The organism is Neorhizobium sp. 05N33 (assembly GCF_056397445.1).
Genome location: NZ_JBFTNK010000004.1, coordinates 54,080 through 111,088 on the forward strand (window position 1 = coordinate 54,080; position 57,009 = coordinate 111,088).

Here is a 57,009-nt window from a genome sequence, read left to right on the forward strand (position 1 = left end):
CTGCACCCGCAAGACGACGCCGGGGCTTCGGGCGCTGGAGAAATACGCGGTGCGCGCCGGCGGCGGCATGAACCATCGTTTTGCGCTCTACGATGCAGTGCTGATCAAGGACAATCACGTGGCGATCGCCGGCGGCATCGCCGAAGCTATCCGTCGCGCCAAGGCCGGTGTCGGGCACATGGTCAAGATCGAGGTGGAGGTCGATACGCTCGACCAGCTTTATGACGCCATGGAGATCGGCGTCGATGCGGTGCTGCTCGACAACATGACGCCGGACCAGCTTCGCGAGGCCGTCGGCATCGTTGCGGGCCGGGCGATCACCGAGGCATCCGGCGGGATCACGCCGGCGACGGCGGCCGCCGTGGCCGCCTCGGGCGTCGATCTGCTCTCCGTCGGCTGGATCACCCACAGCGCGCCGACGCTCGACATCGGGCTCGATTTCCGGTCTGCAAATTAAGTGACTGACGGCACCAGAGGCTTCCGGTGTCGTTGAAAACAATGGTACATCCTTGATCCGGAACACCGAACGGGCAAGGAATGCAAGATGCCGAGAATACCCGAAGAGCAGATCGACGCCGTGTTGGCTCTTGTCGATACCGATATTGACAAGAGCCTCGAACGTCTCTTCGACCTGATCCGGATTCCGAGCATTTCGACCGATCCAGGCTATCGCGATCAGTGCAGGGCGGCGGCCGAGTGGCTGAGCCGCGATCTCGCCTCGATCGGGTTCGATGCGTCCGTCCGGCCGACGACGGGCCATCCGATGGTCGTCGCGCATCAGAAGGAGGCTGCCGGGCCGCATCTGCTGTTCTACGGGCATTACGACGTCCAGCCGGTCGATCCGCTGGCGCTCTGGACCAGCGATCCGTTCGAGCCTCGGCTGGAGCCGTTGCCGAACGGCGACACCGCGATCGTCGCGCGCGGCGCTTCGGACGACAAGGGCCAGATGATGACCTTCGTCGAGGCCTGCCGTGCTTGGAAGGCGGTGGCCGGCAAACTGCCGGTACAAGTCAGCATTCTCTTCGAAGGTGAGGAGGAGGCGGGCAGCCCGAGCCTTGCGCCCTTTCTCGATGCGACCGCTGACGAGCTGAAGGCGGACATGGTCTATGTCTGCGATACCGACATGTGGGACCGTGAAACTCCGGCCGTCACCACCATGCTGCGCGGGCTCTACAGCACCGAGGTCGAGATCACCTGCGCCGACCGGGACCTGCATTCCGGCATGTTCGGCAATGCCGCCCGCAACGCGCTGCAGGTTTTATCAGATGTCGTCGCGAGCCTCAGGACGCCGGATGGCGGGGTGGCGGTCGAAGGCTTTTACGACGGCGTCAAGGAACTGCCGGAAGCCATCAAGGCGCAGTGGCAACGGCTGCCGTTCGATGAGAAAGGGTTTCTGGCCGATATCGGGCTGACCATTCCGGCGGGCGAGGCGGGCCGGTCGATCCTCGAACAGGTCTGGGCGCGGCCGAGCTGCGAGATCAACGGCATCAGCGGCGGTTATACGGGCGAGGGGTTCAAGACGGTCATCCCGGCCAAGGCGACCGCCAAGATATCGTTCCGGCTGGTCGACGGACAGGTTCCGGAAAAGATCCGAGATGCCTTCAAGGCGCATGTCGCGGCGCGTATTCCGGCAGACTGCTCGGTGGCGTTCAAGGATTTCGGCCTGGCGCCGGCGACCGTGATGCCGATCGAGAGCCCGTTCCTGACGAAGACACTTGCAGCGCTTTCCACCGAATGGGGGTGCGAGGCGGCACTTGCCGGAACGGGCGGCTCGATCCCGATCATTGGCGAGTTCAAGCGCCGGCTCGGCTGTGACGCGCTGCTTGTCGGCTTTGCCCGTTTCGACAACCGCGTTCACAGCCCGAACGAGAAATACGACCTGTCGAGCTTCCACAAAGGCATCCGCTCCTGGGTGCGTATTCTCGCAGCGCTCGCCGACTGATCCTGTCGCCGCTCAGGCTTTTTCGAAGAGCGGCGAGATCATCATTTCCGGAACGAGAACAAGTCCCTTGTCGGTGATGCGGATCTCCGGGATGACCGACAACGGGATAAGGTTGAAGCCCATATAGGCGATGGTGCAGCCGGCCTTTTCCCATTCGAGCTTGAGGGTCTTCACCTCGTCGGCGACCTCGTGGACGCGTTTGTCGGAGAGCAGGCCGGCGATCGGCAGCGGCACCATCGCCGTGACCTTGCCGTCCATGACAACGCAGACGCCGCCCTGTTTTTCCTCGATCGCATCCAGCGCCAGCTGCATGTCGAGCTCATTCGTGCTGGCGACGATGATGTTGTGGCTATCATGGCCGACGGAGGAGGCGACGGCGCCCTTTTTCAGGCCGAAACCGTTGAGCAGCCCGTGCGCCACGTTTCCGGATGACTTGCCATGCCGCTCGACGACGGTGACGAAGCAGAGGTCATGATGGTCGAAATGCGCCTGCCAGTCGTTGGCGGGTTCGAGCGTCACTGTGACATGGCCGAGCGTGATGCCGGGAAGCTCGGTGCGGATCGTATGGGCGGTGACCGTGTCGATCGGAAGATCGGGGGTCAACTTGAGGTTCTTCGGCAGCTTGACTGTGTGGTAGGCGGCCTCCGGATAGCGATAGGGTTTTGAAAGCGCTTCATCCAGGATTGGCGTGATCTTGCGGTTGTCGACCACCAGTTCGCCGCCGTACCAGGTGCTGACCGGCTTCAGGTCGTCGCTCAGAAGCACGAGGTCCGCCCTTCGTCCGCCGCCCATGCCGCCGATTTCGCCTTCCATGCCGAAACGGGTCGCACCGTGCAGCGAGCCCATCGCCCAGGCCTGTTCCGATGTCATACCGGCCTTGACCGCTTCGCGTGTCACCCAGTCGAGGCCGAAGGCGAGCAGATCCTCGGCGTCGCGGTCGTCGGTGCAGACGGCGACGCGTTTATGCGAGGCGCCAAGTTCGGTGATCGTCTTGATCGCATGCGGCAGGGAATGCCAAGGCGTTGTCGGCGGGCCACCGCGCAGGAAGAGCCAGACGCCGGCTTCGAGCAGGTCGTCGGCAATGTCGCGGTCGATCGCCTCATGAGTATCGGTGACGCCGGAAGCGGCGTAGGCGGCAACGAATTCCCGACCATAGACGTGGCCCGAGACCGGCCGGCCGCGCTGGAGTGCTGCTGCAAGAATGGCATGGCTGCGCTCGTCGCCCATCGCGACGGGGACGAAATCCATCTTTTCGCCGAGCGCCACGGCCTCCGGCCATTTGTCGAACAGTGCCGCGATTTTTGCCGGCGTCAGGTCGCCGCCGGCGGTTTCGAGCTGCGGAGACGTCGCCGGCACTGTGCTGGGCACGGTGAGGAAGATCGACAGTGGTGCCTGGCGCGCATCTTCAAGCATTGCCTCAACACCCGCGACATCCATGACATTGCCGATCTCGTGGCTGTCGCAGAAGATCGTCGTGGTGCCGTTCAGCAGTGCCGCCTCGGCATAAGCGCAGGCTGTCACCATCGAGGATTCGATGTGGATATGCGGATCGACGAGGCCCGGGGCGATGATGCCGCCCTTGGCGTCGTAGAGCTTTGCCGAGCCGTTCCGGTAGCTGCCGGCCGGTTTGACGGCTGCGATGCGACCACCCGAGATCCAGACCTCGCGGCCGTCGAGAATGCGCTCCGAATAGGTGGAGAGCACGCGCGCGCCCTGGATGACCAGATCGGGATCGCGGCGGGCGGAGGCGACATCCGCGAGACGGCGGGTCATGGTCGACAGGGGCTGGACGGAGAAGCGAGTGAGGGCGGGCATGAAAACCTCATTTGCAGGACTTGGGAGGGGCAGGTGAGATTGTAGGGAAAGCCGGCATGGCAAGGAAGCGCCAATCGGGAGGAATGCATTGAAGCGTTGCCGAAATTCGAACCGCCGCGGCGAAATATGCTGCTTTTCAGCAACGCCAAGGTTTGGGATAGTGGTCCGATGCAATGAGAGGCAAACGATCGGATGGCCTATATCATCACCGAACCCTGTATCGACGTGAAGGATGGCGCCTGCACGGCTGCCTGTCCCGTCGACTGCATCTACGAGGGTGGGCGGATGTTCTATATCCATCCGGACGAATGCATCAATTGCGGCCTCTGTCTTTCCATCTGTCCGGTCGATGCCATCGCCTACGACGAGGAGGCGACCGAGGCGCAGATGGCCTTCGTTCCGGTGAACCGGGATTATTTCGGTCCCGATGTCACCGGGTTGGGATCTCCGGGCGGCTGGGACAAGAGCCGGACGCGGAACCTTGATCACCCGGTGGTGACATCGGCGCCCGTACGCGAGGCGGCTCACTAAGCGCTGGTCCAGCTTCCGTAATAGGCGCGGGTGGCCGCGATCAGCTTGCCGCATCTCTCCCGCTCGATGGTCAGGCGCGGCAGGTCGGCCTTGGCCTGGGCCAGCAGTTCCTTGCGAGCCGCATCGAAATCGACATTCACGAGCCTGCCGTCTCGCATGACCGGCTGGCCGGCGACATAGACGGCCTTGGCGTGGACGGCTGACATGCGGTTCAGCAGCACTTCCGCCTCATCGAGATCGTCGAAGATGCTGTCGGCGATCAGGGCATCGTAGTCGATGACCGTAAAATCTTCGCCGAGCGGGGCGTTGACGACGGTCGCGCCGGTTTTGATCGCGGCGTCGAAGATATCGGCAGCCGTAAAGCTTCGTTCGAGTCCCCGCCCGCCATGCAGGAAATAGAGGAGCCGCATTTCGCGCCAGAGATCCTGGTCGTCGTCGAAGGCGCCGCCGTCGAGCCCGATGCCGAAGCGCAGGCTGCGCTTAACGGCTTCCGCCAGCGGCGCGATGCCGGAGCGCAGGCGCAGGTTGGCGGAGGGATTGGAGACGAGCTGGACGCCGCGTTCGGCCAACAACTCATACTCGTCCGGCCGGAGCTGAACGCCGTGGGCAACCGCCAGACGCGACGAGAGGAAGCCGATGTCGTCGAGATAGCGGACAATGCCTTGTGGGAAGCGGCGGTCCAGCCATGCCCGTTGCCGCGGGCTTTCGAGCAGGTGCATGTGGATGCGGCGATTGTTGGTGGCGGATGCCTCGGCGATCGCTTCGAGCAGCGCATTGGAGCACCATTGCGGGCCGATCGGGCCATATTGGACATCGACCAGAGGATTGGAATTCGCGGCAGCGACGGCATCGGCGGCGGCGAGCTGATCACGGAAAGGCGCATATCGAGGCGCAAGCGGGGAAAGGGCTTCCCAGTCCATGGTACTCATGAACGGTTTCAACCGTTCCGGGCCGCCGTCATAGGCCCAGGCGTCGTGGTCGAGCAGCGGGCAGGAAAGGCCGAGCCGGATACCGACATCCTTGGCCGCGCGGATCACCTCCAGGGCCTCGTCGATCATGCGGGCCGCATTCAGGGAATTGTGGCAGTGGATGGTCGCGGCGACGCCGGTTTTTGCGAGGCGCCCGAATGCGACGAGGGCTTCGAGATAGGCGTCGGTGTGGGGCCGCAGCCGCATGGTCGGGATCCAGGTTTCCAGGGCGTCGTCGAGGCTGCCGAAATCGAGCGTACGGATGCCGTAGCCGTGGTCATGGGCGTTGACCGGCATCGACAGAATGAGATCGCCAGGGACAAGGGGGATGCCAGAGGCGAGAGCGGGAAGGGCGGCTTGCGCCGCATTGCCGCGCAAAGCTTTCTGATGGCCCGGATTCGGCAGGAAACGTGTGTCCTCGTTCGATGTCACCGCTTGATGACCTCCGCGATCTGGTTGCTGAACTTTTCGAGATCGACGCTCAGCGCCTCGATTACGGCTTCGGTGGCGTGGGTGAGCTGACGGTTGTGGGGCGCGACGATGCCGACCTCCATGTTCTGCAGGCGGGAGCCGGCGATCGGCAGGGCGACCACGTCGCCGGCCTTCAGCTCCTTCAGGAGACCGAGCGGGGTGAAGAAGGCGACGCCTTCGCCGGAGAGGATCAGCGGTTTCAGCATCATCTGGTTATTGGTGGCGACAAGTGTGCGGCCGACGCGATCGAGCGAGGCGAGTTCGACGGCGATCATCGAGCTCATCACCTCGTTGTCGAGTTGCAGCAGCAGCTTGAACTGGGCGCATTCCTGCAGGGTCGCGCTCTTCTGGCGGGCGAGCGGATGATGCTTTGCAACGATCACCATCAGCGGCATGCGCACGCCATGAACCAGCTTGATGTCGTGCGGCCGTGCTAGGTCGAAGGTGATGCCGATGTCGCAATCGCCGTCGGCGACGAAATGGAAGATGTTGTTGAAATTGTCGGCGCGGATGCGGAAATCGACCGCCGGGTTTTTTCGGTGAAATCCGATCACGAATTCCGGCATGAACTGGACGGCGAGACTATCGAGGCAGGCGATATGGACGCGGCCGGTGCGCTTGCCCTGCAGGTCGCCGAGATCGGATTTCATGATCTCGTAGTGGTGTATCGTCTCCTTGGCGTGCTTCAGCACCACCTTGCCGGCGGAGGTGAGGCGCAGGCCGTCGGAGAACCGTTCGAACAGAGGCGTGCCGAGCTCGTCCTCAAGCTTGCGGATCTGGCGGCTGACGGCGGAGGTCGCCACATGCAACTCTTCGGAGGCCTTTCGGATCGAGCCGGCGCGCGCGACTTCGACGAAATATTTCAGGATACTGGCGTGCATACTCATCCCCCAAGATCCTGAAATTCATACCATACCTGAAGCGTGTTGCGATCCTTCGGATTCGCTTGCCACGCTTCCGTTCCTTGTTGGATGCATGTCTTTACCGCAAAACCGCCGCACACTTTTGCGCGACATGCATCAGCGGCCCTGCCAAACCGGAACGCGCTTTTCGCGGAAGGCCGTGACACCTTCGACAGCGTCTTCGCTTTGAAGCGCACGGATGAGCGCGGGGGTGCGCAATCCTTGAGCTTCCGCGGGGCTGAGATGACCCGTGCGGTTGACCGTCTGCTTGATCGCCTTCAGTGACAGCGGGGCGCAGGCGACGATATCGCTTACCCATTTGTCGACGGCTGCATCCAGCTGGTCGAAGGGCACGGTCTCGTTGACGATGCCGAAGCCCTGCATTTCAGCGGCGGTGAACTGTCGGCCGGTCAGCATCACCGACATGGCGAGGTTGTGGGGGATTTTGCGCTGCAGGAGCACCATGCCGCCATCGAGCGGCATGCGGCCGACGCGTGCTTCCGGCAGGCCGAACTTGGCGGTGTCGGCGGCGATCACAATATCGCAGCCGAGCACCATTTCGAAGCCGCCGCCGAGCGCATAACCGTTGACGCGGGCGATCACCGGCACGTCCAGCGATTTGCGGAAGGCAAGGCCGCCGAAGCCGTTGGTGCGGCTTTCCGCCCAATATTCGAGGCCACTCTTGGTGGCGCCGCCCTTGAGGTCGGCGCCGGTGCAGAAGGCCTTTTGGCCGCTGCCGGTCAGGACCACGCAGGAGATGTCGTCGCGGGCCTCGATCTCGGTCCAGATCGCCTCGAGTTCCTTTTCGGTCGCGGCATCGACGGCGTTCATGCGGTCAGGGCGGTCGAGCGTGACCCGTGCGACGCGGTTCTCGACGGAAAATCCGACGGTCATGCCGCGTCTCCGCGGGTTGCTTGCAAAGACCCGGCCTCTAAGGAGGCGAGGATCTCGTCATTATGCTGGCCGAGACGCGGAGGTGCGATACGCACCGAAACCGGCGCAGCGGACATGTCGATGGGAGATCCGATGAGGCGGATCGGCCCCGCGGCCGTTTCACCTGCTTCGAGGATCATCTTGTTGATGACCGTCTGCGGATCCTGAAGCGCTTCGGCGAGGTTGCGCACGGGCGCGCAGAGGATATCGACTTCTTCCAGGCGCCTCAGCCAGTAGGCGTTGCTGTTCCTGGCAAAATTCGCGCGAAAAATCTCCTGCAGTTCGGGGCGATGCGCCATCTGGGAATCGAAATCCTTATAGCGCGGTTGCGCGGAAAGATCTTCGATTTCGAGCGCGTTGCAGATGTCCTGCAGCGGGTTCTGCTTGAAGGCGCCGACCATGACGATCGCACCGTCTGTCGTGTCGAATACGCCGGTCAGCGGGAAGGCGCCCCAGTTCAGGTCCTTCTCACGCATCATGTGCGCGGCACCTTCCTGCATCTGCATGGCGAGCATGGAATTGTAGAGGCTGACGGCGACCTGCTGGCCTTCGCCGGTCTTTTCCCGATGCAGCAGCGCAAGCAGGATACCCTGCACGAGGTGCATGCCGGCGGAGTAGTCGGCAAGCGGCGTGGCGTAGATGGAGGTCGGATGGGCGCTGTCGGACTTGCGGCGCATGACGCCGGAAAGCGCCTGGGCGAGAATATCCTGACCGCCCTTGTGCTGGTAGGGGCCAGTGAGGCCGAAGCCGGTGCCGACGGCGTAGATCAGCCGCTTGTTGATCTTCTTCAGGTCATCGTAACCGAAGCCCATGCGCTCCATCACGCCGGGGCGGAAGTTGTTGACCACCACGTCGGCGCCCGCGATCAGGGCTAGAACGGCGTCGCGCGCTTCGGTGAGCTTCAGGTCCAGCGCCAGGCTCTTCTTGTTGCGGTTGAGCGAGCAGAAGACCGGGTTGTTGAGGCCGTCCGGATCGGAGCCGAGCGACCAGCGCGACAGGTCACCGATCTTGGCCTTCTCGATCTTGATGACTTCGGCGCCGTAGTCGGCGAGCGTCTGGGTGCAGCAGGGGCCGAGCATGACCTGCGTGAAATCGATTACGCGGATGCCGTCGAGGGGTAGAGAGTTCATTCCGCAGCCTCCAGGAATGTTGCATTGTCGGAGGGCACGTCGCCGGGATCGGCACCCTGGGCCCGCATCTGTTTCTGGATCGCACGAACATCGGCTTTCCGAACGGTGGTTCCGGCATTGAGCGCCACGACGGCGGCGACGCCTGCGGCCTCGCCCATCGCCATGCAGGGCGGAATCTCGCGGCTCGATTTCTGCGCCTGCGGTGTCGCCGAGTAGTGACGTCCGGCGACGATCAGCTGGTCGACTTCGCGCGGCAGCATTGAGCGGTAGGGCGTGTAATAGTCGCGGCCGCGGCAGACGGTGTCGGAGAAGTGGATACGGTTCATCACGTCGTCCTTGGTGACCACGTATTCGCCTTCGAGTAGCCGCGTCTGGCGCACGCCGGTCTGCGGCGCGAAATCGATCACATAGGCCTTCTCGAAGCCGGGCATCTTTTCACGGGTGAAATCGAGCAGGCGGGCGATACGGTTGCGGCCTTCGATTTCCGCCTTGGTGAGATCCTCGGTCTTGAGGCCGGAGAGGTTCGGCATATGCGGGCAGTTGAGCCAGACGACGCCGGGCAGCGGGGTCTTCAGCCACCAGAAGGACCAGCAGCCGCCGATCAGGCGTTTTGCCTCGTGGTCGATCTTCTTGAAGGCTTCCGGCTCCTCGAACTCGAAACGTTCGGCGGCGTCCGTATCGACGCCGCCCCAGCGGGAGACGGTGGTCAGGATGAAGTTCGATTCCACATGCGAGGCGCCGGCGGACGCCGCGACGTCGAGGTCGCCGGTCGTGTCGATGACGACATCGCCGAGGATCGCTTCCATGCCGGACTTGGTCTGGCAGATGACGCCCTTGATGGTCTTGCCCTCCATGATCGCGGAGGAGAACCAGCTATGGGTCCTGAGCTTGACGCCGGCTTCGGTCAGCACGTCATAGGAGGCGCGTTTGAAGCCGTCCGGATCGAAGGCGGCGGAGAAGCAGATCGGGTGCGGCATGGACTGGGTGTGGAAATCGAACAGGCCCCAGCGCGCCCACCGCCGCCAGGCGTCCGGCGTCTCGCGGATGTCGAGCTCGCGGTCGCGGCCGGTCGGGGTGACGCAGAGGTCCCATTTCTTCATCCGCTCGATCATCTCCATGCAGATGCCCTGCACGGTGATTTCGAGGTTGTTGATCATGTCGTCGAGCACCAGCACCATGCCGCCGGCGGCAAGTCCGCCGACATAGGGGTAGCGTTCGAGGAGGGTCACCTTGGCGCCGTTGCGGGCTGCGGAAACGGCGGCGGAAATACCCGCTGGTCCTCCGCCGACCACGACCACATCGGAACGGTCGACCACCGCGACGTTGCGCGCCGCCTGAAGAATTGTCTGTTGCATTGGTTCAAACTCCCAAAGAGTTGGGCCTGAGGACAGTTGGCTCAGTGTGTTGGGCTCAGTGCGATCCGGCCGGCTTCCAGCGGATCATCCGGGCTTCGATCACCGAGACGATGAAGAAGAGGACGACTGCAAGGACGGCAGCGATCACGACGGTTGCGTAGAGCAAAGGTGAGCGGAAATTGTAGGTCGCCTCGATGATGAGGGCGCCTAGGCCGAAGCTGGAGCCGATCCATTCGGCGACGATGGCGCCCATGACGCTGCTGGTCGCCGCAATCTTCAGTGCCGCAAACAGGAACGGCATGGAACTCGGCAGCCGCACCTTCCAGAGGATTTCCGTGTTGCTGGCAGACAGCACCCGCATCAGGTCGAGCATGGCAGGGCTCGCGGATTTCAGGCCCTGGACCATGTTGACCAAAGTCGGGAAGAAGCAGATCAGCCCGGCGATGATGATTTTTGGCGCAAGCCCGTTGCCGAAGATGAGCACGAGGATCGGGGCAAGCGCGATGATCGGGATCGCCTTGATGAACACGGCGATCGGGTAGAAGGCCTTTTCCGCCGTCGCGCTATGGACGAACCAGATCGCCAGCAGAATAGCGACGAGATTGCCGAAGACGAAGCCGAGGAAAGCCTCGAGGATCGTCGGCAGCATGTTGGTCCAGAGGATCTTGGCGTTGTCCTGGAAGGCGTAGGCGACATCGACCGGGCTCGGGGCCATGAAGGTCGGGATCTTGAAGAACCAGACGACGAGCTGCCAGAGGACCACAAGCCCGACGGCGGCTGATATCGCCGGCATATGCTTGACGAGCACGCCGGCCGTTGCATCGAGAAGCGCAATTTTGCGCTCGGGTGGGGCACCGGTCTTGGTGGTGGAGGAAACGACGTGGCTCACAGGCATTCCTCCAGAAGGCGGCGCAGATGCGCGGTGACGCCGATGAACTCGACGGTGTCACGCACGGCAAGCGAACGCGGGAAGGGGAGATCGACCTTCATGAACTCCTTGACGCGACCCGGATGGGCCTGAAGCATCAGCACGTTCTGGCCGAGGAAAGCCGCTTCCGGGATGGAATGGGTGACGAACAGGATCGTCGTTCCCGTTTCCTGCCAGACGCGCAGCAGTTCCTCGTTCAGCCGATCACGGGTGATCTCGTCCAGTGCCCCGAACGGCTCGTCCATCAGCAGGATGCGCGGCCGCGTGATCAGCGCGCGGGCGATCGCCACGCGCTGGCGCATGCCGCCCGAGAGCTCGTGAGGGAGCGCGTTTTCGCGCCCCTTCAGTCCGACCATGGCCAGCAGTTCATGCGGGTCCGCGTGGTCGCCGGTTTGGGCGTGTTTTCCGACTTCCAGCGGCAGTCGGACGTTGTCAAGTACGTTCCGCCAGGGAAGCAGCGTCGCATCCTGGAAAACGAAGGCGAAGTCGCGGCTCTCGCGAGCTTCCTGCGGGCTGCGACCGAAGACGGAAATCGAACCGTCGCTGATGTGGACGAGATCCGCCACACATCTGAGCAGGGTCGATTTTCCGCAGCCGGACGGCCCAAGCATGGTGACGAAGGCGCCTTCCGATATGTCCACGGAAACGTCGGAAAGGGCCGTGAATTCGTTGTTCCTGTCGCCGAACCTGACGGAAAGGTTTCGGATCGAAACTGCCGTCGTTGCCGGTTCGGTCTGGGGAACGCTTGGCATCAACTTCGCCGTTCCTAACATGGCCATCACCCCACCTGTTTGCGGATGTCGCTGGTGGCTTCGAGGATGGAGAAGTTCGCGACGTCGTCGACCGTCGGAACCGTTCCTTTGAACTGCTTGAGATCGGCATAGGCCTTGATCTGCGCGGCCCAGTTTTCACGCGACATGGTGCCCCAGCCGGACGCCTTGGTGGTGGCGCCGAAGGAGAAGTCGACGCACGGGGCCACGGCTTTCATTTCGCTGGCCTTGTCGAGGATCGGATAGGCCTCACAGAGCATCTCGACCGCTTCCTTCTGGTTGTTGCGGACATAACCCCAGCCCTTGGCAGCGGCGCGGGTGAAACGTTCGAGAACATCGGAATGTTTGGCGATCTGGTCGTCGGTCGTGTAGTAGACGTTGGCGTACAGCTGCAGGCCGCTGTCCCACAGCATCATGTCGACGCGGTTGTCGCCGAGGACATCGAGGGCATTGACGTTGGTGAGCCAGCCGGTGACCGCATCAGCCTGACCGGTGATCAGCTGGTTCATGTCCGAACCCATGTTGACCATCTTCACCTGGTCCTCGGCGATGCCGTTCTGGGCGAGCAGTGCGCGCAGCAGGATGAAGGCGGTCGGCTGGGTGGCGATCGTCTTGCCGATCATGTCTTTCGGGGTCTTGATCGCCTTGTTCTTCAGCGAAAAATAAGTGAAGGGGTGCTTCTGGTAGCCGGACAGGAAGGCCTTGACCGGCAGGCCTGCCGAACGCGCCAGCATCACGGACGGGCTGGAGGAAATCTGGCCGGTTGCGGACTGGCCCGATGCCACGCCCGCGACGCCGTCGACGCTTGGTCCGCCGGGGACGATTTCAAGCTCGATGCCCTGTTCTTCGAAGAAGCCCTTCTTGATGGCGGCGACTTCGCCGAGTACGCCGTTCGAGACGAGCCAGCCGAGCTGCATGCGCACCTTGGCCACATCCTTGGCATTGCCGGCGCGGATGCCGAGGACGCTGGAGGCGGCGGCGAAGCCACCCAAGGCCGCAGCGTTGGATATGAAACGGCGGCGATTCAGTGTGAAATGAGACATAGCGTTCCCCTGTTGGCCTTATGGCCTGATACATTTTCGCTTGACTTGGCCGGTCTCAGCGCCGGATTGAGGGGAGGATGGCGCAATGTCGCGTTCTAATAAAGAACAATATTTCGCATATTTAGTTGCCGAAAAGGCAACGCCAAAACGCGCGGCGATTCTATTGAATTTGCAATCGTCAAGTCCGTCGCCCGAACCGAAGCATCGATTTAACGCCAAGACTTTGCGAAGCCCTGATTTATGGTGGACGTTTACTTAATTATCCACTCAAGATAGAAAATGCTTGCAGGGGTACTCGGCAACTTATCGATGATAGGATACAAATAACACGTCAGTATCCTAGTGCCAAAGAGATGGTCCCTCAGTGAGCAAAGCACCGAATGCAGCCGACAGAGAGGTTGGAAAGCGGATCCGCCTCTACAGGCGAGAGAAAAAACTTACTCAGCCGCAACTTGCCCACCATGTGGGCATCACGTCTCAGCAGCTTCAGAAATATGAAAACGGCATTAATCGGATTGCTGTCGGCAAGCTCGTGGAGATCGCGACCGCGCTAAAGGTCGAGATGGTGGCGTTCTTCGATCGGATCCCGACAGTCGAACCATCGAACGACAATCAGCTCGAAGACCCGCAATTCGATTTCACCCATGAAGCGCTGCTGATGAGCACCGCATTCATGAGCATTTCCAAACCGGTTCTTCGCAAACGCATCCTGGAATTGGTTCAGGCGGTTGTTGCAAGGGAATTCGAGGCGGAGGCGCTTTTGGCCGATATCGAAAGACAGCCGGCCCAGTCAGCGGTCTCTGACGTTTAAGTCCTGGGACCATCCTCATCGAGGGCTATCTTCGTCTTGCTGCGGAATATCGCATTCAGCTTCACGCTCCTCTCGTTTTCGGGACTGGTGCCTTCCCAATCGAGCGAGAGTTGAAGGAGAGCCATGTTCGTCAAGTGGACGACCGTGGAGAGCTGAAGCGATTCCGCCTCCTTGTTGACCGCGGAAAGCATGCGGAACAGGCGGGCATATTCGTCGCTGGCGACGTCGTGGGCGAGATCAATCATTCATGGATCCTTGCGCCGAGTCCATCTCGTCGCGCAGTTTTTCCCAATGGGCGGTCTGTGCGAACGTCCATTTGGAGTGTTTACGGGAACTGGTAATGCCGTTGAGCCAGACGAGAACGGCCCTCGCATCCTCACGTTTCAATTCCACCTTGTGGCGTTTGATGTCGTGAAGGATCACCGCACCGCGCTGAGGATCACTGAACTCGCATCGTTCGAGAATGGCCTGATAGGTCCGCTCGGTGTAGTGCATGAAATTGGCAGCGAGAAAAAACCGTTCCCGCTCGGCAGCTGAAATGAGCCCCATCCGCCCAAGCTTGCGGATCGTTGCCTCGTAGTCGACGCGCGGCACCGAGAGCGGCATCCATCCGAGCTCCTCGGGGCCGTGGATCAATGCCACGGCCTCGTCGTCGATCAGCCGGCCGGCTGCATAGTCGGAATATATCCGGCCGATGCCGATCATTCCGAATGCCTCGCATTCGGCAGCGCGCAGCGCCCCCATGCTCGAGCCGCCGCCGATGGAGACATCGCGGCTCAGCGCATAAAGAATCTCCTTGTGCCACACGGAGGCGGACTCGCCGAAATAGCCGTCGATCAGGGCGATCGCCGTGGCGCCGTCCTCGACCGCCTTCAGGATGTCTCCGCGGGCCGCAGGTCCGCGGAAGGTCAGCGACGGGAATCGCTGTTTCATCTGGCGGGTCGACGACCCGAGGCTTGGCCCGACGAAAACGACTTTCAATGCCGTGATCTCCTTATGGCATTTGCAGCGCGGATACCGAGCTGCAAATATTGTCCGGAAAGTTCGACTTCCAGGCCGGGAACGATGACCCGGACGACCGAAACGGGGAGCCCGGCATCCTGCATGGGAACCGCAACCACCTGCCTGATGCCGGCAAGCCTGAGACGACCGAGTATGTGATCGATCGTGCCGTTGATGGTGTGGCGGGTTACGTCAAGCTCGCGATACTGGACCGGGCGCCTGTCCAACGACGACAGGGCGACCAGGCGGCTGAGAGCGTTATCCGCCCGTATGTGCTGATAGATGCGGGGCGAAAAATCGTCGCGGCTGCCGGCAATCGCGGTCAGACGGCTCTGTGCTGCTTCGGTGATGGCGCGCAGCATTGCGCGCACGGGGTCGGGATGGCAGCCGCAGCCGCCGCAAATCTGACTCCAGCGCGGGTCTGATCGCTTGGCCGTGGCGTCCGGGATAAGCACGGCCAGAAATGCCGGAACCTGGAGGTCTGTCGTCATGTCGAGGAGAAGGAGCTGCATGCCCGCATTGCGAAGGCGGCTGACCATGAGGTCGAGCACGGCATCCTCGACGCTGGCCGGATCGACGAGGCAGGCATTCAATTCGTCCTCGGATTTGAGCTGGACAAGGGTCCAGGCATCGCGCTCGACGAGTTCGCACAGCCCGTGCAGGAGTGCCTCCGCATGGGTGTTTCCGGATGCGAGGCCATCGCTGGACTGCTCGAACCCGGCAGGCCGTTCGCCTCGGTGATCCATCCCGGCGAGCCACCAGGGCACCATGATCTGATTGCCGGAGAGGATGTCGAGACCGGTGACCCAGGGTATCTGACGGTCGCCGATTTCGGAGGGCACGCACCGTGCGGTCGAATGAAGGTCGATCATACCCGCGGCAGAGCCGGCGACGTCGTTGACGGTCGCCCAGGTCAGCGATGCCGGTTCGACCTCGGCAACCCGTGTCTCAAGGGCTTCCATGGCGGCTGAGGTGCGCGCCGCATCGGTATCGACGCCTTTGCCCTGGAAGACGGAGAGAGTGTAGCTGTTGGGCCGCGTCGCAAAGGCGACGGGAATGCCGACCCGGTCGAGGCCGGTCAGGAAGCCGACCCGGGTGATGCCGAGATCTCTGAAAAACGGGCTGATCGCGTCGAAGGTTTCCGCCGGCGACACGCGCCGGTCATGATACGTGCTGAAACCCTGCTCCCGCTGTGTGAGGGAGGCTGCGAATTTCTGGATCGTCTGCGTCGATGACTGGATCTGCATCATCATTTCCGGCTGCCAAATTTCGAATGACCCCGATCTCGAACGAGATTGGGCGGGCGACTGCCGGGTCTGCAAAAGTGGTTGCGATGCCGAACTCATCCCGTCGATTCGTCCTCTCTAAGAGTCTCTATGGGAGAGGAGACCAAAGGCACCGTGACTTGGGCGTGACAGGCTTGTGAAGGGGCAAGTTTGGTTGCTGAAAAGACCTTTGCTTGGCGGCATTCCAGAGCCGTCGCGGCTCGTGGTTAAGCCCAAGGCAACCGTCGGCACCTTGGGCTTCCAGGCTCATTACTGATATCTCATTGCATGCGTGACCTGAGAGAGCGCGTTCGCCGCAATCTCGGTCCGGCCGCCAAGCACGGCTTCGGCAGCGGCGGAAAACCGCAGCGTCGGGGCAGAGGCAGTCGTCTCAACCGGCTTGGATGTCTTGAACTTCGTTTCCATGCTTTCTCTCCGCTAAAAGGCAGCTTGTGCTGCGTTGCGTAGAGAAAGGACCACAGAGGGTGTTATTCCAGCGTGACAGGCATTTTCACGCCTTTTTACGGCAGCCCAGCGAGCCTGAGGCCGTGAATGAGCAGCTCGGCATGCGCCGGGTCACGGTCCGGCACGAAGTAGCGGATATCTTCGCTGCGGAAATCGGGGAAATTTTCCCGGACGATCGCCGCATATTTACGCGCAGCCGGCATGTCGCCTGCCATCGCGTGACTGGCGGCAAGCAGCCGCGCGGTGGCGTGTTTGCTGCGGACCGGGTCGATCGTATCGATCGCTTTTGAATATTCCTGGCGCACGTAATGGGTGGAGCCCAGTATCCAGTAGTAATAATCCGGCGGCAGAGGGTTCAGCTTGAAGGCCGCGAGCCCGAGATCGAGAGCCTTGTCCAGGTCGCCGGCATGCGACAGAGCGTCCGAATAATCTATCAGCACGTCAGCGTCGCTCGGATTAAGGTTCTGAGCCTCCTGAAAAAGGTCCAGGCTTTCGTCGAAACGCCGGCGATAGAGCGAGATGAAACCGAGCTCGCGGAAGGCGCGACCGCTGCCGGGATCGAGATCGCGGGATGCGCGGGCGGATTGATTGGCCACATCCAGCAGCTCGTTGTCCTTCATGCCGCGAACCAGCCATTCCATGCCGAGCGAGCGCGAAATTCCGGCATGCGCCGGCGAAAAGCTGTCACAGCGCTTGACCGCTGACTTGAACCATTTGCGCGCCTGACGCAGATGCGGCAGGTCCGTGCCGGACAGATAGCGCTTTCCTTCGAGGTAAAGGCGGTAGGCAGAGGGGTCGACGTCGTCGAGAGACCTGGCGATTTCATGCCGTTCGATGACATCGGTCAGCGACATCGAGATGCGCCGCGCCAACTGGCTGAAAGATGCTCTCATCTGCTGGACGTCGAGCGGCAGGTTGATGGCCCAGAGCACTTCGCCGGTGCCCACCCGCGTCAGCCTGCAGGTCGCAAAAATCTCGTCGCCTTCACCCTGGATCGTCACGAACACGGAATAGTCGAACTGAAGGTCGCTGAGGGCCGATTGATGTTGATTTGCATCGCCCGATCGATTGAGCAGTTCGAAACTCGTATGGGCGGCGATGATCTTGAAAACACGTTGGTGGCTGAGGCCGATCGTGACGTCTTCCAAAAGAGCTCTGCCGAGGCGCTGCACCAGTGCGTCCTGGACGATGGTCTCGGGCGGCAGGATCACCACCCGCGGCTGTGCCGGCATGAGACCCTTTGATCGCTCCTCCGTTTCCGGTGTACGGTCCGAGCCGGGCCGACTGAGGATGCCGAGTTCGTGGGCGAGCCCAACCGTCTCCGGCGTCGGCGGCGTGCCGTAGTCGGCCCTGAGCTGGTCCCGGCATCGGCTATAGGCCTGGCGGGCGGCGGCGAAGTCGCCGTGGCCGACGTGATATTTCATCAGCGCTCGCGCGGCGCCCTCGTGAGAGGCATCCAGTTCGATCAGGTGGTTGGCAAGCAAGGGTAGTGATGAGGATTGCTGGTGGGACGATATCGCGAGCAGGCTTTCGATGTGGCTCAGTCGCCAGTCACCGACCTTGCGCCGCGCATCCAGAAGCCAGTCCTCCGCGCCGCCGGTCGGAGCCTCGACGGCTTCGAGCAGTTCGCCATGAACAAGGTCCCATTTATCCTCGTCTAACGGTGCCGCCTCCATCAAGGCGAGGAGATCAACCGTGAACCGATCGCAATCAAGGCGCAGCGTTTCTTCGTCGTTGACGAGGATGGCCGGGGCGTCCGGTCCGACCGCCTTGGCGATGCGTGCCAGAAGCTGACGCAGGCTGTTGGCGCGTTTTTCCGCATCATGGGAGGGCCAGAGCAGCCGCCGTATCGTTTCGCGGTCGACCGTCAATCTGGGCGCCATCGCAACGACGGCAAATAGAAAATAGGCTTTTTCCGGCAGCGCGATGCTCATGCCGTCCAACTCAAGCGAGGGGCGACCGAGCAACCGGATTTGGAGCATCGTATTTTCGAGCATTGTATTGCTGTTCGGAACTACGCGTTGTTGTAGAAAATATGTATCGTTATGGGGACGGTCTGTACATTCATTTCTGATACTGCTGAGCTAATAAGCTCCAAGTACGAAACCCGCTTCGGCAAATTACGTTGTATTGCTCTCGTCGAAGACGCGTTTTCATCCTCCGCCGCAGGTCGGAAGCAGGTTGTAAGATATTTGCTCGACCGACATCAGGATATCGGCCTCAGTCGGGCCGGATGAGCTCGGGAATTACGCCGGGCTTCCGAGGAACTGGAAGTACGCCCAAGCGAGAACAAGGCATACGATCACGGCTGCAACAACTGCCAACTTGCGCAGCAACGGATTCGGCTCTCGCGGCGGCGGTTCCGGGCGTCGGAATTTGATGACGTTGTCGTTCATGAATCTGCTTTTACCGCTGAACGTCTTGAACCGCTACAGGGTTGCGATTGTTTTATGGTGTTGCGGGTGCGAGCCGCATCCGAGACGTGCATAACAGCACATCGATCCGCGTTCAACTTGCCATATTCACGGCAGTCCCTGCGTTCAGTGGGCATTCCAAGCGTGGTTCTTGACCTCCCTACTTCACTGCTCCCGCCGTCATGCCGTTGATGAACTGGCGGGACAGGATGATGTAGACGATGATGACCGGCGCCGAGGACAACAGAAGCCCCGCGAACAGCACGCCCCAATCTGTCGTGTATTCGCCCATGAAGGTCGTGAGGCCTTGCGGCAGGGTCTTCAGGTTGTCCTTCTGGATGAAGATCAGCGGGAAGAAGAAGTCGTTCCAGATCGGCACGACGTTCTGAATGCCGGCGATCACCAGGGCCGGCCGCACCAGCGGCAGCATGATCGACCACATGATCCGCGGTTCGCTGGCGCCGTCCATGCGGGCCGCGTCCTCAAGTTCGTTCGGAAGCGTGGCGATGAAGCCGGTCATGATGAAGACGGTGGTCGGCAAGCCCATCGCCACATAGATGACGATCAGCGACAGCTGCGTGTTCAGGATGCCGAGATCGCGCATCAGGATGAAGAGCGGGATGATCGCGAGCTTCAGGGGAAGCGTCAGTCCGGCCAGGAAGAACATCAGCACGAAGCTCGATCCCCGGAACTTGTAGCGACCGACCGCATAGGCCGCCATCGTCCCGAGCGTCAGGATCACGACGATCGACGCGCCGGTGACGATCACCGAATTCAGGAGATAGCGCAGGAAGTTGGTCTGGCTCCAGATCTTGACGATGTTGGCAAGGTTGGAGAAATCCGGGATGCCGAACGGCGACTGGAAGATCTGCGCATTGGTCTTGAACGCGGCAAACAGCATGATGACGATGGGGGCGAGCATCACCACCGTATTCAGGATCAGGATGATCTGGATCAGCCCATCCTTGCCGAGCGTGGCGAGCATGCCGCGCCGATCGTAATAGCTTTGCGAAGCAGTGCTCATATCTGGATTTCCCTGGCCCGCAGCTTGAAGGTGATGACGCCGGCCACCAGCGCGATGAAGACGAAGATCAGCACGGCAAGCGCGCTGCCGGCGCCGAAATCCTGGCCCGAGCCGGACATGTTGCCGAAGGCGGTGCGGTAGAAATAGAGCCCGAGCACATCGGTTGCGCCGTGCGGAGAGCCTTCAAGGCCGACCATCACGTAAGGAATCTCGAACCAGTTGAAGCTGCCGACGAAAAGAAGCGTGAAGACGACCGTGGCGCTTGGCGCCACCAGCGGCCAGACGATCTTGGTGATCTTGGTCCACTCGCTTTCGGTTTCCATGCGAACGGCATCGAGGATTTCGCCCGGAATGCGCTGCATGCCTGCGAGGAAGACCAGCGTCGGGAAGCCGACCATGTGCCACGCATTGGCGAATATCAACGACCAGAGCGCGGTGGAATCCTGACCCAGCCAGGGCTGGGCAAGTCCGCCAAGGCCCAGCCCGCGGAACGAGATGTTGACCACGCCGAAAAGCGGATGAAGGAAGAGCTTCCAGAGAAAGCCAACGATGATGGTCGACAGTACGACCGGCAGGAAGACGGAAATCCGGTGGAAGGCAGCACCCGGCAGCTCGCGCCAGAGACAGTAGGCGAGCAGGAATCCGACGCCGTTCTGCAGCACCATCAGCGCAAAGAAGACCCAGACGTTGTGAAGGAACGCGTTGACGGTCCAATCGGCATAAGGCTGGGTGAACAGCACCTTGTAGAAGTTTGCGAAACCGACGAATTCGCCGCGCGCCAGCCCGTTCCAATGGAAAAAGGCATAGGCGAAGGCCGAAATGATCGGGTAGACGACAAACAGCGCTACGAAGGCAAGCGGCGGCACGATCAGGGCCGAAATCCAGAGCCTTCGCGAAACAAGGGGCGATCCGGGCATTACAACTCTCTTGAGATTGGAAGCGGGGCGGCTTGCAAAGCCGTCCCGCCGCTTGAGGTCACTTCTTGAACGGGGCGTACCAGTTCGCAAGGCCGGTCGTCAGGTTCTTTCCGACCTCTTCCGGGGTCGCCTTGCCGCCAAGCAGCTTCTGGATCTCGCTCTGCAGCAGGACCGAACCGGACGGCTCGCCGTAACGGAAATGGACCAGCATCAGATAGGGGATCGAGTGCTTGTTGAGGTCGGCGACTTCGCCAAGCAGCGGGTCCTTGAACGTCACGCCGGGTACTGCCGAGATGTTGTTCAGGTCGTTGGCGAACATCTGGCCGAATTCCTGGCTGGCGAGGAAGTTCAGGAACTTGACCGAAGCTTCCTTGTTCTTGCCCTTGGCGTTGGCCGCATAACCGCCGTCGAAATAGAGGGCGACGAGCTTCTCGTCCTCGGCCTTCAGGCCGGGAGCCGCGAAGATGCCCATCTTCATGTTGGGGTTCTGCTTCTTGAAGTTGGCAAGCTCGTAGGAGCCGCCGACAAACATGCCGGCCATGCCCGATGAGAAGAGCTGCTGGGCGGAAGCATAATCAAGACCGATGAAGCCGTCCGGGAAATATTTGGTGATTTCCTTGAGCTTGGTGAGTGCCCCGACATAACGCTTGTCTGTGAAGTCCGCCTTGCCAGCCATCAGGTCATCGTAGAAACCGCGGCCCATGATCGAGGATACGAGGCCGCCGACCACGACTTCGTTCTGCCAGGCGGTTGCCGTGCCGTTGGCAAACGGCATGACGCCGGCAGCCTTCAGCTTTTCGGATGCCTTGATGAAGTCATCCCAGCTCTGCGGCTCGCTCAAGCCGTTCTTGTCGAAGATATCCTTGTTGTAAATCACCAGCATGGTCTGGCTGGCAAAGGGTACGGCGTAGGTGGTCTTGTTCGAACGCATCGTCTCCGAGGCGAGCGCCGGCGCGGTGAAGGTCGAGAGGGCCGGGACATTGGTCTTGTCCAGAGCCAGAAGATAGCCACCGCTCGCGATCGTTTCCATGCCGCCATAGGTGCGGGTGAACATCAGGTCCGGTCCCGAACCGCCAGCAAGCGCGGTCGACAGGATCGTGTTGTAGTTCGTCGCTTCGAACGTTTCGAACTTGACGGTGATGCCCGGGTTCTTCGTCTCGAAAGCGGAGATAAACTTCTGGTACTGGGCCTTATCTTCCTGCCGCCAGCTCCAGAAGGTCAATTCCTGCGCCATTGCCGGCAAAGCTGTCGCCAGGGCTCCCAAGGCTACTATCGTGCTGCAAACTAGCTTTTTCATCTGGTTCCATCCTCTTGGTATTTATAGGAGACGAAAGTGCTTTCAGGCCGCCAACCTCTCCCTCGTTGCGCGACTGAAATAGTGGATTTCCTCTGAAGCCACCGTGATGACGACCGGCGTGTCCGGAGGCAGGTCGACCGAGGCCGAGGACCGGATGCCGACCAGCGTGCCGTCGCCGAGGCGCACATACACATATGTGTTCTCGCCCAGATATTCCGTGTAGACGACGCTGCCCTTGAAGCCCTCAGTGCTTTCGTCCGTGGAGACCGTCATCGCATCCGGCCGGACGCCGATCACGAGATCCCGCTCGTCCGATTGCGGCAGGCGGGAAACGCTGACCGATCCCGATCCGGCAAGCCCGAGATTGTTGCTGTCGCGTTCAACGTTGAGAAGCGACATTCGGGGCGAGCCGATGAAGGTCGCGACGAACGTGTTGGCCGGCCGTTCGTAAAGTTCGCGCGGGCTGCCGAACTGTTCGACCTTGCCGTTGTTCATCACGACAATCCGGTCGGCAAGCGTCATCGCCTCGACCTGGTCGTGGGTGACATAGATGGTGGTGCCGCCGATCTCGCGATGGAGCCTGGCGATCTCCAGGCGCACGTCGGAGCGCAGCGCCGCATCCAAGTTGGAAAGCGGCTCGTCGAGAAGCAGGACCTTCGGCTTTCTGACCAGCGCCCGGCCGATCGCAACGCGCTGGCGCTGGCCGCCGGAAAGTTCGCGCGGCTTGCGCTTCAGGAGCGGATCGAGCCGCAGCATCTTGGAGGCTTCGTCGATGCGCTTTTCGACTTCGTCTTTCTCAAGGCCCATCAACCGTGCGCCAAAAGCCATGTTTTCGTAAACATCCATATGCGGATAGAGCGCATAAGATTGAAACACCATGGCGATGCCACGGCGCGACGGGGCAACGTCGTTCATCCGGCGATCATCGAGGTGAAACTCACCGGAACTGATCGTATCAAGGCCCGCGATCAATCTCAGCAGCGTCGATTTTCCGCATCCCGACGGGCCGACGAAAACGACGAATTCCCTGTCGGAAATCTGGAGGTCGATACCGTGCAGCACGTCGACGGATTTGAAGCTTTTCTTGATGCCGCTGAGGGTCATTCGAGCCATGCCGAAACTCCGTACTCGTCAATTCAAAGTGTGCTCGGCGGCAAGTGCCGTGAGCAATTCAGCCGTTTCAAACGGATCGCGATGAAGGATGCAATTCTGCCATCCGAGCTCGCGCGCTGCCACGACGTTTTCCTCGATGTCGTCGATGAAGATGACGTCCTTTTCCGAACATCCTTCGACTTCCGACACCGCCTGAAAAATCATCCGGTCCGGTTTTTCAAGGCCCATGTCCTGGGAGAGGTATTCGTGATCGAAATAACCAGCGCTCAGGAGGTTGTCGCTAATATAGCGCCAGTGGATCGGCTGATTGTTGCTGAGGCAGACGACGCGATGATTTTTCCTGAGCTTGCGGACGAAATCGATGAATTCGTCAAAACCTTCGGCGACATAGGCATGTTCGGCTTCATAGACGCTTTCGGCCGGCACGCCGAATATTCCGGCGAGCGCCTGCACGTAATCGGGCTCCGTCGACCGCCCCAGCCGAAAATCACGGAATATCGCCTCCGGAACGTCGCCATACCGCAATGACGGGCCTGTGCCGCCAGGCTTCGATACCGCGCGGTCACGGGAGGCCGGGTCGAGCTTCACGAACACGCCGCCAATATCAAAAATGAAGAGCTTTTCGCGTTTCTTCATGAGCCGGTTCCAGCACCACTCCCTCATCCCTTAAGTGTTAACAACCTATTAGATAATTCCGCCCTGTCAATTAAGTATGGAATTTTTTATTCGTATCGAATGTTTTCAACAGGCTGTTGCCGCCTTCGCTTCATTTTGGTCGGGGATCTACTATGGGTATTGGTGCGGGATGTAATGAGCCGCAGGCGATAAGGCCTTAGAAATACGCCTGATTTGCGGGTGAGTCGGTCATCTCGCAACGGCAATGCCGCGTGGCGGAATGGAATATAAAATTCTTTATGTTTTTACTGATGGGAATTTTCTATCGTAATCGTTTTGGTCACAAGGATCGCCGATCGAACGATCGGCGGGAAGACCGATATCCGGGTGGCCGGCATCGTAATGGCAGGCGGTTGATTGTGTTGGAGAAGCGCGGCCGCTCGGATGTTAGCGGCAGGACGGTCGTCGGTGGTGTTCGTGGCAGACGTCGTGTGTGAGAATGGCCTGTAGCCATGCCAAGACCACTACAGTCGGGCTGGCCAGGGGGCACGGCTGCTTCTCAAGGTCCGCACCACAATGCAATCGCCCTCCGCCGCGAGCGGGCCGCGGTTGAGAGGGCGACGGGATATTATCGTGGGGTACCCGATCGCCTGTATCTCTTGGAACAGGCGATCGGAGGACGGCTCGGACGAGAGCTTGGTCGGGGCGATCGTTACGCCGCGACGGGCTGGGCGGGGGCCTTGGCGCCGGTCATGAAGGCGACAGCGTCGGACATCGTGTATTCCTTCGGATCGATCACGGTCAGCCGTCGTCCAAGCCGATGAATATGGATACGGTCGGCCACTTCGAACACATGCGGCATGTTGTGCGAGATGAGCACAATCGGAATGCCGCGCGAGCGCACGTCGAGAATAAGCTCCAGAACTTTCCGGCTTTCCTTGACGCCGAGTGCGGCGGTGGGTTCATCGAGGATGATGACCTTGGAGCCGAATGCGGCGGCCCGGGCCACCGCAACGCCCTGACGCTGCCCGCCAGACAGGGTCTCGACGGCCTGGTTGATGTTCTGGATCGTCATCAGCCCGAGTTCGGTGAGCTTGTCTCGGGCCTGCTTTTCCATCGTCGGTCGGTCGAGCATACGAAACCACTGTCCGAGCATGCCCGGTTTGCGGATTTCGCGTCCGAGAAACATGTTGTCGGCGATGGATAGCGCAGGTGAGAGCGCGAGGTTCTGGTAGACGGTTTCGATACCCGCATCGCGGGCTTCGAGCGGCGACTTGAAGTGCACCGGCCGGCCTTCCAGGGTGATTTCACCCTCGTCGGGCCGCACCGCGCCGGAGATCGCCTTGATCAGCGAGGATTTGCCGGCACCGTTGTCGCCGATGACGGCGAGGATTTCACCGGGGTAGAGATCGAAATCGGCGTTGTCGAGAGCGGTCACGCGTCCGTAACGCTTGACCAGGCCGCGGGCTGTGAGGATGGGTTCGACACTCATGATTACACCGAGACCTTTCTGATCCACTGATCGATGGCGACGGCGGCGATGATGAGCCAGCCGGTCAGCATGACTTTCCATTGAGGATCGGCGCCGAGCATGTTGAGCCCCATCGACATGACGCCGACGAGCATGGCGCCGAACAGCGTGCCGAGGATAGAGCCGCGACCGCCGAACAGCGAGATGCCGCCGATCACCGTCGCGGTAATCGCCTGCAGGTTATAGTCGGTCACGGCGGAGGAGGGGGATATCGAACCGTTGCGGCCGATCGAAACCCAGGCGGCGAAGGCGGCGATGATACCGGCGATCGTGTAGACGCTGAGCAAAACCTTGCGAGTCTGGATACCAGAGAGTTTTGCTGCCTCCGGATCGTCACCGACCGCGTAGACATGCCGTCCCCAGGCCGTATGGTTGAGGATGTACCAGAGCACCGCCACGAGCAGGACCATGGCGATGACGCCAAGTGTCAGGATGGCGCTGCCTACCTTGAAATTGAGAGCGAAGAGATGGAGGAGCGGCGCCTTTTCATCCACGTCGGTGTCGCGGATCGTCTCGTTGGCGGAATAGATGAAATTCGTCGCCATGATGATGTTCCAGGAGCCGAGCGTCACGATGAACGGCGGCAGCCTCATGACCGCGACAAGGAACCCGTTGAAGAAACCGCAGATGCCGCCGGTGATCAGGCCGACAAGGATCGCGATGCCCGCGGGCATGCCGTAGGTAACGGCGAAATTGCCCATGATGACGGCCGATATCACCATCACCACACCGATCGAAAGATCGATGCCGGCGGTGAGGATGATCAGCGTCTGGGCAGAGCCGAGAATACCGACCACCGCGATCTGCTGAAGGATCAGCGTCAGCGTATAGGACGAGAAGAACCGTCCGCCGATGGCGATRCCGAAGATGATGATGGACAGGATCAGTACGATCAGCGGCACGGCAGCGGGTGTCGAATGCAGAAAATGCTGCGCGCGTTTTAAGAGAGAGACGTCCTGGCTCTCGAACGAGGCAACGCTCTTGTCGCTGCCGTCGAGAACACGCTCGAATTCCTGTGTTCCACTCATGTTTCCTCCTCCGCGCGCCGAATGCGCAGGAACCATCCGTTGAGTTCGCCCGGTCTTCGCCGGTTGCTTCCCAGCGGCCTATCAATGGTCGAAAACGGCCGGGAATCTCGCCCCGGCCGAGATGTGGTTAGATGGCGGGGATCAACCCCAGCACTTGGCCGTACCTTCCTTGACGTCGATCGACTTGACACCGGGAACCGGTTTGTCGGTGACCAGCGAGACGCCGGTGTCAAAGAAGGACTTGCCTTCGGTCGGCTTCGGCTTTTCCTTGGTGTCGGCGAACTTCTTGATCGCCTCGATGCCGAGCGATGCCATCAGCAGCGGATATTGCTGCGAGGTGGCGCCGATCACGCCTTCCTTGACCGACTTGACGCCCGGGCAACCGCCGTCGACCGAGACGATCAGCACGTTCTTTTCCATGCCGACAGCTTTCAGGGCCTGGTAGGCACCGACGGCGGCGGGCTCGTTGATCGTGTGGATGACGTTGATACCGGAATTTTTCTGGAGAAGGTTTTCCATGGCCTTGCGGCCGCCTTCCTCGTTGCCGTTGGTCACGTCGTGGCCGACGATGCGCTTGTCGGTTTCATCACCGATCTTGTCCGGGTTCTTGGGGTCGATGCCAAAGCCGATCATGAAGCCCTGGTCGCGCAAAACGTCGACCGTCGGCTGGTCCGGGGTCAGGTCCAGGAAGCCGACCTTGGCATCCTTGGCCTTGTCGCCCATGGTTTCCTTGGCCCACTGGCCGATCAGCTTGCCGGCAAGAAGGTTGTCGGTGGCAAAGGTAGCGTCGGCGGCGTTGATCGGGTCGAGCGGGGTGTCGAGGGCGATCACCAGGACGCCGGCATCACGGGCCTTCTTGACAGTCGGCACGATGCCCTTGGTGTCGGACGCGGTGATGAGAATGCCCTTGGCGCCGTCGGCGATGCAGCTTTCGATGGCTGCGACCTGGCTTTCGCTGTCGCCGTCGATCTTGCCGGCATAGGATTTCAGCGTCACGCCGAGTTCCTTGGCCTTGGCCGAGGCACCTTCCTTCATCTTGACGAAGAAGGGATTGGTGTCGGTCTTGGTGATCAGGCAGGCGGACACGCCGGCGGCCTGGGCAGGGGCGGAAAACGCGACGCCCAGGACGAGGGCGCCGAACGCGGCGGACAATACGGATTTCTTCATGGTCTCCTCCCAGAGTTAAGATTGTCCGCCATGCGGACCAAACGTTCGGACACCGGTGCCACCGAGTTCGACAGGCGTCTCCTCCAAGCCGTCCTGTGCCCTTACACCCTAATTAAGAACGAGTTGAAATAGCCTGTCAATAATTAATTCCGATTGAATTATTTATTTCTCGTGCCATAGTTTGCCGAAGTGGAGGTTCAGAATCTGGCGATCCGTGTGCGGTGCACCTTTGGGTTTAGCTCGAGATATCAAAAGGATATCCCGCATTCCCGAATGAGGTTTCTCCGTCGGTTCAAGGCTTCTGGGAGGAAGAGCCATGTCGGTTTCGGATAGTGTGGCGCAAGGCCATGCGCTGCTGGGCAATTTTACCGGCGGCTCAAATCAGGTGCGGGTGAGGGCCTATAACGAGCGGCTCGTGCTTTCGCTTGTGCGCCTGAACAGCTCGATGTCGAAGGCGGATATCACGCGACGCAGCGGGCTTTCCGCCCAGACCGTCTCGGTCATCATGCGGGCACTCGAAAAGGACGGTCTACTGTTGCGCGGTGAACCGGTGCGGGGCCGGGTGGGGCAGCCTTCGGTGCCGATGCGTCTCAATCCGGATGCTGCCTATTCGTTCGGCGTGAAGATCGGCCGGCGTAGTGCCGACCTGGTGCTGATGGATTTCGTCGGTCATATCCGGCTGCAATATCACGAGACCTATGCCTATCCGCTTCCCGGGAAGATCATCGAGATCATCACGTCCGGCATCGCCCGGCTCGAAGGCCAGTTGAATGAGGCACAGCGCGGCCGTATCGCCGGGATCGGGATCGCCGCACCGTTCGAACTCTGGAACTGGGCCGAGGAGGTGGGCGCTCCGCAAGGGGCGATGGAGGTTTGGCGCGGGTTCGATCTGCAGGCGGAAATCGCAGCTAAGGTCCAGCACGCGGTTTATCTGCAGAACGACGCGACCAGCGCCTGCGGCGCAGAACTGGTATTCGGCGTTGGCCCGTCCTATCCGGATTTCGTGTATTTCTTCATCGGATCGTTCATCGGCGGCGGGATCGTTCTGAATTCCGCGATTTTTTCCGGCCGGACCGGAACCGCCGGCGCGGTGGGGCCGCTTCCGGTGCGTGGCAAGGATGGCGAGACGCGCCAATTGCTCGACATCGCCTCGATCTTCGTTCTCGAGAACCTTCTGAAAGAGCGGAACCTGGATCCGCAGCCGCTCTGGTATTCCGCCGACGACTGGATCGATTTCGGAGAGCCGCTCGATCTGTGGATTTTCCAGACCGCGAATGCGCTTGCCCAGGCGATCGTCGCGGCGGCCTCGATCATCGATTTTGGTGCCGCCGTGATCGACGGCGGTTTTCCGGCCTGGGTGCGGCAACGGATCGTCGCCTCGACCATCGAGGCGGTGGCACGACTCGATCTTCAGGGCGTCATTATTCCCGATATCATCGAGGGAATGGTCGGCTCCCAGGCGCGGGCGATCGGCGGCGCCAGCCTGCCGATCTTTGCCAAATACCTCACCGACCAAAGCGTGCTTTTCAAGGACCTGCGCGAGATGCCGGCAGGTTCGTAGACTGCTGGCCGTCGGCCGATTCCATTGATCCCGGCGCCGTTTCGTTTGATCGGTGGAGAAGTTGCCTCAGCGGCCCTTGGCCTGGCGCCAGCGGGCGAAGTCCGTCTTGGTCTCCTCCCTGGTCGCCGGATAGAGGCCGATGATCGAGCGGCCGCTCAAGACCTCCTCGGTGACGAAATCCTCGAATGCGGTCATCTCGACCACCTCGTCGGCGATCTCGTCGGCGATGCCGGCTGGAACGATAACAACGCCTTCATTGTCGCCGACAACCACGTCGCCCGGCCAGACCGCGACGTCGCCGCAGCCGATCGGCACGTTGATATCGAGCGCCTGATGGAGTGTCAGGTTGGTCGGGGCGGAGGGGCGGTTGTGATAGGCACGGATGCCGAGTTCGGCAATTTCGGGGCTATCACGAAATCCGCCATCGGTGACGACGCCGGCGACGCCGCGCACCATCAGGCGCGACACAAGGATGGAGCCGGCGGAGGCGGCTCGGGGATCCCTGCGGCTGTCCATGACCATCACATGGCCGGCCGGGCACTGCTCGACGGCGGCGCGCTGCGGATGTTGCGGGTTCTGGAACACGGAAAGCGGGTTGAGGTCCTCACGTGCAGGGATGTAACGCAGGGTGAAGGCCTGACCGACCATGTTCTGCGGCTTTTGGGAAAGCGGCCGGACATCCTGGATGAACTGATTGCGCAGTCCACGCTTGAAGAGCGCGGTGCAGATCGTCGCGCAGCTGATGCCCTGGTATTTCTTGCGCGTGGTCTCGGAAAGAACGTAGTCGGTCATGGGTTCTCCACTCAGAAAATGTCGGGCTCGCCGGCGGTCGCGCCGAATTGCCGTTCGAGGAAATCGAAATCGCAGCCTTCATTGGCCTGCTTGATGTGCTTTGAGAACATCCAGCCATAACCGCGTTCATATTTATCGGCCGGGGCTACCCATTCGGCGCGGCGGCTGGCGAGCGTCTCTTCGTCCACCAGCATGTCGATCGAGCGGTTCGGCAGGTCGACGCGGATGATGTCGCCGGTGCGCACCAGCGACAGCGGCCCGCCGATATGGGCTTCCGGCGCCACATGCAGGATGCAGGCACCGTAGCTCGTGCCGGACATGCGGGCATCGGAAATGCGCAGCATATCGCGATAACCCTGTTTCAGGATCTTCTTCGGGATTGGCAGCATGCCCCATTCCGGCATGCCGGGACCGCCCTTCGGCCCGGCATTGCGCAGAATCAGGACGTGATCGGCGGTGACGTCCAGATCCTCGCGGTCGATCATCGCCTTCATTTCGGGATAGCTGTCGAAGACGAGGGCAGGGCCTTCGTGAACCCGCAGCCGCGGTTCGCAGGCAGAGGGCTTCATGACGCAGCCGTCCGGCGCGAGATTGCCCTTGAGAACCGCCAGCGAGCCCTCGTGGTAGATCGGGTTGGAAAGCGGGCGAATGACGTCGCTGTTGTAGACTTCCGCACCCTTCAACGTTTCGCCGAGCGGGAAACCGCTGACGGTCATGGCGTCGAGTTTCAGGAGATCCTTGATCTCCGACATCAGGGCGCGCAGGCCCCCGGCGTAATAGAAGTCTTCCATCAGGTATTTGTCACCGGTCGGACGAATGTTGGCGACAACCGGCGTCGTGCGTCCCGCCTTGTCGAGGTCGTCCAGCGTCAGCGGCACGCCGGCGCGGCGGGCCATCGACAGGAGATGGACAACGGCATTGGTGGAACAGCCGGTCGCCATGGCGACGGTCGTGGCGTTGTGGACCGCGTCGGCCGTGATGATCTTGTCCGGAGTCAACTCATCCCAGACCATTTCGACGATCCGGCGGCCACACCGCGTGCTCATGCGGATATGGTTGACGTCGGCGGCGGGAATGGAACTGGCACCAGGGAGCGTTAGGCCGAGCGCCTCAGCGATCGCGGTCATCGTGCTTGCGGTGCCGAAGGTCATGCAATGGCCGTAGGAACGGGCAATGCCTTCCTCGACACCGGTCCATTGTTCTTCGGAAATCGTGCCGGCGCGGCGCTCGTCCCAGTATTTCCAGGCGTCAGAACCGGAGCCCAGCCATTCGCCTTTGTAGTTGCCGCGCAGCATCGGGCCGGCGGGCAGGAAGATCATCGGGAAACCGGCGCTGATGGCGCCCATGACGAGGGCAGGGGTGGTCTTGTCGCAGCCGCCCATCAGCACTGCCCCGTCGACCGGGTGGGCGCGCAACAGCTCTTCCGTCTCCATGGCGAGGAAGTTGCGGTAGAGCATGGAGGTCGGCTTCAGCGCGCTTTCGGAGAGCGACTGCACCGGCAGTTCCACCGGAAAGCCGCCCGCCTGCAGGACGCCGCGCTTCACATGCTCGACGCGGTCCTTGAAATGGGAGTGGCAGGCGTTGAGGTCAGACCAGGTATTGAGGATGGCGATGATCGGCTTTTTGCCCCAATCCTTCTCGTCATAACCCATCTGCATCATGCGGGAGCGATGTCCCGACGAACGAAGATCATCCGGCGCGAACCAACGTGCGCTGCGGAGATTGGCTGTTTCCTTAGTCATGCTTGCTCTTCCAGAAATCCTGCCATCATTCCGGTATCGATTATGTTTCGATCCGGGGACGGAGCTCCTCCCGCCCGGCATCAACTTAAACAGGGTTTCGGCAAATTGATATATCAAGTTTCAGATTTCTGCCTTGATATATCAAATTTCAGGTGGTAGATCAGCGCCATAAGCATGGAGGATATGAATGGGAGGTGACGACGCACTTCTGCCCGTGGAGCCGGTTTTTCTGAAAAGCCTGCGCGACCACGTCTATGGCCTAGTGCGCGACGCCATTCTTGCCGGCCGACTGAAGGGTGGCGAAAAGCTCAACGAGCGTCATCTCGCCGGTCAGCTTGGCATCAGCACGACGCCGCTGAAGGAGGCCTTGCGCGTACTCGAAGCCGAAGGCCTGGTGCGATCGGAGCCCCGCCGTGGGATCTACATCACCTTCAATGCCGGCCAGGCGGAAGAGATGATGCTGGCGCGTGCCGCGCTCGAAAGCATGATCGCTCGCCAGGCCGCCAAGCGGGTGACGGATGAAGATATTGCCCTGATGCGCGAGCTCATCGTCGAGATGCGGGCCGGTCTCGAGACGGTGGATGTGCTGCAGTTCATCGCTCTCAACGAGCGCTTCCATAACGCCATCCATGAAGCGTCTGGCTGCGGCTATCTGCGCCGCCTGCAGGGCGGCCAGAACATCTACACCCATGCGGCCCGTCTCAGCGTGCTGTCGGAAGAGCGGGAGCGCTTCCTCGCGGTCGAGGAACATCAGGCCATCGCCAACGCGATCGCCGCCCGCGAGCCGGATCTCGCCGAGCGGCTGATGCGCGACCACGTCATTCGCTCGGGCGAGAAACATCTTCTCCGGGTGTAGCAAGTCGGGAATGGGGGAAACGGACATGAATATCCGCGATTACAAGCGTGTCCTCACGGGCATTTCGGGCGTCCACGTGACTGCCTACGACAACCAGGGGGCGATCGATCCTCACTTGACCGGCAAGATCATCCGCCGCATTGCCGACGCGGGCATTCACAATATCGTCTGCGGCGGCAATACCGGCGAGTTCTACAGCCTTCAGCATGAGGAAGTGCTTCGCCTGCAGGCTATCTGCGTCGCAGCTGTCGAGGGCAAGACAGTCGTCACCGCCGCAGCCGGCCGTTCGGTCGGCGAAGCGATTGCGACCGCCAAGTCGGCCAAGCGTGAAGGCGCTCAGGGAGTGATGGTCCATCACCCGCTCGATCCATTCGCCGCCCCCTGCTCGCAGGCCGACTATTTCATCGCCATCGCCGAAGCTTCGGAACTGCCGCTCGTCGCCTATGTGCGGTCCAATGCGATGGCCGTCGACGATCTTGCCCGCATTGCCACCCATCCCAACATTGCCGGCGTCAAGTTCGCCTCGACCGACATGATGCTGTTTTCCGAATGCGTGCGGGCGACCGAGGGCACGGATGCGGTCTGGGTCTGCGGTCTCGCCGAGGGCTGGGCGGCACCTTTTTACGCACTCGGCGCCAAAGGCTTCACGTCCGGCCTCGTCAATATCGATCCGGCCCGGTCGCTGGCGATCTGGAATGCGCTCGAAGCGGGCGACTATGCCAGGACGCGGGCGCTGGTCGCCAAGATTGCAGGCTTCGAAACGTTGCGCACTAAGTTCAACAACGGCGCCAATGTCACGGTCGTCAAGGAGGCTTTGGCCTTGCGAGGCGAAAACCTCGGGCCGGTGCGTCTGCCGGGCCTGCCGGCGCTCGATGCCGCCGACCGCGATCGCCTCGAACAGATCTTAAAGGGCTGGGAACCTGTCGCCGCCTGAGCGGCGAAGGAGAAGGCCTCGCGAATACCGGCGTTCCTGGCGCCGTTCACTGATCCCGCGCCGACGGATCACCCGCCGGCCCGTCCTTCGTTCATCCGGATAGACCCCATGAAAATCACAGCGCTCGAAACCGTCCAACTTCCCAGCCTGAGCAATATCATCTGGCTTCGCATCCATACGGACGAAGGGATCATCGGCCTCGGCGAGACCTTTCGCGGGGCGGATGCCGTCGCGACCTACCTGCATGCGGAAGTCGCGCCGGCGCTGATCGGTAAGAACCCGCTGGAGATCGATCGGATTTCCAAACAGCTGACAGAAACCTATGTGGGCTTCCGTTCCTCGGGCGTCGAAATCCGCGCGGCATCCGCCGTCGATATCGCGCTCTGGGACATTCTCGGCAAGGTCACGAACCAGCCGATCCACCAGCTTCTCGGTGGCCTCTCGCGGCCGTCGATCCGCACCTACAACACCTGCGCCGGCTATTCCTACAACAGCCGCGGCTCGCGCCGCTATATCGGTGATGCCGACAAGCCCCAAGGCCCCTATGACGATCAGGTCGCCTTCACCAACGATGCGGGGGCGCTTGCCGAAAGCCTGCTGTCCGAAGGTATCACCGCCATGAAGATCTGGCCGCTCGATCCGTTCGCGGTCGCCAGCGGCGGCAATTTCATTCATCGGGATGACCTCGAAAAAGGGCTCGAGCCGTTCCGCAAGATCCGCGACGCGGTCGGCAACAAGATGGAAGTGATGGTCGAGCTGCATTCGATGTGGGATTTGCCGTCGGCGCTGGCGATTGCCCGCGAGATCAAGGAATTCCGCCCCTTCTGGATGGAGGACCCGATCAAGATGCAGGATACGGAAGCGCTGGTGATCTATGCGGAGCGCTCGGGCCTGCCGGTCTGCGCCAGCGAGACGCTGGCAACCCGTGCCCAGTTCGTCGAACTGCTGCGCAAGAATGCCGTCGACTACGCCATGCTCGACATTTCCTGGTGCGGTGGTTTGAGCGAGGCGAAGAAGATCGCCACGATGGCGGAGGCATTCCAGCGGCCGATCGCGCCGCATGACTGCACCGGCCCGGTCGTGTTCACCGCCTCGATCCATCTGGCGCTCAACGCGCCGAACGCAGTCTTCCAAGAGTCGGTACGCGCCTATTACTCGACTTGGTACCGCGATCTCGTCACAGTCATGCCGCGTATCGAAAACGGCCAGATCTATCCGTTCGAAGGAGCGGGCCTCGGGCTGGAACTCAGCGATTACGTGCTCGACAATCCCGACGTCATCCGCCGCACCACCAAGGTCGGCGACCTGTGATGCGTTTCGAACCGGTCGGTCGCCTCAGTCTCGGGCTTGGCGAAGGCCCGGTCTGGGACGAAAGACGCAATCTCGTCTTTCTCTGCGACATCCCGACCGGCCGGCTGCTGGCGATCCGGCTCGGCGAGGGCCAGGTCGACGAGTGGGTTCTCGGTACCAATGTCTGTTCGCTCGGGCTTTGTGAAAGCGGCCGGCTGGTCGTGTCGCTGATGCGTGAGATTATTCTCTTCGACCCGGAGACCGGGGAGCGTCAGACGCTCGCGCATCTCGACGGCGAGCTTGAGACCAATCGGCTCAATGATGGCAAAGTGGGACCGGACGGCGCCTTCTGGGTCGGCACGACCGACCAGCGGCCGGAGCGGCAGCCGGTCTGTTCGCTTTACCGCATCGGTGCGGACGGCAAGTTTGCCGTCAAGAAGAGCGGGCTTTTGATCTCGAACGGGCTCGCCTGGTCGCCGGACGGCACGAGCATGTATCACTCGGATTCGGGCGGCCAGTGGATCGAGCGGCATGATTTCGACGTGGCTACGGGCGAGATCGGCGAAGGCGTCCGGATCGCCATGCCCGGCGAAGCGGATGGGCGGCCGGATGGCGGCGCGACCGATGCCGACGGCTTCTACTGGAGTGCCGGCGTTTCGGCCGGATATCTCAACCGCTATTCGCCGGAGGGCGTGGTGGTCGGCAAATATCCGCTGCCGGTGGCGACGCCGACCATGCCGTGTTTCTGCGGCCCTGATCTCAAGACGCTGCTCGTCACGTCGCACCGCTATCTTTCGCCGGAGAGGCTGGAGGCTTATCCCTTGAGCGGCGCGGTGCTGGTCGCATCCTCGCCGGTCGCCGGGGTGCCGGTCGCACGTATGAAAGGATTTTGACATGGATTTCGACAAGGCCAACAAGATCGATGACTGACGTATCCATTTACACGCTCGAGGCTGACCGTTGCGAACTGGTTGTCGATGCCGGCCACGGAGCCAGCCTCACCTCCTTCCGGTGGCGAAAGCCGGATGGTGACTGGTTCGAGATCCTGCATGCCTGCCCGCCGGCGCAGGTCGCATTGACCGGTGGCTCTTTCATCATGGCACCGTTCGCCAACCGGCTGGATGGAGGCCGCTTCCTGAACGCCGACGGACCGGTCGAGGTCCCGCTCAACCGGCCGGAACAGAACATGGCGCTGCACGGATTTTCCCGCGACAGGGCCTGGCAGGTTATCGAGGTCACCGAAAACACGCTGACCCTGGCTGACGACTTTACTGACGAGGCGATCCCCTTCGCCTATCGGCTGGTGCAGCATATCTCGATCGGGCCGGGTGGCGCCGAACTGTCGTTGACACTGACCAACACTGCGAACCGCACGCTTCCCTATGGCATGGGTTTTCATCCCTGGTTCCGCAAGGAGGATGAAACCTGGCTGAACTTCGACGCTGAGATTGGTTTCGGCCGTGATCAACGAGGCTTGCCGACCGAGGCCGTTCCAGCCAATAGGGGCCCCGATTTTGCCCACGGTCTCGATACGTCGAAGATGCCGTGGTTCGACGGGCATTTTTCGGAATGGGCACCACGCCGGGCAGTCCTCGAGTGGCGACGGGCCGGGGTCAGCATGACGCTTTCGGCGACCGGAGCCCTGACCAACCTGCATGTCTACGTGCCCGACGATCGGCCCATTCTCTGCGTCGAACCCGTCAGCCACGTGCCCGACGTCCACAATCGACGGGAACTGGCGCGATACGGCGACCTTGAATGGTTGGCACTTGGAGAAACTATCGCGGGATCCATGGTTTTTCGGTTCTCCTGAGCGGAAGAACCATCATTTCTGTTTTTGCTGCGGATCTTGTGAGCTAGACCGTTCGGCGGATAAAAATGCACCGCACAAAATATTTGTTGGATGCGCCCTTCCAGAACTCGCACATTGCATAAGTCGCCCTACATAACAGTGGCTTTTATGTGTTCCAGGCCAAGTCAAACGAGGTGGTGACTGGCGATCCGGAGGGAAATTCTGTCATGTCTTTGAAGAAAATGCTTTTGGGCATAGCTTTTGCGCTAGGCGTCTCGGCCACCATGGCGAATGCCCAGGTCGTCGTGTCATCCAAGATCGATACCGAAGGCGGGGTGCTGGGCAATATCATCCTTGCCATGCTGAAGGCGAACAACATCCAGACCACCGATCGTATCCAGCTCGGAGCGACGCCTGTGGTGCGCAAGGCGATCACCGCCGGCGAGATTGACATCTATCCGGAATATACCGGTAACGGCGCTTTCTTCTTCGAAAAGGGCGACGATCCGGCCTGGAAGAACCCGCAAAAGGCCTATGAAGCGGTCAAGAAGCTCGATTACGACGCCAACAAGATCGTCTGGCTGACGCCGTCTTCGGCCAACAACACCTGGGCGATCGCGGTGCGCAAGGATGTCGCGGATGCCAACAAGCTGAAGACGCTGACCGATTTCGGCAAATATGTCGCCGGCGGCGGCAAGATCGTGCTGGCGGCATCGTCCGAGTTCGTCAATTCGGCCGCAGCCCTGCCGGCCTTCCAGACCACCTACGGCTTCAAGCTGAAACCCGACCAGCTGATCACGCTCTCGGGCGGTGATACGGCTGCGACCATCGGTGCGGCCGCCAACCAGACCAACAATGCCAATGCCGCCATGGTCTACGGCACCGACGGCGGCATCGCGCCTTCCGGGCTCGTTGTTCTCGAAGACGACAAGGGCGTTCAGCCGGTCTATCAGCCGACCCCGATCATCCGCGAGGCAGTGCTCAAAAAGAACCCGACCATCGAAGCGGTGCTGAAGCCGGTCTTCGCCAAGCTCGACCTCGTCACGCTGCAGGACCTCAACGGCCGCGTGCAGGTGGGCGGCGAACCGGCCAAGGCGGTTGCCGAGGATTTCCTCAAGAAGAACGGTTTCCTGAAATAATTCCTTTTCGGACCGGTTTCGTGTCAACATGGGCCGGGCGTTGGAACGCCCGGCTTTTTCGTCGATCATAGGGTCGGTTTATGAGGGGCATGGGTCGGTTTGAGAGTTCGGTTCGATAAGCTCGGCATCGTCATCGCCCTTCTAGCCGCCTACGGCGCGCTCTGGGCGTCGTTTGCGACGCTCAAGCCCAATCGCATCGTGCAGGGCCAGGCGGAGGCGATGCTTCAGTCGCTGCCGGCTTGGGCGGGTTGGGGTCTGATCGGTGTGCTGGTTCTTGCGACCGCAGCAGCACTCTTCCGCACTTCCCCTTGGATTAAGCTCCTTGCAGCCGTCGTGGCGTTGGCGGCGCTGACGCTTTCGATCGGATACGCGGCGACTTTCCTGACGCCGACCGGCAATACCTATGCCCGCGTCTCACCCGCTTCGGGCTTCTGGATCCTGCTGTTCGCCTTTGCGCTTTTGGCTGCCGATGCGATCACGCGGCTCGATCCGCCGCCGGCGATGCGGGTCCTGTTTCTGGTCCTGGCGGCGGCTGCGATCGGCGGGCTGCTGATGTCGGGAAGCTGGAACGGGCTGTCGATCATGAAGGAATATGCGGGCCGCGCCGATGTCTTCTGGGTCGAAGCGAGCAAGCATGTGGAATTGGCGCTGGGCTCGCTGTTTGCTGCCGTTCTAGTGGGCTTGCCGCTCGGTATCCTCTGTCATCGGGTGGCGCCGCTGAGGGACGGCGTGCTCAACACGCTGAACCTCGTCCAGACCATCCCGTCGATCGCGCTTTTCGGCCTGTTGATTGCGCCGCTTGGCTGGATCGCCGCCAATGTGCCGGGGGCTGCGGCGATCGGCATCCGCGGCATCGGGGTGGCGCCTGCCTTTGTCGCGCTGTTTCTCTATTCACTGCTGCCTGTCGTCGCCAACACCGTCGTCGGGCTTGCAGGCGTGCCGCGCGCGGCAAACGACGCTGCCCGCGGCATCGGCATGACCGGCCGGCAGCGGCTGTTCAAGATCGAGTTCCCACTGGCGCTGCCGGTGATCCTGACCGCGATCCGCATCGTGCTCGTCCAGAATATCGGCATGGCGACGATTGCCGCGCTGATCGGCGGCGGCGGTTTCGGCGTCTTCGTCTTCCAGGGCATCGGCCAGACAGCGATGGACCTTGTCCTGCTTGGCGCCGTGCCGACCGTGGCGCTCGCCTTTGCCTCGGCGGTCGTCCTCGACGCGCTGATCGAGATGAACTCCCGCGTCCCCAACGGAGCCAGATCCGCATGATCGAGATCGATGCCATCACCAAGCGCTATGACGGTATCGCCGTCGTCGACAATGTCTCGATGGTGATCGAGCCGCGCACTGTCACGGTTGTCGTCGGCACGTCCGGCTCCGGCAAGACGACGCTGATCCGGATGATCAACCGGCTGGTGGAAGCGACCGAAGGGGCCATCCGGCTCGATGGCGAGGACAACCGGTCCATCCCGGGCTACGAGTTGCGGCGCCGGATCGGTTACGCCATCCAGGGCCATGGGCTTTTCCCGCACCGGACGGTGGCGCAGAACATTGCGACGGTGCCCGGCCTGCTCGGCTGGACGAAGGCCCGCACCGACGCCAAGGTCGAGGAATTGCTGACGCTCTTCCAGCTTGAGCCGAAGACGTTCGGGCCGCGTTATCCGCATGAACTCTCCGGCGGCCAGCAGCAGCGCGTCGGGGTGGCGCGGGCGCTTGCGGCCGAACCGAACGTGCTGTTGATGGACGAGCCCTTCGGGGCGCTCGATCCGATCATCCGCGCCAAGGCGCAGGACGATCTGCTGGCGATCCAGAAACATTTCGGCACGACGATTGTCCTGGTGACCCATGACATGAACGAGGCTTTCCATCTCGCCGACAAGATTGCCGTGATGGACAAGGGCAGGGTGGTGCAATACGGGCCGCCGGCCGAACTCGTCCGTGCGCCGGCAACGCCCTTCGTCGAGACGCTGATCGGCGATGCGGAACGGCCGTTCCGGCTGCTTTCGATTGCAAAGGCTGGCGCTGCGGCAGAGCCGGGCGAGGCGGAAGGCGAGCCGATCCGCGAGGACAGGAGCCAGCAGGAGGCGCTTGCAGACCTGATCTGGAGCGGCCGCGATGCGCTTCCGGTCATCTCCAGGAGCGGCGCTCCGATGGGGCGGGTGACGCTTGACGCGATCCTCAAGCGCGCCGCGAGGCCGCGATGAGGGCTTGGGTGCCGACCATCCTGCGCAGCCTTTTGCTTCTCGTGCTGATCGCCTTCCTGGTCTCGCCGGAAAGTTTTGAGCCGCTGCTGAAGCCGCTCGTGCAGCCGAACGCACCGGCGATCTACAATCAGGGCAGCCTGCTCAGCCTGACGCTGCTGCATCTGCGGACGGTCTTCATCGCGACGATGGCGGCGACGATCATCGCCGTGTTTCTGGCGATCCTCGTCACCAGGCCGTTCGGGGCGGAGTTCCTGGCGCTTTCCCGCAGCCTCGTCAATATCGGCCAGACGTTTCCGCCGGTCGCGGTTCTGGCGCTTGCCGTGCCGGCCGTCGGTTTCGGCGAGAAGCCGACGCTGATTGCGCTGTTTCTCTATGGGCTTCTGCCGATTTTCGAAAACACGCTGACGGCGCTCACCAACCTACCACGGTCTGTGATGGAGGCGGCGCGCGGTTCCGGCATGACACCTTTTCAGCGGCTCATCCAGGTCGAGTTGCCGCTGTCCTTGCCGGTGATCGTCGCCGGCATCCGGTTATCGGTGGTGATCAGTCTCGCCACCGCGACGATCGGTTCGACGGTCGCGGCAAAGACCCTCGGCGAAGTGATCATTGCCGGACTGCAGTCCAACAACCTCGCCTTCGTGCTGCAGGGCGGGCTGATCGTCGGCGCACTGGCCGTGCTGATCTATGATGGACTCTCGGCGGCCGAGGCGATGATCGCCCGCCGGACGGGTGCCGCCTAACCGTGGCTGGAATCGGTCGGCACGACCGGTTCGACATCCTGTTTCAGGTTGCCGCGATGGAAGATGAACAGCCCGGCGATGACGATGATGCCGGCGCCCGTCAGCGTCTGGACATCCGGGAAATCGCCGAAGAAAATCCAGCCGAGCACGATCGCCCAGAGCAGCAGCGTATATTGCAGCGGTGCCAGCACCGAGGCCGGCGCCAGTTTCAGCGAGCGGGTGATCAGCAGATGCGCGCCGCAGGAGACGATGCCGAGCAGGAGCAGGGCAAGCAGTTCTCCGGTATTGAACGGGCTCCAGTTCCCAACTGTGAGGAACGCGCCGGCCACGAGGCAGGCAAGGGTCTGCCATGTGACGAGCGTCGCATCCGGTGTCGAGCGGAGCGTGCGGTTCAGCACCAGCGTCAGCGCGAAGGAAAGGCTGCCGATCAGGCCGAAGATCGACGGCAATGACAGCATTTCCGAGGAGGGACGCAGGGCGATCACCACGCCGATGAAGCCGATCAGGACGGCGAGCCAGCGCCGCCAGCCGATGCGCTCGCCGAGCAGGAAATGCGACAGGGCGGCCACGTAGATCGGGCCGGCCATGTAGAAGGTCATGACGTCGGCGAGTGGCATGTAGGCGACGGCGGCGTAGAAAAGCCCGGTGTCGGCTGTCGCCAGCACGATGCGCAGCACATGCAGCGGCGGTTTCTCGACCTTGTAGAGTGCCGAAATCGGCTGACGGGCGAGCATCGGGCCGAGCACGAAAAAGGCGCCGACCGACCGGATCAGCAGGACCTGTCCAACCGAAAAGCTCGCCACCAGCCATTTGCCCATGGCGTCATTCAAGGCGAACATGAAGTCGCCGAGCAGCATCAGCAGTATGCCTGCCATTACCGCATTGCTCGCTATCGCCGAGACCGCTCTCTTGTTCATGCTGCGCGAGCGCTCCCGACTCTGATCCTGCAATTTGAAAGTGCGGACTTACCCGGCGAGCCTGCCACCTTGCAAGGGCCTTGGTGCACCGGTGGTTGTGGGAAAACTGATCGGCAGGCCGCGCAACACGCGTACCGCGAGGAACGCGAAGCACTCGGCCTCGACCGCATCGCCGCGCCAGCCGAGCGTATCGGCGGAAACGGCCTTCACGCCGGCACGGTTTTCGAGCATCGACATGATCGTCGGGTTGTGACGGCCGCCGCCGCTGACGATCAGCCGCTTTGGCCGGTGCGGCAGCAGATCGAGCGCCTTGCCGACTGCAGATGCGGTGAAGGCTGAAAGGGTTGCCGCGCCGGCGGCGTCGTCAAGGCCGTCCGCCATGGCCGCGGTGAAATCGAAACGATCGAGCGATTTCGGATAGGGCGCCGTGAGGTAGGGATGCTCGAGAAGCTTTGCGAGGCGTTCCTCGTCGACTTTGCCGGAGGCGCCGAGCGCGCCGTTGCGGTCCATCTCGCCAAGGCCGCGTGCCTTGATGAAGTCGTTGAGCGGCGCATTGGCCGGGCCGGTATCGAAGGCGATCATCAGATCCCTGCCATCCCACCAGGTGATGTTGGCGACGCCGCCGAGATTGAGCACGGCCGTATCGCCGCTGGTATCGACGCCGCGCAGCAGAGCCGAATGATAGGCGGCGGCAAGCGGCGCGCCCTGGCCACCCGCCCGCACGTCCGCCGAGCGGAAATCGTAGGCGACCTTGGTGCCGAGGATCGAGGCCATCAGCTCGCCATCGCCGAGCTGGCGGGTGTCGCCGAGCCTGTCTTTGGTGGGTGCCCGGTGCAGCACGCTCTGGCCGTGGAAACCGACGATGCCGATATCGGCCATGGTCAGCCCCGTGCTTTCGACCAGTTCCCTGACGGCGTAGGACTGCGCCTTTGTCAGCGCCTGTTCGGCCTCACGGAATATCGCCGGATCCGGTCCTTCGAAATTCCAGACGCGGGCCTGAGCGAGCGTCTCCTCCAGGAGGGTGCGGATTTCCGGCGGGTAGGGGGCGAGCGTATAGGCGCCGAAAGTGTCGATCGTCTCGCCGTCCGTCTTCAGGAGCGCCACGTCGATATTGCCGTCGAGGACGGTTCCGGTCATCAGGCCGACGGCCCAGATTGGCTCCATGATCAGCTCCTCAGGCTTGGTTCACGAGATTGCAGACCGCCTGCCGCAAGGCCAGGATGCCGCTGTCGAAATGGCGGGTCGGATGGATGCGGTTGGTGAGCAGGGTCACGGCACGGCCCCTGTCGAAATCGATCAGCAGGCTTGTGCCGGTAAAGCCCGTATGGCCGATCGTTCCGGGGTTGCACAGGTTTCCGCCCCACCAGTCGGCATAGGGATGTTCCCAGCCATGGGTCCGCCTGTTCGAGAGCGGCGCGCGCATCAGCGCGATCGCATTCCCGGACGCGCCGGTGCCGTCGAGCAGGCTTTCGGCGAAGTCCAGAACAGACGTGACGGTACCGAACAGGCCGGCATGGCCGGAACCCTGCAGCGCCGAGCAATTTTCGTCGTGCGCTTCGCCCGACAGGATCCGCTGCCGCCAGGCGCAGTCTTCCGTGGCGGCCGAATTTTCCGGATCGGCAGACCAGGCGAAGCCTGGGCCGGGATCGAGGTCGCGGATCGTCTTCTTTGCCAGCCGTTCGAGCGCGAAGCCGAGCAGGATGAAGTTGATGTCGGAATAGACCGGCGGACCGGCCTTCCATTCCCGCTGCAGGATAAAGGCGCGGAGCAGGTCCGGATCGCGGCCGTAGGTGTAGATCGGCTCGACACCCGGGAACGGCGTCTGGTGGCCGAGGCACTGTCGGAAGGTGATCTTCCGCTCCCAGGACTCTGAATTGTATTGGCGCAGGTCCGGCAGCAGGGTGATGAGCGGTGCGTCGAGATCGATCGTGCCGTCGTCGGCAAGCTTCAGGATGCGCGTCGTGGTGAATATCACCTTGGTGAGCGAGGCGAGATCGAACCAGGTATCCACGGTCATCGGACGCTCAATCGGAACAACCTGCGCCGAGCCGACGGCGCGGGTCATGCGCCCGTGTTTCAGATCGACGATGCCGAGCACTCCGCACGGAATACGCTTGTCGGCGACGGATTTTTCGAGCGGGGCGAAGGCGCGCTCGAAGACGGCGGCGAGTTCGGGACTGGCGGAAGCTTTGTCTTTCATATCGTTACATCCTCAGGCTTCCGCCCGCGCCCGGTGATCCGGTCCATAGGCCTGCCACTCGGCGGGCGGCGGCTCAAAACCCGGTGGCCGAACCAGAGACGGGACCTGGCGCGTATCGAGTTCGAAATGCTGGTTGCGGCGCTCGATGCTCGGCACGGCGGAAATCAGCCGCTTGGTGTAGGAATGCCGCGGGTTGGACAAAATCGAGGCAGCATTGCCGATCTCGACGATCTGGCCCGCATAAAGCACCGCGATGCGGTGGGCGATACGCTCGACGACCGCCATGTCGTGCGACACGAACAGATAGGCGAGGCCATATTCGTGCTGCAGGTCGACCAGCAGTTCCAGCACCTTGGCCTGGACCGAGACGTCTAGCGCCGAGACAGCCTCGTCGAGCACGACGATCGACGGATTGAGCATCAGCGCGCGGGCGATGCAGAGGCGCTGGCGCTGGCCGCCGGAGAACTCGTGCGGGTAGCGCAGCAGGCTATTTTCGGGCAGGCCGACGCGCTTCAGCAGCGCCACCATTTTCGCCCGCGTTCCGGTGTCGATCCGGCCACCGGCGGCGATCACCGGTTCGGCGAGGATGCTGTCGATCCGCAGGCGCGGATTGAGCGAGGCGTAGGGGTTCTGGAAGACCATCTGCACGGACGGGTCGCTGCCGTCCACGATCGCTCCGTTGTTGGCGGAGAAGCTGCCGCGCGTCGGCTTCACGAGCCCCAGGATGGCGCGGGCGGTCGTCGACTTGCCGGAGCCGCTTTCGCCGACGATCGCCAGCGTTTCGCCCGGCATCAGGTCGAAGCCGACATTCTCGACGGCATGGACAGAGCCCGGCGAACGGCTGAGAATGCTGCCTGCCACCTTGAAGCGCACCGTCAGGCCATCGACCGTCAGCGCGGGCGCGATCGCCTCTGACTGCGTGCGGCTGAAATCCGAGCGCGCAGCGCGGCCGGATTCGAAATGCGGCACGGCGCTCAGGAGATGTTGCGTATAGGGATGTTTCGGCTGGTCGAGGATGTCGCCGAGCGGTCCCTGCTCGACCGCTTCGCCGGCCTGCATGACCATGACCTTGTCGGCAATGCCGGCGACGAGGCCGATGTCATGGGTGATGAAGATCATCCCCATGTCGGTCTCGCGCTTCAGCTCGCCGAGCAGCGCCATGATCTGGGCCTGGACGGTCACGTCGAGCGCGGTCGTCGGCTCGTCGGCGATCAGCAGGCGCGGATTGCAGGCGAGCGCCATGGCGATCATGACGCGCTGGAGCATGCCGCCGGAAAGCTGGTTCGGAGTGTATTTGAGGCGCCGCGTGGCATCGGGAATACGGACCCGATCGAGTGCGTCCTTGGCGGCGGCCGTCGCCTGGCGCCCGGTCAGCCCGCGATGCAGGCGAAACGATTCCTCGATCTGGCGGCCGATCGTCAGCACCGGGTTCAGCGAGGTCATCGGCTCCTGGAAGATCATGCCGATCTCGGAACCGCGGATTTTTTCGAGCACCGGCTCTTGCGCCTTGGTGATGTCGAGCACGCTGCCATCGGCCCGTTTCAGGGTGATCGAACCGCCGATGATCCGGCCGCCGCCGAAATCGACGAGACGGTTGATGGAGAGCGCCGTGACCGATTTGCCGGAGCCGCTTTCGCCAACGATCGCCAGCGTCTCGCCGGCGTTGAGGTCGAAGCTGACGCCCTTGACGATCTCGTTCTGCTTCGGATCACGCCCGAAGCCCACACGCAGACCGGATACCGAGAGAAGCGATGTCATGGCGCGGACCTCCGCGTCTTGGGGTCGAGGATGTCGCGCAAGGCGTCACCGAGCAGGTTGAAGCCGAGAATGCTGATCATGATGGCGACCGCCGGGAAGATCAGCAGCCAGGGTGCGTTTTCCATCAGGTTGCGGCTGTCGGCGAGCATCAGGCCCAGCGAGGAGGCCGGCGGCTGGGTGCCGAGGCCGAGGAAGCTCAAGCCTGCCTCGGTCAGCAGCGACCAGGCGAGCGCCAGCGTCACCTGAACGGTCAGTGGTGCCACCAGGTTGAGGAGCAGATGCCGGGTCAGGATGTAGCGCCGGCTCGAACCAAAGGTGCGGGCAGCGTCGACGAATTCGCGGGCCTTGATCGAAAGCGCCGGGCCACGCACCACGCGGGTGAAGATCGGCGTGTAGACGATGGCGATCGCAGCCACGCTCGTCCAGGTGCCGGGGCCGACAACGGCGATGATCAGGAGGGCGAGGAGGATGGCCGGGAAGGCGAGCAGTACGTCCATGATGCGCATGACGATGCCGTCCCAGGCCTTGCCGAACCAGGCGGCGGTCAGGCCGAGCACGGTTCCGGCGAGCGTCGCCAGCGCCACCGAGCAGAAGGCGACGAGGAAGGACTGGCCGATGCCGTTCATCAGCCGGCTGGCGACATCGCGGCCGAACAGGTCGGTGCCCATCCAGTAGGCCGCGTTCGGCGCATGCAGCCTGTCGATGCGGAACTGCTGCAGCGGATTGTGAGGGGTGACGCCGAACATGCCAAGCAGCGCGACGACGACATAGATCACCACGATCGTACCGCCGATCCTGCCGCTGGAATGGCTGAAAATTGCACGCAGCATCGACATCAGTTGCCTTCTCCGAGCCGGATGCGTGGATCAAGCGTCACATAGGCGAGGTCGACGAGCAGGTTGACCACCATGAAGTTGAAGGCAATGAACAGTACGCAGCCCTGCACCAGCGCATAATCGCGCTGCAGGATCGCTTCGAGCACCAGTCGGCCAAGACCGGGCAGGGCGTAGATTTGCTCGACCAGCACGGCGCCGCCGAGCAGATAGCCGAATTCGACGCCGCTCAAGGTGACGACCGGGATCAGTGCGTTCGGCAAGGCATGGCGCCAGATGACGCTGCGTTTCGGCACGCCCTTGGAGCGGGCGGTGCGGACATAGTCGTCGGAGAGGACATCCAGCATGGCGGAGCGCGAGATGCGGGTGACGGAGGCGGCGAAGGCAAAACCGAGCGTGATCGCCGGCAGGATCATCTGGCCGAGATTGCGCAAGGGGTCGGTGAAGAACGGCGTGAACTCGCCCATGGTCGGCAGGATGCCGAAACCGGCCGACAGCGCATAGATGATCAGCAGGCCGACAACGAAGTTGGGTGTCGACTGGCCGATCATCGCGAAGATGCGCACCGCCAGATCGGAGATTTTTTCGTTGCGGGTGGCGGCGAACACGCCGGCCGGCAGGCCGACGAGCAGCGCTACGCACATGGACATCAATGCGAGTTGCAGCGTCAGCGGGAAACGTTCGAGGATGATGGTGAGCGCGGGCTTGCCATGGATGACGGAAATGCCGAGATCGCCCTGGAGGACGCCGAGAAGCCAGCTCCAGTATTGCACCAGGATCGGCTTGTCGATGCCGAAATAGGCTGAGAGCGCCGCCCTCTGCGCCGGCGTTAGCAGGCCGGCTTCGGTGCCGAGCATCGCGGTGATCGCGTCCCCCGGCACCAATCGAATTGCGACGAACACGAGGATGGAGACCCCGAGCATCACGAGCGGAAACGTCAACAGCCGTCGCGCCAGGTAACTCATTCGCCCACCAACCTCGTATCCGTCATGCTTTCGCGACTACTGCAACGTGACCTTGCTCAGGCCGAACAGCGAGCCTTCCGGCGTCGGCACGAAGCCCTGAACATTCTTCTGCTGTGCGGTGTAGCTGTAGGACGTGTAGAGCCAGGCCCAGGGGGCGACTTCGACGAGGTGCTTTTCGAAATCGGCGAAGATGACCTTGCGCTTGGCAGGGTCGGTCTCTACGCGGCCCTTCTGCATCAGGCTGTCGAGCGTGTCGTCGATGTAGTTGGTGACCTTCTGCAGGTTGCCGGTCTTGGTCCAGTAGCGGTTGTACATGGAATAGGGATCGGCACGGCCGCCGTTCAGCGCCACCGCCATGTCAAAGTCGCCCTTCAGCCAGGCGTCGACATAGACGTTGAGCTCCATCATCTTGATGTTGAGCTTGACGCCGATTTCGGCGAGCTGGGACTGCAGGACCTGCGCTTCAGCGGCTGCGGTCGCAGGCTCGCCATTGGCGGCGATTACGGTCGCGGTGAAGCCGTTCGCAAAACCCGCCTCAGCCATCAGCTTCTTTGCCTTGGCGATATCCTGCTTGTAGCAGAACAGCGCGCTGGCATCGGACGTGTAGCCGGGCATGGTCAGCGGGCCGGTGACCTTGCCTTCGCCGACCGAAGCCGTGTCGAGCACGTCCTTGCGGTCGATGGCGCAGGAGATTGCCTGGCGCACGGCGAGAACGTCCATCGGCTTGCGGGACGGGTTCATCTGCAGGACGTGGTAGGCGAGAACCGGCGTGCGGTTGAGGACGAGGCTGGTTTCCTTCGGCACGAGGGTTGCGACCAGCGGATCGTTGATCAGCGCGAAGTCGACCTGCTTGGTGCGCAGCGCCGCAAGGATCGCGGTCTCGTCCGGCAGAACGCTGATGTCGATGCCGTCGATCGCGATCTTGCCGCCGGCCCAATCCTTGTTGGCGGAGAGCGTTTCCTTGGAATTCGGCTCCCACTTGTCGAGCTTAAATGGGCCGGTACCGAGCGCCTTGGTGCCAATCGTGCCGGCCGCGATTTCAGCCGCCGGTACGATGGCGGCGTTGATGCTCGCCATGGCGGTCAGAAGCGGTGCGTCCGGCTGCGACAGCTTGAAGACGACCGTCGCCTGGTCCGGGGTCTCGATCGAGGCGATCGACAGGAAGTTGGCGCGGGCGGCGGCGGCGGTCTTTTCGTCGAGAAGGCGCTCGAACGAGGCCTTCACGTCGGCGGCCGTTACCGGCTTGCCGTCCTGGAATTTTGCGTTCGGGTTAAGCTTGAAGGTCAGTTGCTTGGCGTCGGCTGCAAATTCCCAGGAGGCTGCGACGGCCGGGACGATCTGCAGGTCCTTGTCGAGGCGGACGAGCGGCTCATAGATCAGCTCCAGCAGGCGGATCGAGGAAAATGCGGTCTGCTTGTGCGGATCAAGGCCGGTCGCATCCTGCTTCCAGGCCATTTTCAGCGAGGCGGCGGATGCCGGCGAGGCGATCGCGGTCGCGCCGATGGTGACGGCCAGCGCAAGGCCGGACAGCAGTTTAGTCGAAAGATGTCTTCCCATTTTTATTTCTCCCTCTTCTGATATCTGTTCGTCGTCTCGACCCAGCCGCAGTCGAGCAGCGGCCGTCATTCAGCAGCTTTACGCTGTCTTCCCATCAATTGCCTTGCGGAGGAAGCCTCCGGCATCGTCGAGCGCCACGCGCGCCGTATCGACATCCATTCCCGTCAGCGCGATCAGGATCGCCAGTTTGACGTCGTTGCCGGTGAGGTCAAGCACGCGGCGCGCCTCTTCCGTCGTGCAGCCGGTCGCCTGCATGACGATGCGGGCGGCGCGGGCGACGAGCTTCTGGTTGCTGGCATGCAGATCGACCATCAGGTTCTGATAGCTCTTGCCGATGCGGATCATGCTCGCCGTGGTCAGCATGTTGAGCACGAGCTTCTGGGCCGTGCCGGATTTCAGCCGCGTCGAACCGGTCAGGATTTCCGGACCGACCACCGGCGAGATGGCGATATCGGCGATATCGGCGATGACGGCGTCCGGATTGCAGGAGAGGGCGACCGTTTTCGCTCCAAGCCCCTTGGCATAATTCAAGGCACCGATGACGTAGGGGGTGCGGCCGCTGACGGCGATGCCGACAACGACGTCGGCTGCGGTCAGGCCGATGTCGACGAGATCCTGCTGGCCCTGTTCCGGGCTGTCTTCGGCGCCTTCGACGGCGTGCTGCAGGGCGTGGCTGCCGCCGGCGATCAGGCCGACGACCATGCCTTCCGGGACGCTGAAAGTCGGGGGGCATTCGGAAGCATCGAGCACGCCGAGGCGGCCACTGGTGCCGGCGCCGATATAGACCAGCCGCGCGCCATTCTGGAACGCGCGAACGATTTCGTCCACGGCCTCGGCGATCTGCGGGATCACCTTTTCGACTGCGGTCGCGACGCCCTTGTCTTCATCATTGATCTCGCGCAGGACGTCGATCGTCGGCAGGAGATCGATATCCATCGAGCGGGGATTGCGGTCTTCCGAAACCAGTCTTTCCAGTTCGGATATCAGCCGTTCGTCGCTCATGACCCTGCCTTCGAGATCGGGGTGCAGCGCAGCGCTTCGCAGGATCTGCGTCATACGATGTTGCTCCTCACCCTTCGTTGCCTTTCCCAAAGGATTAGGATCATCCATTCCATGAGTCAATTGAGAATTGGAATATATTATTCCATTTCCTTCCTGGACCTACCGAGACACGGGATCAGGGTCAGGAGGCTTGCAGGGCCTTGCGTGCGAGAATGATGGCGCCCGAGACGGCGTCGCCGTCGGCGGGTTTCAGGCGGCGGCGGACGTCGGGCGCCAGCCAGGCCTCGAGCGGGCTCGACAGGCCGCCAAGCAGGGTAACGCGCGGCGCGCCCTGATCGAATAGCGTGCGGACCAGCGTGTCGATCTGTTCGGCAGCACTTTGGACGATGCGGCGGCCGACGGAGTCGCCCTGGTCTGCATGGCGCATCACCATCGGCGCCAACGAGGCATAGTCGGTGGCCGACGACCGGTCCATCCAGCCGATGGCTTCATAAGGATCGTTCTGGAAACGTTGCATGACCTCGATCAGCAGAGCGGTTTTCTCGATCCGCCCGTCATGAGCCCGAAGCGCCAGCTGCACCGCTTTCAGGCCGAGATCTGCACCGCTGCCTTCGTCCGAAATGGGAAATCCGTAGCCGCCGAGGCGCAGGTCGCGGCCTTCTGCAAAACCGAGCCCGATCGAGCCGGTGCCGGCAATGACGATCGCGCCGTCGCGACCCGAATGCGCGCCGAGGCACGCACCCATGCCGTCGCTGACGAAATCGATGCTGGCGAACGGATGCGGGATCGCCTTCAAGGCTTCGACGGAACCCTTGCGACCGGTGCCTGCAAGGCCGACGCCCACATGGGTGAGGGCCATCTTGTCGGGTCCGAACCCGGCTTCGTCCAGGGCGGCGTTAAAGGCGCGCGAGATCGAGGCCCAGGCCTGCTCGATGCCGAGCCGCGTCGTTGCAGGGCCGGAAAGACCCTGGCCGAGTACGGCGCCGGATTCGTCCTCAATACGGGCGCGGCAGCCGGTACCGCCGCCATCGACACCCAGGAAAAAGCGTTCGGTTCCGGCCGTCATGCGCTGATCCGCTGGATATCGGCTCCGCATTGGCCAAGCTTACGGTCGAGTTGTTCGTAACCACGGTCGAGGTGGTACACGCGGTTGATGGTCGTTTCGCCCGACGAGACCAACCCGGCGAGTACGAGGGAGACGGAGGCGCGCAAATCCGTCGCCATCACCTGCGCACCCTTCAACGGTGCTCCGCCGCGTACGAGTGCGGTGGTCCCCTGGAGCGCGATATTGGCGCCGAGGCGCATCAGCTCCGGCACGTGCATGAAGCGGCTTTCGAAGACGGTTTCGCGGATCAGCGAAGCGCCTTCGGCACAGGCGGCGAGCGCCATGAACTGCGCCTGGAGATCGGTCGGGAAACCCGGATAGGGCTCGGTGGTGATATCGGTTGCCTTCAGCGGTCCTTCGCGCGAGACGACAAGACCGCGGTCGCTCGGCCAGATGCTGACGCCCATCGCTTCCAGCACCTGGACGATGGAAGCCATGTTTTCCAGCCGCGCGTTGGTGAGCTCCAGCATGCCGCCGGTGATCGCGGCTGCCACGGCGTAAGTCCCGGCCTCGATGCGGTCGGGGATGCCGTGATGTTTCGCCGGCTGCCAGGTGGTTGAACCCTGAACCAGGATACGGTGGGTGCCGGCGCCTTCGATGCGTGCGCCCATGGCGATCAGGCAGGCGGCGAGATCGGCGACTTCGGGTTCGCGGGCGGCGTTGAGGATTTCGGTTTCACCCTTGGCGGCGGTCGCGGCTATCATCGCGGTTTCGGTGGCGCCGACGGAGGGGGAGGGAAGCACGATACGGCTGCCCTTCAATCCGCCCGGTGCCGAGGCGACGATCAGGCCGCTCTCGATATCAATGTCCGCACCCAGCGCTGCCAACGCCTTGACATGCATGTCGACCGGGCGCGCACCGATGGCGCAGCCGCCGGGCAGAGATACGCGTGCCTGGCCGAAGCGGGCGAGCAGTGGTGCGAGGACGAGCACGGTGGCGCGCATTTTGCGAACGGTGTCGTAGGAGGTTTCCTTCGAGACGATTGCCTTGGCATCGACGATGGTGGAATGGCCGGTGCGGGTGACGGCGGCGCCATGCAACTCGACGACCCCCAGCATGTTTTCCACGTCGCTGACCTGCGGCAGGTTGGTGAGTTCGACCGGGTAGGGGCTCAGCAGCGTTGCCGCGATCTGCGGGAGCGCTGCGTTTTTCGCCCCGGCAATGGTGACGGCTCCCTGGAGCCGATGGCCGCCGACGATCCGTAATCTGTCCATGACAAAACCTGTCAAAAAAGGCGCGGTGAATCTCAAATCATTCTATGCCTCCACGAAACTAAACCACCCGGCGCCTCTGTCAATCATTCGGAATTTTTTATTCCTTTGTGCAGCATTATCTGCGATAATCCATCCTTGGTTTAAGAATGGAAACGGTGTTGTGGACGGGCGTTGCGGTGATATCCTGCTCCACCGTCCCAACCCATCGTGAAGCTTCCGAAGGAACGCATGTCAGTCTTAAAGAAGATCAACGCGCAGCTCGAGGATATGGCACCGGCAGACCGGGAGATCGGCCAGTTCATCCTCGACAATCCGGACCAGATGCTGCGGCTTTCCTCGGCAGCGCTTGCGGCCGAGACGGGGCGCAGCCAGTCGAGCGTCGTGAAATTCAGCCAGAAGCTGGGTTTTGCCGGATACCAGGAGCTGAAACTCGCCGTCAGCGAGGCGAAGGCGCAGGAATGGCATGCGCCTCCCGGCATGATCCACGGCTCGATCGAGGTCGGCGACAGTTATCTGACGATCCTGCAGAAGCTGATCGGCAGCAAGATGCTGTCCATGCAGCAGACGCTTGCGGTCAACAACGAGCAGGAGATCGAGCGGGCCCTGACGGCTCTCAACGATGCGCGACGCATCCATATGGCCGGCGTCGGGGCATCGTCGCTGGTCGCCCGCGATTTTTCCTACAAGCTGATGAAGCTCGGCCGCAACGTGCTGCATGACAGCGACAGCCATGTGCAGATGGCGAATGTCTCGACGCTCAACAGCCAGGACGTGCTGCTGGCACTTTCCTATTCCGGCACCAGTTTCGAGACGCTGAGGATCGCCGAACTGGCGCGCCAGCGCGGCGCGACGGTGATCGCCATTACCGGTCTCAACGGCAATCCGCTGATGCAGGCGGCGGATATCCGACTTTATACGGTCGCGGACGAGGAGCGGGTGCGCTCGTCCTCCATCACCGCGCGCGATGCGCAGCTGATGCTGACGGACTTGCTGTTCATCCTGCTCGTCCAACGCCAGCCGGACGCCAACGAATACGTCCATAACAGCGAACTTGCGGTCTCTGTCCTGAAGGCCAAGTGACCTTAAGTTCACGCAGCCATGCGATGCTTCAGCCGCATGACCTTGAAGAAACCGTTCGGGAAGACGCGACGGATTTCCGCCACCTCGAAATCGCCGCGGCGCTTTGCCCATTCGACAATCCGGGCGATGCGGAAGGACGAGCTCCACCCGACCCGATGCACCAGCGGCGCGACGGCATCTTCGATCGCCCCTTGCAGTCCCCGCCCGTCGCCGAGCTTGCTCGCAACGATGATCTCTCCGCTCGGGCGGAGCACGCGGGCGCACTCGTCAAGCGCACGTTCGGGATCCGGGATCAGCGTGATGACGAAGGGCAGGCAGACGGCGTCGAACGAGCGGTCGGCAAATTCAAGGCTGTGCGCATCCATGACATGCAGCGACTGAACGTGGGAGAGGCCGGCGCGCGCGACCTTCTCGCGCGCCTTGGCGATCATGTGTTCAGAAAGATCGATGCCGGTGACACGGCAGTGTTTCGGGTAGTAGGGCAACACGAGCCCGGTGCCGACGCCAACTTCGAGGATATCTCGTCCGACTTCGGCGGCGAGCTTCGCGACGGTGCGATGTCCGTCGCGCAGCAAGCCTCGATAGACCCGGTCATAGACCGGCGCCCACCGTTCATACACCTTCTGCTGATGTTCGGCGCTGTTGCGGATAACTGCCAAGATCGTCCCCTCCGGTTTGCCCTGCTTGGGCTAAAACTCAGGAGGAAAACGATAGTTCCGCTTCGCGACGGTATTGCGACAGGGTTTTAGACGTCAGAGCGCGCGCATCGCGTCCATGAATTCTCTCGCCTTTTTGCCGATGGAGGCGATGTCGGCACCGGGTTTGTAAAGGGAGGAGCCGATGCCGAAACCGGCTGTGCCCGCCTGCGCGTAGACAGCCATGTTCTCGGGCGTGACACCGCCGACAGCGAGTACCGGGATATCCTTCGGCAGAACCGCCTTCCATGCCTTGATGACATAGGGCGGAATCGCTTCCGCCGGAAAGGCCTTGATGCCGCTGGCGCCGGCCTCGATCGCCGCGAAGGCTTCCGTCGGGGTTGCGACGCCCGGCAGGCTCACCATGCCCGCCGCGCGGCTGGCCTTGATGACTTCGACATTCGCGTTTGGCGAGATGATCACCTTGGCGCCGGTCGCGGCGACATCGGCGACCTGGGCCGGGGTCAGTACGGTGCCGGCACCGATCAGTGCCTGGTCTCCAAAACGCTTGACGAGCTTTTCGATGCTTTTCAGCGGATCGGGGGAGTTGAGCGGCACTTCAATGATCCGCCAACCCGCCTCGACGAGTACCTCGCCCACCGCTTCCGCTTCTTCCGGCTTGATGCCGCGCAGGATGGCGACGAGATTGCATGCCTTGAGCGCCTCTTGGAAAGTCATCTCGAAACTCCTTTATTGCGCGGCTTCGGCCGCGATCAGCATGATGCCGCGTTTGGCGGCGTTTTCCGGAGCGGGTTCGACCGTCAGGCCGAACAGGGGCGCGATCCGGCCGTAGCGGCTGTTGAGCACGTTGTTGCCGACGATGCCGATCGTATCGCCGTTCTTGAACCAGCCGGCAGCGCGGGCCTGGCGGAATTCCGAGCCGATGACGAGGCCGGAGACGTAATCGAGGATATCCTCGGGCTTCAATTTGCCGTCCAGAATGCCGGTGCGGGCGCTGAAGATCGCCGACAGGAAGGCATCGGCGGCGGCCGAATCGCTCGCTGCAAATTCCGCCCCGCGATCGAAGCTCTGCCAGTCGGGCTCGGCGCCCGGCTGCGGCTCGAGAGCCTTGGCGATGAAGGAATGTTTGGTCAGAAGCGAAAATACCTCGCCGGTCGCATACGTCTGGAAACCGTCGATGCGGTTGTCCTTGACCCGTGCCCATTTGCTATGGGTGCCGGGCAGGACCAGGGTGCGGTCGCGCTCGAGGCCGTAGCCGACGATCTGGGTTTCCTCGCCGCGCATCACATCCGGAAAGGGTTTTGCGGCCGGATCGCGCATGCCGGGCAGGAAGGTGATGACGGCGCCGTTCTGAAGAGTGAGTTTGCGCGTGCCGGCGGCAAGCTCGGCGATCCCGCCGGGCGTGTCCACATAGGGTACTTCGACCCAGCCGTTGCGGCTGGTGATCATGCCGCTTGCCAGGACGGGCAGGGGGCCATGTGCCGAAAACCACTCACCCACCGTTTCCATCAACGCCTGCTCGAAGGCGCCGTTCTTGACGAACTGGATGCCGCCGCTCGACGTATCGCGGGTATCGAGCGTTTCGCCTGTTTCCGAAACCAGCATGGCGCGCAGCGAGCTCGTTCCCCAATCGAGGATGATCGAGGTGGGTTTTGGCATGGTCACATTTCTCCCGAAGCGGCTTTCGCCCCTTCGATAGCCCGTGACGTATCACCCTGTCGAGAGGCGACCCGCCGGAAACCGGCGGCGATGTCGGGCGTGACGAGATTTGTCTGCGCCCCGAAGATCTTGAGCGCCGTCTTGTAACGCTCGGCGAGCGCGGCGTGACCAACGATGTTGATTTTCTTCAGTTTGTCCTGCCCAAACGCTTCCGAGATTTCCGCGCCGATCATCAGGCCGGCGAGGTAGTCGGCGATCTCTTCCGGCGCCAGACGGTCGAACAGGACCAGGCTGCGCGCTGAAAAGACGCGGGCGAGGATGCGGCCGGGCAGCGTCTCTTGCTCAAGCGCTGTCTGGACGCCGCGGCGAAAGGCGTCCGGGCGCTCCTCGTAGGTTGCCGGGATGAGGCGCGAGACAAGCGAATCCTTCTTGAGCAGATTGAGGATTTCGCCCGACATGTAGGTGGTGATCGCCGTGATGCGGCCGCCTTCCATTATCACCCATTTGGCATGCGGACCGGGCAGCACGAAGATGCCGTCGGTTTCCGTGAGGCCGAAGAGCGACATTTCCTCGCCGCGCATCACGTCGGGCAAGGGTTTGGTCTGGGCGATGCCGGGCAGGAAGATCAGCGGCGGCAGGCCTTCGACCTCATGCGCAACCGCTTGGGCCAACAAATCCGCAGGCCCTGCCGGCACCGGTGCGAAGGGGCTTTCGATCCAGCCGTTGCGGCTGGTGACCATGCCGGAAAACAGGATTTGTTCCGCTCTGTCGACCCACTCGCCCAGCTCCTCGCGGAGTGCGGCTTCGAAACCGCCGGCTGCGACCTTGGTCGTGCCGCGATCGCTCTTCTTTTCTCCAAGGACCTTGTCGTCGTCGAGAAGCAGCGCACGGAAGGCTGCGGAGGTCCATTCGATGGCAATATACATGGGGAGATAATCCTAATAGGCGGGCTTGACCGGGAACCAGTCCTTGCGCTCGGTATCGAGATAGGCGCCGGCGATGCCAGGCACGCGGTATTTTTCCAGCAATTCGATATCCACTTCGACGCCGAGGCCCGGGCCTTCCGGCACCTGGAAACGACCGTCTTTCAAGACCGGCGGATTGGGCGAGATATCGCCGCCGAGATAGGCGCGTTCGGTATCGATGGCGATCGACATGTTGGGAAGCGATGCCGCAAGATGGATATAGGCGGATTGCGATAGCGCCAGTTCCGCGCCGGAATGCAGCGTCACCGGGATGCCGACCGCCTCGCAGATGGCCGCGGCCTTGATCGTCTGCCACAGGCCGCCGGCCTCGTGCGGGTCGAGCAGCACGACATCGGCTGCATTGGCGCGGATGATGTTTCCGACATCGGACAGCGTATAGGCGCTTTCGTCGAGCGCGATCGGCACCGTGGAGCGGGCGACGAGTGCCACATGGCCGGCGAGATCGTCGAGCTCCAGCGGTTGTTCCACATAGGCCGGATCGAAGGCTCTCAGTTTTTGGAGCTGGCGTTTTGCGGTCGCCGGGTTCCAGGCGCCGTTGACGTCAAGCCGCAGCGGGTGGTCGCCGATCACCTTCCGGGAGGTCTCGGCGAGCG

Annotated in this window: 54 protein-coding genes (2 of these 54 only partly in view); 15 read left to right on the forward strand and 39 right to left on the reverse strand. The window is 62.1% G+C overall.

Annotated elements, in window-relative coordinates:
• Positions 1-457, forward strand: the 3' portion of a protein-coding gene (gene nadC / locus AC1DLT_RS12740) for a carboxylating nicotinate-nucleotide diphosphorylase (protein ID WP_477486954.1). The gene continues 401 nt to the left of window position 1, outside the view; the window shows 457 of its 858 coding nt (coding positions 402-858); the start codon falls outside the window, past its left edge; its stop codon occupies positions 455-457.
• A gap of 87 nt (positions 458-544) precedes the next feature.
• Positions 545-1,942: a dipeptidase gene (locus AC1DLT_RS12745; RefSeq protein WP_477486955.1), complete on the forward strand. Its 1,398-nt coding sequence runs from the start codon at positions 545-547 to the stop codon at positions 1,940-1,942.
• A gap of 12 nt (positions 1,943-1,954) precedes the next feature.
• Here the strand turns inward: AC1DLT_RS12745 and AC1DLT_RS12750 are convergent, their stop codons facing one another.
• Positions 1,955-3,757, reverse strand: coding sequence for an adenine deaminase (locus AC1DLT_RS12750; protein WP_477486956.1), 1,803 nt, complete (start codon positions 3,755-3,757; stop codon positions 1,955-1,957).
• 192 nt (positions 3,758-3,949) lie between these two features.
• Between AC1DLT_RS12750 and fdxA the strand changes: the two genes are divergently transcribed.
• A complete protein-coding gene (gene fdxA, locus AC1DLT_RS12755; protein ID WP_477486957.1) occupies positions 3,950-4,288 on the forward strand; it encodes a ferredoxin in 339 nt (112 codons plus the stop codon).
• On the opposite strand, the gene AC1DLT_RS12760 is transcribed toward fdxA, so the two are convergent.
• The 8 genes from AC1DLT_RS12760 to AC1DLT_RS12795 all read right to left on the reverse strand — a co-directional run bounded on the left by AC1DLT_RS12760 (position 4,285) and on the right by AC1DLT_RS12795 (position 12,788).
• Positions 4,285-5,688, reverse strand: coding sequence for an amidohydrolase family protein (locus tag AC1DLT_RS12760; RefSeq protein WP_477486958.1), 1,404 nt, complete (start codon positions 5,686-5,688; stop codon positions 4,285-4,287). The genes fdxA and AC1DLT_RS12760 overlap by 4 nt on opposite strands.
• Positions 5,685-6,608, reverse strand: coding sequence for a LysR family transcriptional regulator (locus tag AC1DLT_RS12765; RefSeq protein WP_477487236.1), 924 nt, complete (start codon positions 6,606-6,608; stop codon positions 5,685-5,687). Before AC1DLT_RS12765 ends, AC1DLT_RS12760 begins: the two co-directional genes overlap by 4 nt.
• 138 nt (positions 6,609-6,746) lie before the next feature.
• Positions 6,747-7,523: an enoyl-CoA hydratase-related protein gene (locus AC1DLT_RS12770; protein ID WP_477486959.1), complete on the reverse strand. Its 777-nt coding sequence runs from the start codon at positions 7,521-7,523 to the stop codon at positions 6,747-6,749.
• Positions 7,520-8,692, reverse strand: a complete 1,173-nt coding sequence (locus tag AC1DLT_RS12775; protein WP_477486960.1) for a CaiB/BaiF CoA transferase family protein — start codon at positions 8,690-8,692, stop codon at positions 7,520-7,522. Before AC1DLT_RS12775 ends, AC1DLT_RS12770 begins: the two co-directional genes overlap by 4 nt.
• Positions 8,689-10,047 carry an FAD-dependent oxidoreductase gene (locus tag AC1DLT_RS12780; RefSeq protein WP_477486961.1) on the reverse strand — a complete coding sequence of 453 codons (1,359 nt, stop codon included), beginning with the start codon at positions 10,045-10,047 and terminating at the stop codon, positions 8,689-8,691. The genes AC1DLT_RS12775 and AC1DLT_RS12780 overlap by 4 nt, the downstream gene beginning before the upstream one ends.
• A 55-nt stretch (positions 10,048-10,102) precedes the next feature.
• The gene (locus tag AC1DLT_RS12785) at positions 10,103-10,936 is read right to left on the reverse strand and encodes an ABC transporter permease (RefSeq protein ID WP_477486962.1); all 834 of its coding nucleotides are present in this window, start codon (positions 10,934-10,936) and stop codon (positions 10,103-10,105) included.
• The gene (locus AC1DLT_RS12790; RefSeq protein WP_247136892.1) at positions 10,933-11,727 is read right to left on the reverse strand and encodes an ABC transporter ATP-binding protein; all 795 of its coding nucleotides are present in this window, start codon (positions 11,725-11,727) and stop codon (positions 10,933-10,935) included. The genes AC1DLT_RS12785 and AC1DLT_RS12790 overlap by 4 nt, the downstream gene beginning before the upstream one ends.
• A gap of 26 nt (positions 11,728-11,753) precedes the next feature.
• Entirely contained in the window at positions 11,754-12,788 is a 1,035-nt protein-coding gene (locus AC1DLT_RS12795; RefSeq protein WP_247136893.1) for an ABC transporter substrate-binding protein, read from the reverse strand.
• A gap of 364 nt (positions 12,789-13,152) precedes the next feature.
• Here AC1DLT_RS12795 and AC1DLT_RS12800 point away from each other — a divergent pair, with 364 nt between their 5' ends.
• Positions 13,153-13,599, forward strand: a complete 447-nt coding sequence (locus AC1DLT_RS12800) for a helix-turn-helix domain-containing protein (RefSeq protein WP_477486963.1) — start codon at positions 13,153-13,155, stop codon at positions 13,597-13,599.
• On the opposite strand, the gene AC1DLT_RS12805 is transcribed toward AC1DLT_RS12800, so the two are convergent.
• From AC1DLT_RS12805 to AC1DLT_RS12865, 13 genes are all read right to left on the reverse strand, one after another.
• On the reverse strand, positions 13,596-13,844 hold the full coding sequence (locus AC1DLT_RS12805; protein ID WP_477486964.1) for a hypothetical protein: 249 nt from the start codon (positions 13,842-13,844) through the stop codon (positions 13,596-13,598). The genes AC1DLT_RS12800 and AC1DLT_RS12805 overlap by 4 nt on opposite strands.
• Entirely contained in the window at positions 13,837-14,580 is a 744-nt protein-coding gene (locus AC1DLT_RS12810) for a TfuA-like protein (RefSeq protein WP_477486965.1), read from the reverse strand. Before AC1DLT_RS12810 ends, AC1DLT_RS12805 begins: the two co-directional genes overlap by 8 nt.
• Positions 14,577-15,848, reverse strand: coding sequence for a YcaO-like family protein (locus AC1DLT_RS12815; protein ID WP_477486966.1), 1,272 nt, complete (start codon positions 15,846-15,848; stop codon positions 14,577-14,579). Before AC1DLT_RS12815 ends, AC1DLT_RS12810 begins: the two co-directional genes overlap by 4 nt.
• Positions 15,849-16,136: 288 nt before the next feature.
• On the reverse strand, positions 16,137-16,292 hold the full coding sequence (locus tag AC1DLT_RS12820) for a hypothetical protein (protein ID WP_247032832.1): 156 nt from the start codon (positions 16,290-16,292) through the stop codon (positions 16,137-16,139).
• 95 nt (positions 16,293-16,387) lie between these two features.
• A complete protein-coding gene (locus AC1DLT_RS12825; RefSeq protein WP_477486967.1) occupies positions 16,388-18,328 on the reverse strand; it encodes a BTAD domain-containing putative transcriptional regulator in 1,941 nt (646 codons plus the stop codon).
• Positions 18,329-18,905: 577 nt separating this feature from the next.
• On the reverse strand, positions 18,906-19,769 hold the full coding sequence (locus AC1DLT_RS12830; RefSeq protein ID WP_038543907.1) for a carbohydrate ABC transporter permease: 864 nt from the start codon (positions 19,767-19,769) through the stop codon (positions 18,906-18,908).
• Complete coding sequence (locus tag AC1DLT_RS12835) at positions 19,766-20,686, reverse strand: carbohydrate ABC transporter permease (RefSeq protein WP_038543905.1); 921 nt, start codon at positions 20,684-20,686, stop codon at positions 19,766-19,768. Before AC1DLT_RS12835 ends, AC1DLT_RS12830 begins: the two co-directional genes overlap by 4 nt.
• 58 nt (positions 20,687-20,744) lie before the next feature.
• A complete protein-coding gene (locus AC1DLT_RS12840; RefSeq protein ID WP_038543903.1) occupies positions 20,745-21,983 on the reverse strand; it encodes an extracellular solute-binding protein in 1,239 nt (412 codons plus the stop codon).
• Between the two features lie 42 nt (positions 21,984-22,025).
• The gene (locus AC1DLT_RS12845) at positions 22,026-23,096 is read right to left on the reverse strand and encodes an ABC transporter ATP-binding protein (RefSeq protein ID WP_038588069.1); all 1,071 of its coding nucleotides are present in this window, start codon (positions 23,094-23,096) and stop codon (positions 22,026-22,028) included.
• 18 nt (positions 23,097-23,114) lie between these two features.
• Positions 23,115-23,732: an HAD-IA family hydrolase gene (locus tag AC1DLT_RS12850; RefSeq protein ID WP_477486968.1), complete on the reverse strand. Its 618-nt coding sequence runs from the start codon at positions 23,730-23,732 to the stop codon at positions 23,115-23,117.
• Positions 23,733-24,423: 691 nt separating this feature from the next.
• A complete protein-coding gene (locus tag AC1DLT_RS12855) occupies positions 24,424-25,203 on the reverse strand; it encodes an ATP-binding cassette domain-containing protein (RefSeq protein WP_038588066.1) in 780 nt (259 codons plus the stop codon).
• A gap of 2 nt (positions 25,204-25,205) precedes the next feature.
• Entirely contained in the window at positions 25,206-26,270 is a 1,065-nt protein-coding gene (locus AC1DLT_RS12860; RefSeq protein ID WP_038543895.1) for an ABC transporter permease, read from the reverse strand.
• Positions 26,271-26,411: 141 nt separating this feature from the next.
• Positions 26,412-27,437: a sugar ABC transporter substrate-binding protein gene (locus AC1DLT_RS12865; RefSeq protein ID WP_038588060.1), complete on the reverse strand. Its 1,026-nt coding sequence runs from the start codon at positions 27,435-27,437 to the stop codon at positions 26,412-26,414.
• Between the two features lie 316 nt (positions 27,438-27,753).
• Here AC1DLT_RS12865 and AC1DLT_RS12870 point away from each other — a divergent pair, with 316 nt between their 5' ends.
• The gene (locus AC1DLT_RS12870; protein ID WP_051899752.1) at positions 27,754-28,998 is read left to right on the forward strand and encodes an ROK family transcriptional regulator; all 1,245 of its coding nucleotides are present in this window, start codon (positions 27,754-27,756) and stop codon (positions 28,996-28,998) included.
• 66 nt (positions 28,999-29,064) lie between these two features.
• Here the strand turns inward: AC1DLT_RS12870 and AC1DLT_RS12875 are convergent, their stop codons facing one another.
• Both AC1DLT_RS12875 and araD read right to left on the reverse strand, forming a co-directional pair.
• Positions 29,065-29,790 (reverse strand): ribonuclease activity regulator RraA, encoded by a 726-nt coding sequence (locus AC1DLT_RS12875; RefSeq protein WP_038543892.1) that lies wholly within the window; start codon positions 29,788-29,790, stop codon positions 29,065-29,067.
• A gap of 11 nt (positions 29,791-29,801) precedes the next feature.
• Complete coding sequence (araD, locus tag AC1DLT_RS12880) at positions 29,802-31,532, reverse strand: L-arabinonate dehydratase (RefSeq protein WP_477486969.1); 1,731 nt, start codon at positions 31,530-31,532, stop codon at positions 29,802-29,804.
• A gap of 187 nt (positions 31,533-31,719) precedes the next feature.
• Here araD and AC1DLT_RS12885 point away from each other — a divergent pair, with 187 nt between their 5' ends.
• The 9 genes from AC1DLT_RS12885 to AC1DLT_RS12925 all read left to right on the forward strand — a co-directional run bounded on the left by AC1DLT_RS12885 (position 31,720) and on the right by AC1DLT_RS12925 (position 40,484).
• The gene (locus AC1DLT_RS12885; protein ID WP_477486970.1) at positions 31,720-32,388 is read left to right on the forward strand and encodes a GntR family transcriptional regulator; all 669 of its coding nucleotides are present in this window, start codon (positions 31,720-31,722) and stop codon (positions 32,386-32,388) included.
• Between the two features lie 25 nt (positions 32,389-32,413).
• Positions 32,414-33,322, forward strand: coding sequence for a dihydrodipicolinate synthase family protein (locus tag AC1DLT_RS12890; protein ID WP_477486971.1), 909 nt, complete (start codon positions 32,414-32,416; stop codon positions 33,320-33,322).
• A gap of 108 nt (positions 33,323-33,430) precedes the next feature.
• Entirely contained in the window at positions 33,431-34,633 is a 1,203-nt protein-coding gene (locus AC1DLT_RS12895; protein ID WP_477486972.1) for a mandelate racemase/muconate lactonizing enzyme family protein, read from the forward strand.
• Positions 34,633-35,505, forward strand: coding sequence for an SMP-30/gluconolactonase/LRE family protein (locus AC1DLT_RS12900; RefSeq protein ID WP_247032841.1), 873 nt, complete (start codon positions 34,633-34,635; stop codon positions 35,503-35,505). Before AC1DLT_RS12895 ends, AC1DLT_RS12900 begins: the two co-directional genes overlap by 1 nt.
• A gap of 29 nt (positions 35,506-35,534) precedes the next feature.
• Positions 35,535-36,425 carry an aldose epimerase family protein gene (locus AC1DLT_RS12905; RefSeq protein WP_477486973.1) on the forward strand — a complete coding sequence of 297 codons (891 nt, stop codon included), beginning with the start codon at positions 35,535-35,537 and terminating at the stop codon, positions 36,423-36,425.
• 206 nt (positions 36,426-36,631) lie between these two features.
• Entirely contained in the window at positions 36,632-37,543 is a 912-nt protein-coding gene (gene osmF, locus AC1DLT_RS12910) for a glycine betaine ABC transporter substrate-binding protein OsmF (protein WP_038543879.1), read from the forward strand.
• Positions 37,544-37,642: 99 nt separating this feature from the next.
• Positions 37,643-38,809, forward strand: a complete 1,167-nt coding sequence (locus AC1DLT_RS12915; RefSeq protein ID WP_477486974.1) for an ABC transporter permease — start codon at positions 37,643-37,645, stop codon at positions 38,807-38,809.
• A complete protein-coding gene (locus AC1DLT_RS12920) occupies positions 38,806-39,744 on the forward strand; it encodes an ABC transporter ATP-binding protein (RefSeq protein WP_477486975.1) in 939 nt (312 codons plus the stop codon). The genes AC1DLT_RS12915 and AC1DLT_RS12920 overlap by 4 nt, the downstream gene beginning before the upstream one ends.
• Positions 39,741-40,484 (forward strand): ABC transporter permease, encoded by a 744-nt coding sequence (locus AC1DLT_RS12925; RefSeq protein ID WP_477486976.1) that lies wholly within the window; start codon positions 39,741-39,743, stop codon positions 40,482-40,484. Before AC1DLT_RS12920 ends, AC1DLT_RS12925 begins: the two co-directional genes overlap by 4 nt.
• On the opposite strand, the gene AC1DLT_RS12930 is transcribed toward AC1DLT_RS12925, so the two are convergent.
• From AC1DLT_RS12930 to murA, 10 genes are all read right to left on the reverse strand, one after another.
• Positions 40,481-41,401 (reverse strand): DMT family transporter, encoded by a 921-nt coding sequence (locus AC1DLT_RS12930; protein WP_477486977.1) that lies wholly within the window; start codon positions 41,399-41,401, stop codon positions 40,481-40,483. The genes AC1DLT_RS12925 and AC1DLT_RS12930 overlap by 4 nt on opposite strands.
• A gap of 48 nt (positions 41,402-41,449) precedes the next feature.
• Entirely contained in the window at positions 41,450-42,565 is a 1,116-nt protein-coding gene (locus AC1DLT_RS12935) for an anhydro-N-acetylmuramic acid kinase (protein ID WP_477486978.1), read from the reverse strand.
• Between the two features lie 10 nt (positions 42,566-42,575).
• Positions 42,576-43,601, reverse strand: a complete 1,026-nt coding sequence (locus AC1DLT_RS12940; protein ID WP_477486979.1) for a serine hydrolase domain-containing protein — start codon at positions 43,599-43,601, stop codon at positions 42,576-42,578.
• A 12-nt stretch (positions 43,602-43,613) separates the two neighbouring features.
• On the reverse strand, positions 43,614-45,359 hold the full coding sequence (locus AC1DLT_RS12945; protein ID WP_477486980.1) for an ABC transporter ATP-binding protein: 1,746 nt from the start codon (positions 45,357-45,359) through the stop codon (positions 43,614-43,616).
• Complete coding sequence (locus AC1DLT_RS12950) at positions 45,356-46,195, reverse strand: ABC transporter permease (protein WP_477486981.1); 840 nt, start codon at positions 46,193-46,195, stop codon at positions 45,356-45,358. The genes AC1DLT_RS12945 and AC1DLT_RS12950 overlap by 4 nt, the downstream gene beginning before the upstream one ends.
• A complete protein-coding gene (locus AC1DLT_RS12955; protein ID WP_038543858.1) occupies positions 46,195-47,157 on the reverse strand; it encodes an ABC transporter permease in 963 nt (320 codons plus the stop codon). The genes AC1DLT_RS12950 and AC1DLT_RS12955 overlap by 1 nt, the downstream gene beginning before the upstream one ends.
• Before the next feature lie 36 nt (positions 47,158-47,193).
• Positions 47,194-48,714, reverse strand: coding sequence for an ABC transporter substrate-binding protein (locus AC1DLT_RS12960; RefSeq protein ID WP_477486982.1), 1,521 nt, complete (start codon positions 48,712-48,714; stop codon positions 47,194-47,196).
• A 78-nt stretch (positions 48,715-48,792) separates the two neighbouring features.
• Positions 48,793-49,716 carry an N-acetylmuramic acid 6-phosphate etherase gene (gene murQ, locus AC1DLT_RS12965; protein WP_477487237.1) on the reverse strand — a complete coding sequence of 308 codons (924 nt, stop codon included), beginning with the start codon at positions 49,714-49,716 and terminating at the stop codon, positions 48,793-48,795.
• A gap of 181 nt (positions 49,717-49,897) precedes the next feature.
• Complete coding sequence (locus tag AC1DLT_RS12970) at positions 49,898-50,782, reverse strand: glucosamine kinase nucleotide-binding domain-containing protein (RefSeq protein ID WP_038588008.1); 885 nt, start codon at positions 50,780-50,782, stop codon at positions 49,898-49,900.
• Positions 50,779-52,035, reverse strand: a complete 1,257-nt coding sequence (murA, locus tag AC1DLT_RS12975) for a UDP-N-acetylglucosamine 1-carboxyvinyltransferase (protein WP_477486983.1) — start codon at positions 52,033-52,035, stop codon at positions 50,779-50,781. The genes AC1DLT_RS12970 and murA overlap by 4 nt, the downstream gene beginning before the upstream one ends.
• Positions 52,036-52,263: 228 nt before the next feature.
• On the opposite strand from murA, the gene AC1DLT_RS12980 reads away from it, so the two are divergent.
• On the forward strand, positions 52,264-53,115 hold the full coding sequence (locus AC1DLT_RS12980) for a MurR/RpiR family transcriptional regulator (protein ID WP_038543847.1): 852 nt from the start codon (positions 52,264-52,266) through the stop codon (positions 53,113-53,115).
• Positions 53,116-53,123: 8 nt separating this feature from the next.
• Here AC1DLT_RS12980 and AC1DLT_RS12985 read toward each other — a convergent pair whose 3' ends face one another.
• From AC1DLT_RS12985 to AC1DLT_RS13005, 5 genes are all read right to left on the reverse strand, one after another.
• On the reverse strand, positions 53,124-53,774 hold the full coding sequence (locus AC1DLT_RS12985; RefSeq protein WP_477482855.1) for a class I SAM-dependent methyltransferase: 651 nt from the start codon (positions 53,772-53,774) through the stop codon (positions 53,124-53,126).
• Positions 53,775-53,867: 93 nt separating this feature from the next.
• On the reverse strand, positions 53,868-54,488 hold the full coding sequence (locus tag AC1DLT_RS12990; RefSeq protein ID WP_477482854.1) for a 2-dehydro-3-deoxy-6-phosphogalactonate aldolase: 621 nt from the start codon (positions 54,486-54,488) through the stop codon (positions 53,868-53,870).
• A 12-nt stretch (positions 54,489-54,500) separates the two neighbouring features.
• Entirely contained in the window at positions 54,501-55,430 is a 930-nt protein-coding gene (locus AC1DLT_RS12995) for a 2-dehydro-3-deoxygalactonokinase (RefSeq protein WP_477482853.1), read from the reverse strand.
• A gap of 2 nt (positions 55,431-55,432) precedes the next feature.
• A complete protein-coding gene (locus tag AC1DLT_RS13000; protein ID WP_477486984.1) occupies positions 55,433-56,356 on the reverse strand; it encodes a 2-dehydro-3-deoxygalactonokinase in 924 nt (307 codons plus the stop codon).
• A gap of 12 nt (positions 56,357-56,368) precedes the next feature.
• Positions 56,369-57,009: the 3' portion of a mandelate racemase/muconate lactonizing enzyme family protein gene (locus AC1DLT_RS13005; RefSeq protein WP_477486985.1), read on the reverse strand. Its footprint extends 511 nt past the window's final position; only the last 641 of its 1,152 coding nucleotides appear in the window; the start codon falls outside the window, past its right edge; it ends in the stop codon at positions 56,369-56,371.

Coding starts and splice junctions, on each gene's coding strand:
- AC1DLT_RS12775 (WP_477486960.1), bottom strand. CDS start 8,692: ATGAACTCTCTACCCCTCGACGGCATCCGCGTAATCGATTTCACGCAG.
- AC1DLT_RS12805 (WP_477486964.1), bottom strand. CDS start 13,844: ATGATTGATCTCGCCCACGACGTCGCCAGCGACGAATATGCCCGCCTG.
- AC1DLT_RS12955 (WP_038543858.1), bottom strand. CDS start 47,157: ATGAGTTACCTGGCGCGACGGCTGTTGACGTTTCCGCTCGTGATGCTC.
- AC1DLT_RS12930 (WP_477486977.1), bottom strand. CDS start 41,401: ATGAACAAGAGAGCGGTCTCGGCGATAGCGAGCAATGCGGTAATGGCA.
- osmF (WP_038543879.1), top strand. CDS start 36,632: ATGTCTTTGAAGAAAATGCTTTTGGGCATAGCTTTTGCGCTAGGCGTC.
- AC1DLT_RS12970 (WP_038588008.1), bottom strand. CDS start 50,782: ATGACGGCCGGAACCGAACGCTTTTTCCTGGGTGTCGATGGCGGCGGT.
- AC1DLT_RS12830 (WP_038543907.1), bottom strand. CDS start 19,769: ATGAGCACTGCTTCGCAAAGCTATTACGATCGGCGCGGCATGCTCGCC.
- AC1DLT_RS12820 (WP_247032832.1), bottom strand. CDS start 16,292: ATGGAAACGAAGTTCAAGACATCCAAGCCGGTTGAGACGACTGCCTCT.
- murA (WP_477486983.1), bottom strand. CDS start 52,035: ATGGACAGATTACGGATCGTCGGCGGCCATCGGCTCCAGGGAGCCGTC.
- AC1DLT_RS12865 (WP_038588060.1), bottom strand. CDS start 27,437: ATGAAGAAATCCGTATTGTCCGCCGCGTTCGGCGCCCTCGTCCTGGGC.
- AC1DLT_RS12790 (WP_247136892.1), bottom strand. CDS start 11,727: ATGCCAAGCGTTCCCCAGACCGAACCGGCAACGACGGCAGTTTCGATC.
- murQ (WP_477487237.1), bottom strand. CDS start 49,716: ATGAGCGACGAACGGCTGATATCCGAACTGGAAAGACTGGTTTCGGAA.
- AC1DLT_RS12995 (WP_477482853.1), bottom strand. CDS start 55,430: ATGCCAAAACCCACCTCGATCATCCTCGATTGGGGAACGAGCTCGCTG.
- AC1DLT_RS12960 (WP_477486982.1), bottom strand. CDS start 48,714: ATGGGAAGACATCTTTCGACTAAACTGCTGTCCGGCCTTGCGCTGGCC.
- AC1DLT_RS12825 (WP_477486967.1), bottom strand. CDS start 18,328: ATGCTCGAAAATACGATGCTCCAAATCCGGTTGCTCGGTCGCCCCTCG.
- AC1DLT_RS12835 (WP_038543905.1), bottom strand. CDS start 20,686: ATGCCCGGATCGCCCCTTGTTTCGCGAAGGCTCTGGATTTCGGCCCTG.
- AC1DLT_RS12920 (WP_477486975.1), top strand. CDS start 38,806: ATGATCGAGATCGATGCCATCACCAAGCGCTATGACGGTATCGCCGTC.
- AC1DLT_RS12890 (WP_477486971.1), top strand. CDS start 32,414: ATGAATATCCGCGATTACAAGCGTGTCCTCACGGGCATTTCGGGCGTC.
- araD (WP_477486969.1), bottom strand. CDS start 31,532: ATGACTAAGGAAACAGCCAATCTCCGCAGCGCACGTTGGTTCGCGCCG.
- AC1DLT_RS12940 (WP_477486979.1), bottom strand. CDS start 43,601: ATGAAAGACAAAGCTTCCGCCAGTCCCGAACTCGCCGCCGTCTTCGAG.
- AC1DLT_RS12990 (WP_477482854.1), bottom strand. CDS start 54,488: ATGACTTTCCAAGAGGCGCTCAAGGCATGCAATCTCGTCGCCATCCTG.
- AC1DLT_RS12870 (WP_051899752.1), top strand. CDS start 27,754: ATGTCGGTTTCGGATAGTGTGGCGCAAGGCCATGCGCTGCTGGGCAAT.
- AC1DLT_RS12845 (WP_038588069.1), bottom strand. CDS start 23,096: ATGGCTCGAATGACCCTCAGCGGCATCAAGAAAAGCTTCAAATCCGTC.
- AC1DLT_RS12750 (WP_477486956.1), bottom strand. CDS start 3,757: ATGCCCGCCCTCACTCGCTTCTCCGTCCAGCCCCTGTCGACCATGACC.
- AC1DLT_RS12900 (WP_247032841.1), top strand. CDS start 34,633: ATGCGTTTCGAACCGGTCGGTCGCCTCAGTCTCGGGCTTGGCGAAGGC.
- AC1DLT_RS12780 (WP_477486961.1), bottom strand. CDS start 10,047: ATGCAACAGACAATTCTTCAGGCGGCGCGCAACGTCGCGGTGGTCGAC.
- AC1DLT_RS12770 (WP_477486959.1), bottom strand. CDS start 7,523: ATGACCGTCGGATTTTCCGTCGAGAACCGCGTCGCACGGGTCACGCTC.
- AC1DLT_RS12745 (WP_477486955.1), top strand. CDS start 545: ATGCCGAGAATACCCGAAGAGCAGATCGACGCCGTGTTGGCTCTTGTC.
- AC1DLT_RS12875 (WP_038543892.1), bottom strand. CDS start 29,790: ATGACCGACTACGTTCTTTCCGAGACCACGCGCAAGAAATACCAGGGC.
- AC1DLT_RS12945 (WP_477486980.1), bottom strand. CDS start 45,359: ATGACATCGCTTCTCTCGGTATCCGGTCTGCGTGTGGGCTTCGGGCGT.
- AC1DLT_RS12980 (WP_038543847.1), top strand. CDS start 52,264: ATGTCAGTCTTAAAGAAGATCAACGCGCAGCTCGAGGATATGGCACCG.
- AC1DLT_RS12850 (WP_477486968.1), bottom strand. CDS start 23,732: ATGAAGAAACGCGAAAAGCTCTTCATTTTTGATATTGGCGGCGTGTTC.
- AC1DLT_RS12885 (WP_477486970.1), top strand. CDS start 31,720: ATGGGAGGTGACGACGCACTTCTGCCCGTGGAGCCGGTTTTTCTGAAA.
- AC1DLT_RS12950 (WP_477486981.1), bottom strand. CDS start 46,195: ATGTCGATGCTGCGTGCAATTTTCAGCCATTCCAGCGGCAGGATCGGC.
- AC1DLT_RS12855 (WP_038588066.1), bottom strand. CDS start 25,203: ATGAGTGTCGAACCCATCCTCACAGCCCGCGGCCTGGTCAAGCGTTAC.
- fdxA (WP_477486957.1), top strand. CDS start 3,950: ATGGCCTATATCATCACCGAACCCTGTATCGACGTGAAGGATGGCGCC.
- AC1DLT_RS12895 (WP_477486972.1), top strand. CDS start 33,431: ATGAAAATCACAGCGCTCGAAACCGTCCAACTTCCCAGCCTGAGCAAT.
- AC1DLT_RS12935 (WP_477486978.1), bottom strand. CDS start 42,565: ATGGAGCCAATCTGGGCCGTCGGCCTGATGACCGGAACCGTCCTCGAC.
- AC1DLT_RS12765 (WP_477487236.1), bottom strand. CDS start 6,608: ATGCACGCCAGTATCCTGAAATATTTCGTCGAAGTCGCGCGCGCCGGC.
- AC1DLT_RS12905 (WP_477486973.1), top strand. CDS start 35,535: ATGACTGACGTATCCATTTACACGCTCGAGGCTGACCGTTGCGAACTG.
- AC1DLT_RS12815 (WP_477486966.1), bottom strand. CDS start 15,848: ATGCAGATCCAGTCATCGACGCAGACGATCCAGAAATTCGCAGCCTCC.
- AC1DLT_RS13000 (WP_477486984.1), bottom strand. CDS start 56,356: ATGTATATTGCCATCGAATGGACCTCCGCAGCCTTCCGTGCGCTGCTT.
- AC1DLT_RS12795 (WP_247136893.1), bottom strand. CDS start 12,788: ATGTCTCATTTCACACTGAATCGCCGCCGTTTCATATCCAACGCTGCG.
- AC1DLT_RS12840 (WP_038543903.1), bottom strand. CDS start 21,983: ATGAAAAAGCTAGTTTGCAGCACGATAGTAGCCTTGGGAGCCCTGGCG.
- AC1DLT_RS12925 (WP_477486976.1), top strand. CDS start 39,741: ATGAGGGCTTGGGTGCCGACCATCCTGCGCAGCCTTTTGCTTCTCGTG.